Source organism: Synechococcus elongatus PCC 11801, assembly GCF_003846445.2.
GTDB classification, from domain to species: Bacteria; Cyanobacteriota; Cyanobacteriia; order Synechococcales; family Synechococcaceae; genus Synechococcus; species Synechococcus elongatus_A.
This window is the reverse complement of the sequence record NZ_CP030139.2, coordinates 2,577,705-2,635,036: the sequence shown is the minus strand read 5'-3', so window position 1 is coordinate 2,635,036 and position 57,332 is coordinate 2,577,705. Positions and strand designations below refer to the sequence as shown.

The window sequence follows — 57,332 nt, the reverse complement described above, 5'->3', positions numbered from 1 at the left end:
TCAACGCTCAGCCGCGCCAACTCTGCGATCGCGCTTATCTACCGGCAGCAGATTTGGCTGAGAAGCTGCGCCAAACCCAAACGCCATTGTTTGCCGTCGAATCGAAGCGATCGCTGCTGGAGTTCGACATTTTGGGTTTCAGCCTCAGCTACGAACTGGGCGCAACCAACATTCTGGAAATGCTGTCGCTGATTGGGGCACCGCTGACTTGGGCAGAGCGGGGCGATCGCACCTTGGGCGATCCGGAAGGCTGGCCGTTGATTTTTGCCGGCGGTCAAACCGCAACCTCCAATCCTGAGCCCTATGCAGAGTTCTTTGACTTCATCGTCTTGGGCGATGGCGAGGAATTACTACCTGAGGTGGGGCTGATCGTCGAAGAGGGCAAGCGATCGCAGCTCAGCCGCACAGAGTTACTGCTAGATCTTGCCCAAGTCCCGGGTGTCTATGTGCCGCGCTTCTACGACATGGCGGCCGATGGCTCAGTGCATCCGAATCGACCCGATGTGCCCGCAAAAGTGTTGCGACGAGTAGCAACGCCGATTCCGGCCTATTCGATTGGCTTGGTTCCCCACGTTGAAACCGTGCACGATCGCCTGACGATTGAAATTCGGCGCGGCTGTACTCGCGGTTGCCGCTTCTGCCAGCCGGGCATGCTCACCCGTCCCGCACGGGATGTGGAACCAGAGCAAGTGGTCGAGGCGATCGAAACCGGTATTCGTGCCACCGGCTACAACGAGTTCTCGTTGCTCTCACTCAGTTGCAGCGATTACTTGGCACTACCCGCCGTCGGAATTGAAATCAAAAACCGCCTGCAGGACGAAAACATTACCCTGTCGCTGCCCAGTCAGCGGGTCGATCGCTTTGACGACAATATTGCCAACATCATTGGTGGCACGCGCAAGGGCGGCCTGACTTTTGCGCCAGAAGCGGGCACCCAACGGCTACGCGACATCATCAATAAAGGGCTGACCAATGAGGAGCTGCTGCGCGGTGTTAAAACCGCCTATGAGCAAGGCTGGGATCGCGTCAAGCTCTACTTCATGATCGGTTTGCCCGGTGAGACTGATGCCGATGTGCTGGGCATCGCCGAAACCGTGCGCTGGCTGCAGCAAGAATGCCGAGGCCGCAAGAAAAAGCTGGGCTTTAACCTGACGATTTCCAACTTCACGCCGAAGCCGCACACACCTTTCCAATGGCACTCCGTGTCCACCACGGAATTCAAGCGCAAGCAGGAATTGCTAGCGGCAGAGTTCAAGCAAATCCCCAACCTCAAGGTCAACTTCACCGATGTACGCATCTCGGCGATGGAGGACTTTGTCGGGCGAGGCGATCGCCGTCTATCTGCTGTGGTTCGCCGTGCTTGGGAACTGGGTGCCGGCATGGATGCTTGGTGGGAAAGTCTCGACAAAGCCTATGGCGCTTGGACGCAGGCGATCGCAGAAGCGGGATTGGACTGGAAATATCGCCAAGTTGAAACCGGCGAATGGAATCTGTTTGAAGGTGAGGAAAGCCGCGATCGCGCTTTGGATGCGCCGCTGCCCTGGGATCACCTCGATACCGGCATCGATAAACGCTGGCTACAGGAGGATCTGCAAAAAGCCCTCGAAGCAGCGGTCGTGCCTGACTGCTCGTTTGATGGCTGCAGTCACTGCGGCGTCTGCGGCGTCGATTTTGGCCACAACGTCGTGGTAGCACCGCCAGCCATTCCCAACTTCCAAGGGCACTTCCAACCGCCGACCGAAAAAGTTCAGCGTCTGCGGATTCGCTTTGGCAAACTCGGCCAAATGACCCTGCTCAGCCATTTAGATTTGCTGCGGGTCTTCGATCGCGCCGTACGGCGAGCCAAGTTGCCGGTGGCATTCAGCGGTGGCTTCCACCCCAGTCCGCGCATCGTGCCCGCCAATGCCCTGCCCTTGGGTATGAGTAGCGAAGCGGAGCTGATGGATTTTGAACTGTTCCAGGCGATCGAGCCAGCGGAATTTCAGCAACGGCTCGCGACCCACCTCGATCCAGAATTGCCAATCTACGAAACCGCAGAGGTTGTCCTCAAGAGCCAGGCTGTGACAGCGCTTCTTAGTCGCGCAGAGTATGACCTTTGGATCGAGCCAGAAGAGTCTGTCGATGTTGAGGCATTGGTTGCCTCAGTCCTAGAAGCTGACACGGTGTTGGTGGAGCAGACCACGAAGTCCGGCAAAAAAGTGGAAGTCAATCTGCGGGAACGGCTCCACACTTTGACTCGTACGGAAGCTGGGGTCTTGCCGCAGCGTTTGCAAGCAACCGGTGGCGACTCTGGCTTTTGGCTACGCTACGTTGGTTCCTGCCGCAATGACGGCACACTGCTGCGTCCTGAGCAGGTGATTACACTGCTCCAGCAAGTCAGCGGGCGATCGTTCCAGTTACGTCATGCCCACCGGCGATCGCTGCATCTGGACTGAGGCCGCCGCGAGGGTACGGGTCGTGCGAGTGTGATAATGTGGCACTTAAGCTGAGTGAAAAGATTTCACCTAGCCCGACTGCCGAAGACAGGGACTGTAATTGAGAAGTCCCTCAGTTCCAAGCCTGAGTGGCTACTGCCGGATTAGTGCAGTTTTGCTCGGAAACCTTTCTGAGCTTCTCCTAGGCTTTTCTAACTGCCGGATTTTCTCAACGTCTTCTAGCCCAACGCCCATCGACGCGATCAGGCCTTTACAGATGGCGATCGTGCTTCAATAGCGTCGCTTTCACTAGACTTCAGTTCCCCGGCCTCACGGTAGGGATGTCCTGCGAGGGCAACATCCGGTTTTGATGCAGCGTCTGTCGGTGTCGAGCGCTAACAGACAGTCGAACGATCCTGAGCTTTAGCCAGATCCTCGAGGCTGCGCCAGCAGACGGGTGTTGCGTTGCGTATCGCAGCTCCTGTCGGTCTTTCGTCTCTGCTCGCACTGCCAGACAACTAGAGCCTCAGGCATGCCCAAACAAATCGTTATTGCTGAACAGCACCGCATCGCAGCCGTTTTTGCCGAAGACCAGATCGAAGAATTCATTGTTGCCAAAGGCACTCATCAGATTGGCGACATTTACCTCGGCGTCGTTGAGAATGTGCTTCCTGGAATTGATGCGGCGTTTGTCAACATCGGCGACAGCGAGAAAAATGGCTTTATTCACGTTACAGATTTAGGCCCCCTGCGCTTACGGCGTAGTGCTGGCGCGATTACTGAGCTACTCGCACCCCAGCAAAAAGTGCTGGTCCAGGTGATGAAGGAGCCCACCAGTTCCAAGGGGCCCCGCCTGACTGGCAACATCAGTCTTCCCGGTCGTTACTTGGTGCTGATGCCCTACAGCAGTGGGGTCAGCCTGTCGCGCCGGATCATGTCCGAGAGTGAGCGCAATCGACTGCGGGCACTTAGTGTGCTGATCAAACCAGCGGGCATGGGTCTGCTGGTGCGTACCGAAGCCGATGGCGTGGCTGAAGAGCTGATCATTGAGGATCTGGAGGCGCTGCAACGGCAGTGGGAGCAGACTCTCCAGTTGGCCGATTCCACCCCAGCACCGGCCCTACTCACCCGCGATGATGACTTCATCCAGCGCGTGCTGCGGGATATGTATGACGAGACTGTCAACCGGATTGTAGTGGACTCCCACACGGGATTAAAGCGGGTCAAGCAGCACCTCAGTACTTGGGGAGCAGGAGAGATTACCCCAGGCCTGTTAATCGAGCAGTACCGCGATCGCAGTTCGATTCTCGATTACTTCCGAGTCAATGCCGCCATTCGGGAGGCACTCAAACCTCGGGTGGATCTGCCCTCAGGTGGCTACATCATCATCGAGAAGACCGAAGCTCTGACGGTGATTGACGTCAACTCCGGCTCATTCACGCGATCGGCCACGGCACGAGAAACCGTTTTGTGGACTAACTGTGAGGCAGCAGCCGAAATCGCTCGCCAGCTACGGCTGCGCAATATCGCTGGCGTAATCATTGTCGATTTCATTGACATGGATTCTCGCCGCGACCAGTTGCAGGTGCTGGAGCATTTCACGCGAGCCCTGCGCCAAGACAAGTCTCGGCCGCAGATTTCACAGCTCTCAGAACTCGGCTTGGTGGAGCTGACCCGCAAGCGCCAGGGTCAAAACATCTATGAACTCTTCAGCACACCCTGTACCGCCTGTGGGGGATTGGGTCATGTTGCCCATCTGCCGGGTGAAGTTGGGGCGCAGCCGCTCGTACGCACCTCCGAGCGCCCACCGGTAACGACACCTGTGGCGACAACCACCCCAGCGAGTGCCAGTTCCAATTTGGTGGCTCCCAGCAACGATAGTTATCTTTCGCCAGCGCGCAGTGCCCTAGCCCGAGCCACGGGCGTTCCACCCCTTCTGAACGAAGCCACCACTACCAGCGAGCTGGAGAACAACGGCGATAGTTACAGCAGCCTAGGTTTACTGGAGCGATCGCCCCAACGACGAGGGCGGCGGCGCGGGGGCGGCCGGAATGCTAGCCCTAGCCTGCCCAATACCGGTATCAACCCTGAGATCAGTGCTTCGCCCGGACTCGCTGAAGCGCTTGCCGCTACCACTCGGGATTCAGCCCCCGATCGCGAACAGGAATCGACGGGGATCAGTCGCCGGCCTCGGCGACAACCGCCCGAGCCACCAGTCATTGTGGCAGTTGAATTAACCCCTGAAGAGCAAGAACTCTACGCCTGGATGGGAGCTTCACCCTTGATCCGGGCTGAAACTCAGCCGGAGCCAGGACAGCCTGTGCTGGTCGGGGTCTATGCCCAAGAATCGGAAAAGGAAGCGGCGATCGCTGCAGCAAAAGCCCTCTATGATCAGCGATCGCGCCATCGTCGGGGTGGCGGTGACAGTGGACGCCCGACTCTCGCCCGCGACAACCGTGAGACGACGAGTTCTGCGAGTTCTGTATCCAGCACGGATTCGAGCAGTGCAGCAGAACCGCCTACTGAGCAGCCCAGCAGCGTAATAACCGAAGTAGCAATGACTGCTGTTACAGAAGAAGTTGTCGTCGCACCCGAACCTGCTCCAGTTGAGGCACTCCCCACTCCGGTTGAGGTTGCAGTCGCGAGCGAAGCAACAGAAGCCCCTGCTCTTACCAGCGAACCCGCAACTCCAGCTCCCGGACGGCGGCGGCGGCGGTCTTCGGCGCAACGTGAGTCCCAAGACTAGGTTAGATACAGACTTTTTCGGCCCTGGCGATCGCTGGCAGACGGTCGCTGGGATCGATGAAGTCGGACGCGGCTGTCTGTTTGGTCCGGTGGTGGCAGCGGCGGTTGTGCTGCCCGAAGCTGCGATCGCACCCTTGCAGCAGGCTGGTGTCACGGACAGTAAACAACTCAGTCAGCAACGGCGGGAGCAGCTCTATCCGCTCATCTGCGAGACTGCTGAGGCAGTTGCTTGGGGACTGTCGAGTGTGGCAGAAATTGAACGCTGGAATATTCTGCAAGCCACGTTTCTAGCGATGCGGCGCGCCCTCGCCAAGATCGATCGCCCCCTCAGTCGTTGTTTGATTGACGGGAACCAACGCTTGCCAAAACTGGAGCTCGCTCAGACCAGTGTGGTGCAGGGCGATCGTCACTGTGTCACGATCGCGGCTGCCAGCATTCTGGCTAAAGTTTGGCGCGATCGCCTATTGGAGCGTTTGGATGATCGCTATCCCGACTATGGACTGCGCCAGCACAAAGGCTATGGCACCGCTCAACATCGCCAGGCCCTTCTGCAGTTCGGCCCTACTCCACTCCATCGCCCCCGCTTTCTGCGATCGCTCCTGCAACAACCAAAGCAGATCAGCTTGTTCTGATCTCTCTGATTCTGGAATATCTGTCAGGCAAGTCTGCGATCGTTCGGTTAGCCTAACGGCGGTGGCAGCACAGAAGAGCAGCAGGATTCTTGGCTCCAGAGCAGATAGTCCTCAATCAGTCGCCGTTGAATTTGCTGGCGAATCGTGAGCAGGACACCTTTTAGCAGGGCATTACCAGCCGCTTCCAGCATGGGGCGGGGTGTGAAACGCAAGAGAGGTGGCATCTGCACTTCAACATTGAGGCGAGCTTCACCGGTGAGCGCATGACTGGACTCCGCCATCAGCTCACCTTCTAAATCCAACCGAAATCGTGCCGCCAGCAAATCCAATCCCCGCAGCTGACAATCGCGCGACTGGATTTGCAAAACGCCAGCCTCATTCGTCCATACAGCTAAATCAACAATCGGTCGCAGTTGCAAGGAAAAAAATTGCAGCGGCCGCATTTCAAAACGGTAGAGATGGTTGCCCAGAACCTGCAACTGCTCGTGGTTGAAGAGGGTATAAACGATTCGCTCGGACTGTCTGAGATAATCCTGAAGGCTACGAGCTATCGGTTGGTGAATCGTTAATTCAACCGCTTGGCTTGCAGCAAATCGACTGAGCATGCGAGGAGATGGGCACCATTTCCGACGATTTTACGGCGTCTCAGCCCAAGGCTAGCGAATGGAGCGACAAGGAGAAGCTATGTCCGAGCGGGCGATCGCCCATTTAGGTCCAATTGGCACCTATGCCGAGATGGCAGCACTACGCTTTCAGGCCTGGTTAACCGATCAAGATCAGCAACCCAGCCACCTCTTGGCCTGTCGGAGTATTCCCGCAACCCTCCAAACCCTGGCGGATGGGACGGTTGATTACGCGGTTGTACCTGTCGAGAATTCGGTGGAAGGCAGTGTTGCGGCAACCCTCGATAGTCTGTGGCAGTTGCCTCAACTCTCGATTCAACGCGCTCTGATTTTACCGATCGCCCATGCTTTGATCAGTTTTGAGGACGATCGCACCGCCATCCGTCAGGTGCTCTCCCATCCACAGGCGTTAGCGCAATGTCAACAGTGGCTGCAGCGCCAGTTGCCCCAAGCCGAATTGATTCCCACCAACTCCACCACTGAAGCCCTGCAAGATTTAGAGCGTCATCCACAGCGAGCGGTGATTGCCTCAACGCGGGCAGCAGAGCTGTATCAGATGCCGATTCAGTCCTTCCCGATCAACGACTCGCCAGATAACCGCACCCGTTTTTGGGTAGTCAGTCGCAACCTGACCCCTGGTGGAGCCTGCACTTCCCTTAGCTTCAGCTTGGATGCCAACGTCCCAGGCGCCTTGGTGCAACCTTTGCAAATTTTGGCTGAGCGCCAGATCAACCTCAGCCGTATCGAGTCGCGACCAACCAAGCGATCGCTCGGGGAGTATCTGTTTTTCCTCGATCTTGAAGCAGATTTGCGGGAGCCTGCGATCGCTCAAGCTGTCCAAGCCGTTGCGGACTGTACTGAGCAACTCCGGGTTCTCGGTAGCTACGACAGTCTCGATTTCACTCAAGTTGTCCAGCCCAGCTAACCCATCTTGAGGTCAGGACTCACTCGGGTTTTGAAAGCTATTCAACGTGTCTTTGAGCACGGTTCGAGCAGCTAAGTGACTGCGGGTTGAGCCTAGAATTTCTAACTCGCGTTCTAAGCGATCGCGGGTACTGAGCATCTCGAGTAAGCTTTGCTGCTCTTCATAAACGCCGTAGAGATGGCCTGCGACCCAGTAGGACAACTCACGGGGCAAGTCTGGGAGATCATCCGGTAGCTCAATCTCTTGATCCGACAACTTACCCGACAACTGCACGACATCCCGTAGGACGGTATCCACCTCTGTTGCCAGTGGTTTTAAGTCATCATCCGTAGCTTCATCTTCAATCCATTCCACGAGACCGACGCGGAAAGGTTTTTCCCGAACATAGTCCAGCACCCGAAAGCGTTGCTGGCCTAGGGTCCAAACATTCATCCGGTCATCGGGGAGACGCTGATGACGAATCAGTTCCGCACAGCAGCCAACCGTTGCCGCTTCATCTTTTGCCGGATCCCAGAGCAGCACCCCAAAGCGGCGATCGCTCTCCAGGATCGTCTGCATCAGGATGCGATAGCGATACTCAAAAATGTGTAACGGCAGCAGACGCCCCGGAAACAACACAACTTCCGGCAAAGGGAAGAGGGGGAGCTCGCGCACAGACAGGGAGTCAGGTGCCATAAGGCTAATCGCGCCGTCTAAGGGAATGGTGTGAGACTATCGCGATCGACAAGAACAACTTTCGGGTTGACTCCTGCCGACGTCTCAGAAACTTGTTACTTAACTTTACCTGATCGCTGTAAGGGACGATACTAAGCCACTAAAGGTCTGTTGTCGGATGGGTTGAAAAACAAAAAGCGGGAGTTGATTCCCGCTTCCTGATTTCAGTGATGATTAGAGCTTAACTTCGATGTCTACCCCAGCTGGCAGATCGAGCTTCATCAAGGCATCGATCGTTTTAGAAGACGGCTGGTAGATGTCGATGATCCGACGGTGCGTCCGCGTTTCAAAGTGCTCACGCGAATCTTTGTCCACGTGGGGCGAACGCAGCACGCAATAGATACGACGGCGAGTCGGCAACGGAATTGGGCCGATCGCAGTGGCATTCGTGCGGTTAGCGGTTTCGACGATGCGATCGCAGGAAGTATCCAGCAGTCGACGATCAAAAGCCTTGAGACGAATCCGAATTTTCTGCTGCTGCAGGGTAGCCATGGGAGTTAATTATCAAGGTTCAAAAAGACAGAGTCGGTGATGACTCACCACCGACTCCTTAGGGGTTTAAATCCTACTGGAGGATTTTGGAAACGACACCAGCACCGATGGTGCGGCCGCCTTCACGGATTGCAAAGCGCATGCCTTGCTCAATCGCGATCGGGTTGATCAGCTCAACCGTCATCTTGATGCGATCGCCCGGGATCACCATTTCAGCTGCCGAACCGTCGTCAGCGGTGAAGTCCGAGATCGCGCCGGTCACGTCGGTTGTCCGCACGTAGAACTGAGGACGATAGCCCGGGAAGAACGGGGTGTGACGACCACCTTCTTCTTTCTTGAGCACGTAAACCTCAGACTCAAACTTGGTGTGAGGCGTGATCGAACCAGGTTTGGCCAAGACCATACCGCGCTCGATGTCGGTTTTTTGGATACCGCGCAGCAGCAGACCCACGTTGTCGCCAGCCAGACCTTCGTCGAGGGTCTTTTGGAACATTTCCACACCGGTGACGGTGGTGCTACGGGTGTCGCGCAGACCGACGATTTCGATCGTTTCGCCGACTTTGACGCTACCACGCTCGATCCGGCCGGTAGCCACAGTGCCACGACCGGTAATCGTGAAGACGTCTTCAACCGCCATCAGGAAGGGGCGATCGACTTCCCGCTCAGGGGTGGGGATGTAGGCGTCGACTTCTTCCATCAGCTTCAGGATCTTGTCAACCCAGGGGTTGTCACCTTTCTGGCCGGAAGCGCCACCTTGGATAGCTTCCAAAGCTTGCAGTGCCGAACCCGCAACGATGGGGATGTCATCACCGGGGAAGTCATAGGAGCTCAGCAGCTCACGCACTTCCAGTTCCACCAGTTCCAGCAGTTCAGCGTCATCCACCATGTCTTCTTTGTTCAAGAAAACAACGATGTTAGGAACGCCGACCTGTTTCGCCAGCAGGATGTGCTCACGGGTTTGGGGCATGGGGCCGTCAGCCGCCGAAACCACGAGGATGGCGCCATCCATCTGCGCAGCACCCGTGATCATGTTTTTCACGTAGTCAGCGTGACCCGGACAGTCAACGTGAGCATAGTGGCGGTTGCCGGTTTCGTATTCAACGTGAGCGGTGTTGATCGTGATACCACGAGCTTTTTCTTCAGGAGCTGCGTCGATATCTGCATAAGCGCGAGCTTTGGCCATGCCAGCTTTCGCCAACACAGTGGTGATCGCTGCCGTCAGCGTGGTTTTGCCGTGGTCAACGTGACCGATGGTCCCGATGTTGGCGTGGGGTTTGGTGCGTTCAAACTTAGCGCGTGCCATTGGCGTTCAGTCTTCCTTTAGGTTACTTAAGCGTTCCCTTTGTTTTTGGCGATGATTGTTTCAGCCACATTCCGAGGAACTTCCTCGTACTGACTGAACTCCATCGTGAAGATGCCCCGACCTTGGGTCATCGACCGCAGGTCAGTTGCATAGCCGAACATCTCGGCCAGGGGCACTTTGGCCGAAACAGTGGCCGTGCCATTGGTGGTTGCTTGGCCTTCGATTTGGCCTCGGCGGGAGATCAGGTTACCCATCACTGAACCGAGGAAGTCTTCCGGCACTTCCACTTCCACCTTCATCACCGGCTCCAGCAGAACTGGGTCGGCTTTCCGAACGGCTTCTTTGATCGCCATGGAACCAGCGATCTTAAAGGCCATCTCAGACGAGTCGACGTCGTGATACGAGCCATCGACCAAGGTTGCCTTGATGTCGATGAGCGGGTATCCCGCCAAGACGCCCGATTCGCAGGTTTCTCTCATCCCCTGCTCGGCAGGACCGACGTACTCTTTCGGCACCGTACCGCCGACGATCTTGGAGACAAACTCGAAACCAGTGCCAGGCTGAGCCGGCTCCAGTTCGATCACAACGTGACCGTACTGACCCTTACCACCGCTCTGGCGGACGAACTTACCTTCCGCTTTGACAGCCTTACGAACTGTCTCACGGTAGGCGACCTGAGGAGCACCAATGTTGGCTTCAACCTTGTACTCCCGCAGCATCCGATCCACCAGAATTTCTAGGTGGAGCTCGCCCATGCCGGCGATAACCGTTTGGTTGGTTTCAGAGTCAACCGAGACGCGGAAGGTCGGATCTTCTTCCGAAAGCGCCTGCAACGCCTTCGAAAGTTTTTCCATATCGTTCTTGGTTTTGGGTTCAACCGCAACCGAAATCACCGGTTCTGGAATGAACAGAGACTCAAGAATGATTGGGTTTTGGTCGTCGCAGAGGGTGTCGCCCGTGAAGGTATCTTTAAGACCCAGGACAGCACCCAAGTCGCCCGCACGAAGCTCATCAACCTCAATCCGGTCATCAGCCTTGAGGACGATCAGACGCGAAACCCGCTCTTTCTTACCCTTAGTGGCGTTGTAGACGTAGCTACCTTTTTGCAGAACGCCAGAGTAGACACGAACGAAGGTCAGGCGACCGTAGGGATCGGCCATGATCTTGAAGGCCAGCGCAGAGAAAGGAGCTTCGTCGCTGGAAGGACGCAGCGCCGTTTCGCCATCCGGCAAGGTGCCTTGAATCGGCGGAATGTCTTGGGGAGAAGGCAGCAGCTCAACCACTGCATCCAGCAACAGCTGAACGCCTTTGTTTTTGAAGGCCGAACCGCAAAGCATCGGGACCAAGCGATCGTTGCCTTGAATCAACACGCCTTTGCGCAGGCCAGCTTTGATGTCCTCAACACTGAGGTCGCCTTCTTCGAAGTATTTATCGAGAAGTGCTTCGTCAGTTTCGGCAACCGCTTCAACCATTTTGGAGCGCCATTCAGCCGCCGTTTCCTGCAGTTCTGCAGGGATGTCGGTGACTTGAATGTCGGTACCCAAATCGTTGGTGTAGATGTGAGCTTTCATTTCGACAAGGTCAACAATGCCTTGGAAATCGCTCTCAGCCCCGATCGGAATTTGAATCGGAACGGCGTTCGCTCTGACGCGATCGCGGATCTGGCCGTAGACCTTGAAGAAATCTGCGCCGGTACGGTCCATCTTGTTGACGAACACGATCCGAGGCACGCTGTAGCGATCGGCTTGACGCCAAACGGTTTCAGATTGGGGCTGCACACCACCAACCGAACAGAAGACAGCAACAACACCGTCGAGCACCCGCATGGAGCGTTCAACTTCAATCGTGAAGTCAACGTGACCCGGGGTGTCGATGATATTGACGCGGTAGTCTTTCCAGCTGGTACTAATCGCAGCAGCGGTGATCGTGATGCCCCGCTCCCGCTCTTGCTCCATCCAGTCGGTAACAGCATTACCATCGTGGACTTCACCAATCTTGTGGACGACGCCTGAGTAAAACAGGATGCGCTCCGTCGTCGTGGTTTTGCCCGCATCAATGTGGGCAGCAATACCGATATTTCTAACCTTTTCGAGCGGAACGGAACGTGCCACTGGAACCTCCTTGAGAGCGTCGATCGCTAAATCGAACGTATTAAATATTGTAACGGGATTTGTATTCGCTAGGACTAGTAGCGGTAGTGAGCAAAAGCTTTGTTTGCTTCTGCCATTTTGTGGGTTTCTTCGCGCTTACGAACCGAGCTACCAGTTTCGTTAGCCGCATCCATCAGCTCATTGGCGAGCTTGATAGCCATGGACTTACCAGGACGCTGACGCGAGTATTGAACCAACCAACGCAGGGCCATTGCCGTACCCCGTTCTGACCGGACTTCCATCGGCACTTGGTAGGTCGCACCACCCACCCGACGCGCCCGCACTTCCACCAGAGGAGTGGCATTACGAACAGCTTGCTCGAACAACTCAAGGGGATCGTTGCCCGTCCGCTCTTGGATCAGGTCAAAAGCAGAGTAGAGGATGCGGAAGGCCAGTGACTTTTTGCCCGAGTTCATCAGGCGAGCCACCATCATGGAGGCCAAGCGGCTGTTGAACTTCGGGTCGGGATTGACCGAACGCTTTTGGGCAGAGGTACGACGGGACATCAGTGAATCTCAGAAGTCTTGCTAAGGGCTACAACGCAAAAAAGAAAGCTTGGAAGGGGCGATCGCAGGGGTGAGGATGAATCACATCTGGAACGAGCAAGGTCAACTGCCCAGCAGCTTGCAGAGTTGACGTTGCCACGATCAACGCAGACAAGGCTCACCCAGCAACCTAGGCCTTCGGACGCTTAGCGCCGTATTTGGAACGGCTTTGACGACGGTCTTTGACACCAGCGGTGTCGAGGGTGCCGCGGATGATGTGATAGCGCACCCCGGGCAAGTCCTTCACCCGACCGCCACGAATCATCACAACTGAGTGCTCTTGCAAGTTGTGGCCAATTCCCGGAATGTAGGCCGTGACTTCAAAGCCAGAGGTCAAGCGAACCCGTGCCACTTTCCGCAGAGCGGAGTTGGGTTTTTTCGGGGTCGTGGTGTAGACGCGAGTACAAACGCCACGACGTTGCGGGCAGTTTTTCAGCGCGGGAGATTTGGTCTTTTTGGTGATTTTTTCGCGTTCGTCGCGAATCAGCTGCTGGATTGTAGGCATTTCAGAAAGCCGGTTCGGCTGCTCTTGGAAAAGACAACAATCTCTTACTTTACCGAGGGTTGATGCACTTGGTCAAGCACAAGGCCTTGAGAGGGCGATCGCCCAATGTCGTCACTTAGCAATTGGGGAGCATGACAACGGACGGGTTACCGTGGCGACACTCGCTAGGAAGGCGAGAGGCAGCGCCCGTAGTTATCGGTTCGACGTTCAATATCATCTTCTCCGAGATAGGGACCGATTTGCACCTCGATCAAAATCAGAGGCCCTGCCTCACGATTGCCGAGACGATGCCACTGTCCAATCGCAATGTCTAGGGATTGACCCACGGTCAGAGACAGCGTCAGATCGCCCAGCTGAACTTGGGCAACCCCCTGTACCACCAGCCAATGCTCCCGCCGCTGCTGGTGACGTTGCAGACTCAATTCCTGCCTCGGTAGCACCTCTAGGCGTTTGACTTGGTAGCCGTTGCCCTGATCAAGAATTTCAAACTGCCCCCAAGGGCGCTGTTCGCGATCGCCAACCTTCATCGCAGACTCGCTGGAGCAGGAGGGCCCAAAAAGACTCCCAGACCATTATGAACGCGGGCAGCTGTTCCCCGAGCTCGGTTCACTAGTTGACCATTGACGATCAAAGAGGTCGAACTTCCACCATCGAAATTGAGCGCATCGACGACCCCCAACTGCTGCATGATCGCGGCCATTTGGGGGAGGGTTGGGCCACGGCCTTGGCTCTGCTCATGGGCCGCCACTAGGATTAAGCTTCCGTCAGGAAGCAACCCGATCGCACTGCGGGGCGCAGCTTCTATCGCAAAGGCGCGACTGAAACCTTCCCCTTGGGGATCGACCACCACCTGGCCCGACTTCACCAAGAGGGGGCCGCCACCGAGGGCATGGGGAAACCGCTCAAATTGGCCCGGTAGGGCTTGCTGTTGGACTTGAAGAGTTGTTCCCGTTGTCAAAGCACTGCGCAAACTATTTGCCGATCGCAGCACGACTAAATAACCATTCCTCGGAATAGGAAAGCGGTTGCTCCCTGCTTTGCCGGCCTGAGACTGGGACACAACGCGATCGCCCTGCACAGTTACCACGACTTCGTTGTCAAGGATGGTTTGGTAGCTGCTACCCCAGGCATCGGTGTAGCGGGCAGCGCCAGCTCGGACATAGCCACTGTTGAGGGCAACGAGGGGAATGCGTATACCTGAGCTGAGCTGCAGGGTCTCTTGCAGGCCAAGCCGGTCAATCAAGACTTCGCCCTGATCGTTCCAAGCCATCGCGCCGCGGTTGAGGATTGGGCCGGAGTACCAGATGTTATCGCGGCGAATGGCCCCCAGTGGTAGGCGATTATTGCGATTAAAAAAGCCTGCATTGATAGCGATCGCCGCTCCGCGATCGCGGGCTACCGCCTGTAGAACCTGCGTGCCCTCCAACGACCCATTCCCCGCCCAAATCGGCGCTAAACGGACATTAGGCTGGCGCAAGTCCAGCTGAATGACATAGACCGGAAAAGTTGCCCCCCCAACTGTGACTTGGCGTTGCTGGAGTGGTGTACTGGGCTGTGACGGCGCCGGCGTCAGCAGAGATGGGCTCGAGTTCAATGAATTGGGAAAGGGGCTGAGATTGGGACTCAGGAGAGCTGTCGCTGGCCAATCGATGAAGATGCGATCGGGCGATCCCAAGCTAGAGACTCTCACGCCTACGCCCGTGGGTAATCGCAAACTCGTGCGATCGCCTTGTTGTTCAGCCTGAATCCCGTAGCGCTGCAAATTGGGAGCCAATTGGGTGGGGACTGAGCCATCAAAGCGCAGCTGTTGGCTAATCGCGTCCCATTCCCAAGGAGTTGGGCGATCGAAATCCAAGACAAGCCGACGGTTAGCGCCCTGCTGACCATCGCGCAGGTTCTGCAACGTTGCCGCTGGTAACTGAATGAGCAACTGATTCCCTTGGATTGCCAAGGCCCAGCCACTGCGCCGTGCCAACGTTGAAACTTCTAAGTAGCGGCGACTGTTTTGACGACGAGCGGGAACCTGTTCTACCCCTTCCGCAACCCGACCATCCGAGAACCAACGAATTGCTTGGCGCGTCGTACTCAAGCCCGGCAAGAGTTCTAAGCCCAAACCATTACGCAGAGCGGCCTCTTCAATCCAGATAAAGTTGCCCTGAGAAGCAGGTTCCACTGCCCAAGCCCCCGCGATCGCACGGCCATTGATCTGGATCTGCACCCCGGTTTGATTGACCACCGCACTGGCTTGAGCAACTGCAGTCGGTAACCAAGCCGCTGGCAATGCCAGCCCACCCCAACTACTGACCGTGCAGCCGAGCCAGATCAGTCCACGTCCGAGCACAGGTTTCATCCGTCTATCCCAACGCAGGGGCGATCGCAACATCCAGCAGCCGTGTCTAGCGACCCTCTCCTGACCTCAGGAGTTCCAGAGAAATCGTGAGAGGGCCGTAAACGATTCCTTATAATGTGCAGTACATTCCCAGCAATTCCAGATCTGTTCGAAACGATTGCGCTCACGCTGACCTCATCTTTGTTTCGTCTTAGACCCTAAGGCAAACAATGGGGTCAGTTTGTCGCCTCGATTCCGGCGATCGCTGCTCAGGGTCCATGCCTTTTCCCTGCTTTCTCCATTGGCCGGTTATCGCAGCATGAATCAGTATTCTGTTCACTCGTCTTCTCACCCGACTTATCAAGGCCCACGCTGGCTTGTTGAAGAGCGTGATGCCTGCGGCGTTGGCTTTGTTGCCGACCAGCAGGGGCGTGCCAGCCATGACTTAGTTGAGAAGTCTTTGCAGGCCTTGAGCTGCATGGAACATCGCGGCGGCTGCAGTGCAGATGCTGACTCCGGGGATGGTGCTGGTCTGATGACGGCGATCCCGACTGAGCTACTGAAAACGTGGCTCGGTGCTGCGGCTCCGGCGGACCTGTCGAGCGTTGGCCTGGGGATGGTTTTTCTGCCCCAGCACGGTGCTGAAGCCACGATCGCCCGGCAACTGATTGAGCAGATTGTTGCTGAGGAAAACCTGCAGTTTTTGGGCTGGCGCTTGGTGCCCACCCGTCCCGAAGTTTTGGGTCAACAGGCGCGAGCAAACCTGCCTCGGATTGAGCAGTGCTTTGTCGCCAGCGCACAGCTGCGGGGCGATGAACTGGAACGGCAGCTCTATCTCGTCCGCAAGCGGGTTGAAACTGCAGTCCAAGCCGCCCTCGGTGCAGCAAGCGAAGACTTCTACATCTGCTCGCTCTCCAGCCGCACCGTTGTCTACAAAGGCATGGTCCGATCGGAGGTGCTCGGTCAGTTCTATACCGACCTAACCAATCCGGCCTACGCCAGTAACTTTGGGGTCTACCACCGCCGCTTTAGCACCAACACCATGCCCAAGTGGCCCTTGGCGCAGCCGATGCGCTTTTTGGGCCACAACGGCGAAATCAACACGCTGCTGGGCAACATCAACTGGATGATGGCGCGGCAGGCTGATCTGCAGCATCCTGCTTGGGGCGATCGCATCGGTGACCTGCTGCCCGTCGTTGACCTGAACCGCAGTGACTCGGCCAACCTCGATAACGCGCTCGAGCTGTTGGTCAACTCGGGACGGACCCCGCAAGAAGCGCTGATGGTGATGGTGCCGGAAGCGTACAAGAATCAGCCAGAGCTGGCGAATCATCCGGAAATCGTTGATTTCTACGAGTTCTACAGCGGTTTGCAAGAGCCATGGGATGGCCCTGCACTGCTGGTCTTCAGTGACGGCAAGAAAGTTGGGGCCTGCCTCGATCGCAACGGGCTACGTCCCGCCCGCTACAGCATTACCGCTGACGGCTACATCGTCTTCGCTTCAGAAGCGGGGGTTGTCGATCTGCCGGTTGAAACAATCATCGAGAAAGGGCGTCTCGGTCCCGGTCAGATGATCGAAGTCGATCTCGAAACCAAAGAGGTCGTCAAAAACTGGGAGATCAAAAAACGGATCGCCAGTCAGCAGCCCTACGGTCAGTGGCTGCAAGAGCGTCAAGTGCTTGCCAGCCAAGATTTCGCAGAAGATCGCAGCCTGGGTGAGTTTGACTTACTACGACTGCAGACCGGCTTTGGCTATACCGCTGAAGACGTAGACATGGTCATCGAGGCCATGGCCAGCGATGGCAAAGAGCCCACCTTTTGCATGGGCGATGACATTCCCCTCGCAGTGCTCTCGAGCAAAGCGCGACTGCTCTACGACTACTTCAAGCAGCGCTTTGCCCAGGTGACCAACCCCGCGATCGACCCCCTGCGGGAAAGCCTCGTCATGTCGCTGAGCATGACGCTGGGGGCTCGCGACAATCTCCTGCAGGTTGGGCCCGAGTCGGCACGGCTGCTGAAGCTGGATTCACCGGTTCTCAACGAGGCTGAACTAGCACAGGTCAAGCAGTCTTCTCTCAAGGCAGCTGAGCTATCGACCCTGTATGCGATTGAACAGGGACCCGATGGTTTGCAAGCGGCGATCGCAGCACTCTGTGAGCAAGCAGAGCAAGCGGTCCAAGCTGGTCACCAAATCCTGATCCTGAGCGATCGCGCTGGCGAGGGGCTGGCTCCGCAGATCAGCTACATTCCGCCACTGCTCGCGGTTGGCTCAGTTCACCACCATCTGATCCGCAAAGGGCTGCGCATGAAAGCCTCGCTGGTGGTTGAGACTGCCCAATGTTGGAGCACCCACCACTTTGCCTGCCTCATTGGCTACGGCGCCAGCGCCGTCTGCCCATGGCTGGCTCTGGAAACCGTGCGCCACTGGTGGCATGCGCCCAAGACTCAAAGCTTGATGGAGCGCGGCAAAATTGCCCAAGTCAGCCTAGCGGGAGCCCAAGAAAACTTCCGTAAAGCAGTTGAGGCTGGACTGCTCAAAATCCTTTCGAAAATGGGGATCTCGCTCCTACCTAGCTACCACGGGGCACAAATCTTCGAAGCGATCGGCCTCAGCATGGAAGTGGTCGATCTCGCTTTCCGAGGCACGACTTCACGGTTGGGCGGTCTGACCTTGGCAGACGTTGCTCATGAGGTCATGAGCTTCCACTCCCGCGCCTTCCCCGAACTCAACCAGAAGAAACTCGAGAACTTTGGCTTCGTGCAGTACCGTCCCGGTGGCGAGTACCACATGAACAGTCCCGAGATGTCGAAAGCGCTGCACAAAGCGGTCGCTGCGGGCAAAAATTACGACCACTTTGAGGTCTACCGCAAGTATCTCGAAGAGCGTCCAGTCACAGCGTTGCGGGACTTGCTGCAGTTTGTCAGCGATCGCCCCTCAATTCCTCTGGAGGAAGTGGAATCGGTCGAGTTGATCGTGGAGCGCTTCTGCACGGGTGGTATGTCCCTCGGTGCGCTGTCGCGAGAAGCCCACGAGACTCTCGCGATCGCGATGAATCGACTGGGTGGCAAGTCCAACTCCGGCGAAGGTGGCGAAGATCCAGTTCGCTACAAAGTTCTCGGCGATGTTGACGCAGATGGCAACTCACCAACCTTGCCGCACCTACATGGTCTGCGTAATGGCGACACCGCCAGTTCAGCCATCAAGCAGATTGCCTCAGGTCGCTTTGGGGTCACCCCTGAATACCTGATGAGCGCCGATCAGCTGGAGATCAAAGTCTCGCAGGGTGCAAAACCGGGCGAAGGTGGACAGCTCCCAGGCAAAAAAGTCAGCCCCTACATCGCTTTCCTGCGCAACTCCAAACCCGGTGTTTCGCTCATTTCACCGCCGCCGCACCACGATATCTACTCGATCGAGGATTTGGCGCAGCTCATTTTTGACCTGCACCAGATCAATCCCAAGGCACAAGTCTCGGTCAAGCTAGTGGCCGAAATCGGGATCGGGACTGTGGCAGCGGGGGTCGCCAAGGCTAACGCAGACATCATCCAAGTCTCTGGCCATGACGGCGGTACGGGTGCTTCACCGCTCAGCTCGATCAAACATGCAGGCGGTCCTTGGGAATTGGGCTTAACTGAAGTCCATCGCGTTCTGATGGAAAACCAGCTGCGTCAGCGAGTGCTGCTGCGGGTGGATGGCGGTCTCAAGACCGGTTGGGACGTTGTGATGGCAGCCCTCATGGGTGCCGAAGAGTTTGGGTTTGGTTCGATCGCGATGATTGCGGAAGGCTGCATCATGGCGCGGGTCTGCCACACCAACAACTGCCCTGTCGGGGTCGCCACGCAGCAAGAGCAACTCCGCAAGCGTTTCACCGGCATTCCCGAGCATGTCGTCAACTTCTTCATCCTGATTGCTGAAGAAGTCCGCAGCATCTTGTCCAAACTGGGTTATCGCAGCCTGACGGAACTGACGGGTCGTACCGATCTGTTGGCTCCACGTCCTGACCTGAAGCTGACCAAGACTACAGCTCTTAACCTGGACTGTCTGATCAAGCTGCCGGATAGCCGCTCCGATCGCAGCTGGTTGGTGCATGACGATGTCCATAGCAATGGACCGGTACTGGATGATCAGCTCCTCACCAATCCGGCGTTGACTGCTGCGATCGCTAACCAAGGCTCCGTCAGCATCGACCAAGCGATCGTTAACACCGATCGTTCCGTAGGGGCACGCTTGGCAGGTTCCATTGCCCAGCGCTATGGCAACTACGGCTTTGAGGGGCAAATCACACTGAACTTCAGTGGCAGTGCTGGCCAAAGCTTTGGGGCCTTCAACATCAGTGGTGTCAGCCTCAACCTCGTGGGTGAAGCCAATGACTACGTTGGCAAAGGCATGAACGGCGGTGAGATCATCGTTCGGCCTGAAGCAGGCGTTCGCTTTGATCCCTCTCAGAGCAGCATCATCGGCAATACCTGTCTCTACGGTGCAACCGGTGGCAGTCTGTTTGCCAATGGCCGGGCTGGTGAGCGGTTTGGGGTTCGCAACTCCAAGGCGCAAGCCGTTGTGGAAGGTACTGGTGATCACTGCTGCGAATACATGACTGGCGGCACAATCGTGGTGCTCGGTCCCTGTGGCCGCAATGTCGGTGCTGGTATGACTGGTGGCTTGGCCTACTTCCTCGATGAGGATGAACAGTTCCCGAGCAAGGTCAATCCAGAGATTGTCAAACTGCAGCGGGTCTCGACCACAGCGGGCGAGCAACAGCTTAAGCAGCTGATCACTGCCCATGCTGACAAAACGGGTAGCCCGAAAGCTCAGCAAATCTTGCAGAACTGGGATCAGTTCCTGCCACAGTTCTGGCAAGTCGTGCCGCCGTCAGAGGCAGACACACCGGAAGTCAACCCCGCAGTCGCGAGTAAAGAGCTGACAGCCGTCTAGATCCACATCGAAATTGCTAACTGAGGGTCTGCGATCGCAGACCCTTTTTTATGGCTGTCTGTCTGCAATCCCTGCGATCGTTCTCTAGATTCCGAAGAGATTGTTAAGGGCCTCAGGTTTCGTAACTGGATACACAGCTTGCCCCTGGGGCGGGTGTTAGCGTGATCCCAAAATTACGGTTCAACTCCTCCGAGCCCTTGCTATGTCTCAAATCCTAGATTCGATCACCGTCACTAACGACAGCGTTGTTCTGTGCTGTTACGTCAATGCCACCAGCAAGATTCAGGTCGCTCGGATTACGAACATCACCGGTTGGTATTTCGAACGAGTCGTTTTTCCTGGCCAACGACTCATTTTTGAGGCCTATCAAGAAGCCATGCTGGAAATTCACTCTGGCATGATGGCCAGTGCTATTTTGACCGATCGCATTACCTGTGCTGATCTCGTGATCGGCCAAGAGCTAGATGAAGTCGAGGTCTTGGAGTCGAAGGGGGCTGCTTGATTTCACCAATTTATGCAACGCACTACCACCTAGCCTTGATCTAAAAAGTCAAGGCCTTTTTATGGCGATCGCTCAACGGTGCGCCTCTCTGCGATCACATTTGGGCAATTTTGTCGATCCAGCCACGGTGCTACCGTTTCCTGCAGATGGTCAGGGAGGCAAGCAATCCAAGCCGGGTAGACCGGCAAGCGAGGCTGCAACTGCCAGCCCTGTCGAGCCAAGACCAGATGGAGCTCAGCAAGGTCAAGGTGTTCATAGTCAGGGTTCACCTCATCGCGAGGCACAATTCCACCCAGATCCCTTGCCCCTGCCGCTAAGCAAGCCGTCAGATAGTCAGGTTTATTGAGCAAGTTGGGTGGCACTTGGATCGTGATCGAGGCTGGCAAAATTTGACGGGCGATCGCCACCATCGCGATCAGGTCTTCTACCGGAAAAGAGGGGAGTGTCACTGCCTGCTGCGATCCCGGCACGTGGGGTTGCAGAATGACTTCTTGAATATGTCCCCAGCGATTGTGACAAGCCGCGATCGCCTCCAGTGTGGCAATGCGATCGTCTGCAGTTTCTCCAATCCCTAGCAGCAGTCCTGTTGTAAAAGGAATACCTAGTTCGCCTGCTTGCTCTAGCTGCTGGAGCCGGAGTTGAGGAACTTTGCTCGGGGCCAAGCGATGCACCGTCTGCTGCAGCCGAGGGGTTAGTTGTTCCAGCATCAACCCCAAAGAAACATTCACTTTTTGTAAGGCAGTCATTTCCTCTCGGCTGAGTGGCCCCGCGTTGGTATGCGGCAGAAATCCCATCTCCAGGGCTAACTCTGCTAGATCGATAAGGCGCTGGAGCCAAGCTGCTCGGCGAGGGCTGTGCGGATGGACTTCACCACTGAGGAGTAAGACTTCACAAATCCCGCGATCGCGTTGCTCCAGTAGACGTTGTTTCGCATCTTCCAAGCTCAGCCACTTATCCTGACCCGGCTCTTTGCGGAAGTTGCAGTAGGTACAGCGATTGAAGCATTCATAGGTCGGCACGAGCGTATAGGCCGGACTGTAGGTAATCACAGCCGACTGTTGAGGCGATCGCAAAATTCGATCTGAGAAGTGCTTCACAATTCGCAAAGTTTTGTTTAGTATGAGTTCATAAGGCATTAAGCCTTAGACATACATATCAATCAACTGGACTCAAAACATCATGACGACTGCATTGCAGCGGCGCGAGAGCGCCAGCCTGTGGCAGCAGTTCTGCGAGTGGGTGACCAGCACCGACAACCGCCTCTATGTGGGCTGGTTCGGCGTGTTGATGATCCCCACCCTGCTGACCGCCACCATCTGCTTCATCGTTGCGTTCATCGCAGCACCTCCCGTCGACATCGACGGCATCCGCGAGCCTGTTGCTGGTTCGTTGATGTATGGCAACAACATCATCTCTGGTGCTGTTGTTCCTTCCAGCAACGCAATTGGTTTGCACTTCTACCCGATCTGGGAAGCCGCTAGCCTCGACGAGTGGCTCTACAACGGTGGCCCCTACCAATTGGTAGTGTTCCACTTCCTGATCGGCGTCTTCTGCTACATGGGCCGTGAGTGGGAACTGTCGTACCGCCTCGGTATGCGTCCCTGGATCTGTGTTGCATACAGCGCACCGGTTGCAGCAGCGACTGCAGTGTTCCTGATCTACCCGATCGGCCAAGGTTCGTTCTCGGACGGCATGCCTTTGGGTATCAGCGGCACCTTCAACTTCATGTTCGTGTTCCAAGCTGAGCACAACATTTTGATGCACCCCTTCCACATGCTCGGCGTTGCTGGCGTGTTCGGTGGTTCGCTGTTCTCGGCAATGCACGGTTCGCTCGTGACCAGCTCGCTGGTGCGTGAGACGACCGAAGCTGAGAGCCAAAACTACGGCTACAAATTTGGTCAAGAAGAAGAGACCTACAACATCGTGGCAGCCCACGGTTACTTCGGTCGCTTGATCTTCCAATACGCTTCGTTCAACAACAGCCGTTCGCTGCACTTCTTCCTGGCTGCATGGCCGGTAGTGGGCATCTGGTTCACGTCCTTGGGCATCAGCACCATGGCGTTCAACCTGAACGGTTTCAACTTCAACCAGTCGATCTTGGATAGCCAAGGTCGTGTGGTGAACACCTGGGCAGACGTGCTGAACCGCGCCAACCTGGGTATGGAAGTGATGCACGAGCGCAATGCTCACAACTTCCCCCTCGACTTGGCTGCTGGCGAAGCAACCCCCGTTGCTCTGACCGCTCCTGCTATCAACGGCTAATTCCCGCTGATGCAAAGTCATTGCTCAATTGAATAGTTGAGTAGTTGTGAGAGGGCTCTGGAATCCAGAGCCCTCTCGCTTTTGGCAAGAGTGGCTTGTCGGAGACAGCCTGTCGAAGCCCATAGAGTCCAGTTTCTAAACCGAACCTAAAATTCCCTACGGCGAATAAATTACCAAGAAGCAATCTTCATCGTTGCTTTGCCAAACCACGAAGTTCCCTGACGAAGATAGGGGGTAGAGCTGCTGAATGGTTAGCAATCATGACTCCCGCTCCTCAGCACTTGTTCCTCGTCTTCTACTCCTCGCTGTTAAGGACCTCGTGATCATGAAAACACTTCTTTGTGGTGCTTTCGCAACTGCTACTGCAGCAGCGCTGCTCATGCCGGGAATCGCGCAAGCGGCAGATAATGTCACTCTCATTAATGGCGCTTGGGCACGCTCGGTCACCATCGACGACTTGCAAGCGATGGCACAACAAGACCAAGCTCAGGGCTTTACTAGGGATGCTGTCAACATTACGCATACCCAATTCGAAACGGTACGGAGCTTTCTGAATCGTCCAATCAACTACAAGATGATTGAGGCAGACTACCTGCTGAACAGTGCTGCCGGCGAAAAACTGTTGGACCAAATCGGCCAGGTAATGGCTCCACGGACGGCTGACACCGATGGTCGCCAAGCCCTTCGGAGTGCCATCGTCCTTTCCCTGTTAGATGACAATAAGACCACACCACTAGAAATCATCCAAAACTATCCGACGGATGCTCGGATCAACTTAGGTGCCCTGTTCGCTGCTGATGCCAAATTCATCCCCGATGTTTTGGCCTTCCTGGATAACAATCAACAGGTTGCAATGCAAAGAACCAGCATTGACTGGATGATTGCTCAGAACGAAAACAGCTTGTTCAACCGTGACTTTGCGCAACAAGAGCCGCTGCCTGTTCAACAGCCAGCACCCGTTCGGGGCCTCTGGTAGACATTGAAGGTCATCTCTCCCTGATTGATGTTAGCCGCAAGCCGCACGATCAGGGAGCCATCCTAAGCATTACTAAAGCCAATTGAGGGTGAAGCAATTCACCCTTTTTTGATCTCTATTTTTAGGACTGCTTAGTCCGCGATCGCTGCACTGTAAATATGAAGTCTTGGATCGGTTCGTCAGGCAATGTTGAGGGATCGCCCCGATCGCCTCAAGACTCGGCATGCTAGTCGCATCTCCATTGCATGTTGGGCGATGGGACCTTAGTTGAAGCATGCTTGCGGTCGGCCTAGACCGCTTTTTCTTTGCTCAATATCCCAACAGTGATCGCAAGGCTATCCAACTGCACACTCACTGCTGTCGACATTGTGATCGAGTACGGTATGTACAAAGGGCAAGTGATTTAAGTCTGCAGACTAGTAGAACAATCTGGGTTAAATAAAGCTTAACATAAAACTCTAGAGTGCGAAGTAAGCGCGTCAGTGTAAAATACTATGAAGCCAGCTGACTAAAGTCATGAACATATCAAGATTAATAAATATGAAAACTGCTTCCTTGATGGGAGTTATTGGGGCTGGATCACAAGTTTATTCAGATACTTTATTTGTGGTATTCAGATACAGCAGCGAACAGATTCTTCCTTATGGTAGATACTTGCTTTGTGGTGTCTCTTCTCTATGCTTTCTAGTGTTTTTTATGATTCTTTTTCTCCAAGGAAAAAGAAATGGGATGTCAGACAACTTGAGGGCAGCTATCGTTGCAGGTGCTATAGGTTCAGTAGTTAAACTCTTCTTTTCGCCTGTAGCTGTCTTTAGACCTTTAATGTCTTCGGCCTTTATAATGCTATTTTTGGTTGCTCTTGGAATTGAAGGCAAGAGTCAAAAAAATAGTTTTTTGTTTCACAAGGATTTAGAGGTTAAATGAGTCTCAAAATAGCAATACGAATTGGCTTGACAGGAGCCATCCTCCAATTTCTTGGAGAAATACTCAGATGGTATGTCAGTTTTTTGCCGGGATCCCGGGCAGATGACCTATTTATTCAGACCGGACTCCTTATTGATCACAGAGGTTTGCCTGAAATCAGCTTCTTCTCTGCCCTCTGCATTTTTTACTTTTTCTTGGCTCTATACAAAAATTGGAATATCAAAAGTAATCGCAGTAACTTATGAGGCTTTTGAAGATGTAACATGGCGCTCGCAGTTCAGGTATGTGGAGAAACTGTGAGCGCTGATAGGGACTGACTCTACGGCCTAAAACTCAGCGTTTTGGGGCGTGCGCGGGAAGGGAATCACATCGCGGATGTTGCCCATGCCCGTGATGAATTGCACCAGTCGTTCAAAGCCTAGGCCAAACCCAGCATGGGGGACACTGCCGTAGCGCCGTAGATCTAAGTACCACCAGTAGTTCTCCTCGGGCAGATTCGCTTCGGCAAGGCGCTGTTTCAGAACATCGAGCCGTTCTTCCCGTTGGGAGCCACCGATAATTTCACCGATGCCCGGTGCCAGCACGTCCATTGCGGCAACGGTTTTTTGATCATCGTTGAGCCTCATATAAAAGGCTTTAATTTCGCGCGGATAGTCGTAGACAATCAACGGCTTACGGAAATGCTCCTCAGCAAGGTAGCGCTCGTGCTCTGACTGGAGGTCGATACCCCAGGCCACCGGATAGTCAAAACTGCGATCGGCTTTTTCGAGCAGGGCGATCGCATCGGTGTAGCTGACCCGCTCGAAGTCGTTGCTTAGGATTGTTTCAACGCGATTGAGGACTTCGGAATCAATGCGCTGATTGAAAAATTCCAGATCTTCGCTGCAGCGATCGCTGACTCGCTGGAAGACGAATTTCAAGAAGGCTTCGGCCAAGTCCATGTCACCGCCGAGATCGCAAAAAGCCATCTCCGGCTCGACCATCCAAAATTCCGCCAAGTGACGGGAGGTGTTGGAGTTTTCAGCGCGGAAGGTGGGGCCAAAGGTGTAGACGTTGCTGAACGCCAGCGCCATGATTTCCGCTTCGAGCTGGCCGCTGACCGTTAGATAGGCACGTTTGCCAAAAAAGTCCTGCTCAAAATCCGGTGCTTTTTGGGATTGCGCCAGCTTTTCTAAATTGAGGTTAGTGACCGTGAACAGTTCACCGGCGCCCTCGCAATCACTCGCCGTAATGATCGGCGTGTGCACCCAGAGGAAGCCCCGCTCTTGAAAGAAGTCGTGAATGGCAGTTGCTGCCGCATTGCGCACCCGCATCACCGCCCCGATCGAATTGGTACGAGGCCGAAGATGGGCGATCGTGCGCAGAAATTCAAAGGAGTGGCGTTTTTTCTGGAGCGGATACTGTTCGGGGTCAGCACCACCAACGATTTCAACCGTGGCTGCTTGTAGTTCGACCCGCTGCCCTTTGGCTGGCGACTCGACTAAGCTGCCCGCGATCGCGATCGCCGCGCCGGTGTCCAGCTGCTTAGCGATCGCCTCGTAGTCCGCCAAATCCTGTCCTAGGACGACTTGGATGCCCTTAAGACAGGAGCCATCGTTGACCTCAACGAAGGTAAATTCCTTCAGTTGACGAGCCGTGCGAATCCAACCCCGTACCTCAACAGTCTGGCCGGGTTGGCCGTGGCGAAGCAGGTCAACAATGCGCTCCGAAGTCATACAGATGCCGATCGCAAGACACTTTCCATTGAAACCGCAAACCGCAGCCTCTGAAGGTCTCAGGGCGATTAAATCCAGTCGAAATCTCGGTTCCTAGCGGAGGACGCGCACCGTTACCGGACCGCTCCAGTTGCTGTGGCCACCCAAATCGCGCATGGCACCGTAGGCCAAATCGAGATCACAACGGCAGCGATCGTTGACGCGCACCGTCACACTGCGACCACCGCGACTGACCTGTAGCTGTGTGCCCAAGGGATAGCGCGCACTGGCTGCGGTGTAGCCGTAGTAGTCAAAGCGCTCACCACTCGCCGTACGACCGTTGTGGTAGGACGAATGGTAAACCGTTGCCCAGACTTCGGCAGCCATGGCAGGCATTTGGGCCAACAGCGCGATCGCTGCGGAACCCGCAAAGATGAATTGTTTCAAGAATCAGGAATTGAACTCTTCACACCACCAGGGCTTGCGAACAAGCAACCTGAGGGACAGTCGAGAGGTAGAAAGGACAATCACTAGAGTCCTCTCGTCGTTTCGGCGGGGAAGAGGTTGAAGGGCCGAAAACGCGATCGCCTAGGAGCGGCGATACACCGTCGTGAGTAAATATACCACCTGTCCCCCAGTTTGGGTGGTGCTCAGTCGCTGGCCCCAGGTGTCGCTACGATCGAAAGGCGCTGTTTTCTAGGGAATTCCAGCATGGGTCAAGGTCAAAATGTCCTCGGTCAGGACCTCGAAGTCTGTTGCTGTGCCCCCATGACCGGATGGTATCGCAATGGCTTTTGCCAAACGGATGCCCAGGACCGCGGCAGCCACACCGTCTGCGCTGAAATGACGGAAGAATTTTTGCTGTTCTCGCGCGATCGCGGCAACGACCTGATTACGCCCCGCCCCGAGTTCAACTTCCCCGGACTAAAAGCTGGCGATCGCTGGTGCCTTTGTGCCAGTCGCTGGCAAGAAGCCTTCGAGGCAGGCATGGCACCGCCTGTGGTTTTGCAATCAACCGAAAAAAGCGCTCTCCGCTACGTCAGCTTGGCGGATTTGCAAGCCCATGCCCTGCCGGTTTAGGGAGCGATCGCCACGATCGGCTAGGGTGCAAGCATGTCTTTCTGCGAGAGCGATCGATGCATAAGCTGCCCGTGACGGTGATCACCGGTTTCTTGGGAGCCGGCAAAACGACCCTGATCCGCAATCTGCTGCTCAACAATCAAGGTCGCCGGATCGCCGTTCTCGTCAATGAATTTGGCGAGGTCGGCATCGATGGCGAGTTGCTGCGCAGTTGTGGCGTCTGCGACGAGGAAGAAACAGCAGACAGCAATATCCTCGAACTGGCCAATGGTTGCCTGTGCTGCACGGTGCAAGAGGAATTTTTGCCGACCATGCAAACACTGTTGCAGCGGCGTGAACAAATCGATTGCATTTTGATTGAAACCAGCGGTCTAGCGTTGCCAAAACCGTTAGTTCAAGCCTTTCGTTGGCCCGAAATTCGCACCGGAGCAACCGTCGATGGTGTTGTCACCCTCGTGGATGCTGTGGCAGTTGCAGCGGGTCAATTCGCAACAGATTTGGATGCTCTGGAAGAGCAGCGCCAAGCAGATGACAGTCTCGATCACGAAACACCGATCGAAGAACTCTTTGAAGATCAACTCGCCTGTGCCGATCTTGTCCTGCTCAGCAAAATTGATTGTCTGCCACAAGAGGACAGCGATCGCGTTCGCCGCTGGCTGAGTACACAGGTGCGATCGGGCGTGCCAATTGTGCCGGTGACCAATGGACAACTGGAACCTAATGTTTTGCTGGGCTTCAATGCCGCGGTCGAAGATGACTTAGAACAGCGTCCTAGCCATCACGATCACGAGGAAGAGCACGATCATGATGATGCGATCGCAGCTGTCCATTTAAGTCTGGATTCAGAATGGCAGCCGGAAGCTTTGGTAGAGCGGCTGCAAGCCTTACAGCAATCCCAAACGCTCTATCGCGTTAAGGGTTTTCTGGCCGTTCCGGGCAAATCGATGCGCCTTGTTTTTCAGGGTGTCGGCCCCCGCTTCGACTGGTTCTATGACCGTCCTTGGCGATCGCCAGCGGAGCGCCGTAGCCAGCTGGTTTTCATTGGCGAAGATCTCAACGCAGAGGCCCTGCAAGCAGCTCTCAATCCTGTTGCTGCAGGTTAAGTCCAACAAGCTACTGCAAGACGCTGGCTCGACTATAGACTCTCTTTGAGAAGATCAGCCAAGTCAGCGTCTACCGCTATTGACCTATATCCAAATTCGATCGACGTTATACAAATCAAAAGATGAGTCATTACTGACAATCCTCAGCGATCGCCGCATGGACTGTGCAATTAACATGCGATCGAATGGATCTCGATGATCATTAAAGAATGGCAAGTTCAAGTATTCATGAATATCTTCAAACTCAACTGGAAGCACGGCAATCGAGAGGCGTCCCAGCAAGTCTTTCAAGTCTTTAAACTCGATCGTTAGACTTAGTTTTCCTAGGCCACTTTTGATAGCCATTTCCCAGATGCTGACGATACTGACATTCAAGTCATATCGTGTATCTTCCAGCAGCTCAGCTGTCTTAGCATCTAAATGGTGATCAGCCTGCAGATACCAAACCAAGATGTGCGTATCAATCAGGAGTTGTATCACTCCATATACTCCTTCATTTCTTCTAGGGGCTCATCAAAGTCATCTGACATCCAAATCTGACCTTTGAGAATCCCTAGCCCCCCACGTTTCTTGCGTGGTTCATCTGCAGCAATCGTTTCTTTAGAATATCGATCAGTCAAAAACTCAATGTAATGCAAGACCTCGACTTGGAGAGATTCTGGGAGTTGTTCGAGTTTTTCGAGAATGGTTGGCTGCACCATATTTGCACCTCCTGTAAGGACTGATATGCATCGTTGTCCTCCATCAGTTATAGGATCCGGCCGGAATTGAACGAGCGGATCACCTCAATAGTAGTCAGGTGGCTGAAACTTTGCCCGATCTGACTTTGGTCAGACTCCAACCCTAGGCTGGCTGGATCTGCTGGCGAACTTGCTGAGCAATAAAGGGCAGAACTGCTTCGTTATTGGCGTGCTCTTTGCCTTCGGTGAACACCACCAAAAGATGCGGCGGCAGACCTGGAATTTCTAGATAAGCAGCATCGTGGCGAACCCGGCTCATCCAACCCGCTTTGGACCAGAGTTGACTGCCTTGGGGCAAGTCCTGTCCGAGAAAACCTGCGACTTGGTTTTCAGGATCATCTGCCAGCGATCGCGGATCGAAAGGTCGATTTAGCAGATTCATTATGCGCTGTGAGGCGGAAGGCGAAACGGCAACCCCACCCGCGATCGCATGCAGTAACCGCGCCGTCGCATTGGTTGTCAGCTTATTGCGGTTCTCAAACTCGGGGCCATAGAAAGCTCGCTCCCGACCATAGGGGCCATCACCCCAGGTTTTTTGATTGACGTTAATGGGCTGCAATTCCGGCCACATCAACGACTGGTAATAGCGATTGACGATGTTGCGTTGGAATTGCCAAGTCTTGAATGGCCCTTCGCCCAATTCGGGGCCGCTGGTGGTGCCGCTCAGTAAATCGACAATGTAGCCTGTCGCATCGTTGCTGGAATCAACGATCATGTCGCGCAGGGCGCGATCGAGTTCCGCACTGGGCTGAATCATGCCCTGCTGGAGCCACTCCAGTGCTGCCACTAGATAAAAGAGCTTGACGATGCTAGCGGGATAAATTGCTTCATCGCCGCGATAGTGGAAGCCTCGAATCGGTAGCGACCAAAAACTTTGGGGGGCGATCGCACCACCCGTATTCACAGGAACCGGATCGTCGTAGACAATCCAAGTCAGCGCTAATTGGTTGCGTGCCAACTGTGGAAACTCTGCCCAGGTGGCGGCAAGCACGTCCTCGCCCCAGCGAGCCAGCGTGGCATCCGTTTCAAAGAACAGCATTGGTGAACCTTCCACCCAGAAGCCTCGAGTCTACCGAATTGCCGGTGCTAACTCACTGGCAGATTACCGCTGACCTGAATTTGTTTGATTCCCCGGTCTGCGATCGCCTAGCCACGCAAGCGGCAGCGGGTCGACAGTTGCGAATTTTGGAGCAGCAGGATCAGGCTTGGCTGGTGCGCCTAGCCGAAGATGACTATCCGGGTTGGATTCCAGTCAGTGATTGCCAACACTTTCAACCGTCCAACAGTATTTATCGACCCAGCCAACACGATCGCACCGCAATTGAGGCCGTCATTCCAGATGCAATCGCTTTTGCCCAAGCAGCTGCAGCTCAACTGAATATCTACCTTTGGGGTGGTTGCCTAGGGCCTGATTATGATTGTTCGGGATTGGTGCAAGCTGCTTTTGCTGCACAGGGAATTTGGCTACCGCGCGATGCTTGGCAACAGGAACAATTCTGCGAGTCATTACCCAGTTGGGAAGCCGCAGAACCAGGCGATCTCATCTTCTTTGGCCGACCCGATCGTTGTACCCATGTAGCGCTGTATTTGGGCGATCGCGCTTATCTCCATAGTTCAGGGCGCGAAATTGGGCGCAATGGCATCGGGATTGACTGGCTTGACCCAAGTGCTGATGCGGTCAGCGATCGCTATTGGCGCCAGTTACGCGGTGCAGGCCGGATCACCCGCAGTTACCAAGGGGGTTGCGATCATTTTTCTGAGTGGCTGCCAAGTTGATGACTGAGCTGCTTAGAGAAACCTTTAAGCAGTGCGTCGTTGAAGGTTTCCGCAGATTTATCAATCGTTAGGGCGGAAATAATCGAGCCAGCGATCACCGGAGTCAGCCCGAATCAAAGCAACTACGAGATTGGGAAGTGACGCCAAATTGGGATAGACCAAGTAGCGCGGTTGCCAGTCGGGATGGAACTTCTCTTTAAAGCTGTGAAGCCCTTGAAAACGATAGAAGCGATCGAGGTGGCGATAGAGGTAATCTAGGCCCTGCTCCACCTGAGTCGGTTGGTCGAGTTGATCGAGGCCAGACAGTGCTGACAAACCCAAACTAAAGCTATCGAAGCCACGATCCTTAGCTGACAAAATCGTATTGACCAGCAAAAATTCCATCGTGCCGCTTTCGGCTTGCGGTAAAAAGCGAATCAAATCAAGCGTGAGTTCATTACGCTGAAATTCCTCGACCCAGTTGGCAAAGGCCTGGATTTGACCATCCTGCGATCGCACCACAGCAATGCTGCCACTGGTGAGGTAATCGCGATCGAACCAGCCCACTGAAAAGCGTTTTTCAGGCCCTTTCATTCGCTTCAGCCAGGCATCGCTGACAAGGCGCAACTCGGGTAGCAAGGGCGATGTTTCTGCGGCTGGAATCACTTCAAAGCGATAGCCCACCCGTTCTAGGCGACTGAGAGTGCTGCGAAAGCCCCGTCCCCGCTTGCCCTGTAGGGTAAAGTCTCGCAGTGGAATGACCGCTTCCTGACCAATTTGCACCGCGGCTAAGCCTTGACGCTGGTAGAGCGGTAAGTCATCGGGGAGCACCTGATAAAAGGCCGGTAACCAGTCGTTCTGGCGACATTCGCGCAAAAACTGCTGAATCATGGCCTCGCGATCGCGGGCTGGCCCGATTGGATCCCCGAGGGCGATCGCCCCACGGCCCCGTTGCACAAAAGCCACAAGACTTTCGCCGCTGGGGCTAAAGCAGTAAGACTTGTCATCCAGCAGCGTCAGCTTGGCCAGAGATGTGTGCCCGTGTGCACGCACGATCGCGATCGCTCGTTTTCGCTCTGCAGCAGTAGCAGGCGGTTGCCAAACGGGTTGCAGCAACAGCAAAAAGGCATAGCCGAGCGTTAGCAGACTGACACTGTAGATTGATTCAGCAAACAGGCGTCCAAAACGTGTTTGGGGCAGGGTGCTGCTGACATCCCAGCTAAAGAACAGCTGCAACACCTGCTGCAGAGCAGTCAGCAAATCAAAATCGCGAGCATAGTGGTGATCGAGCCAAAAGAGACCCAAAGTACCGTAGGCCAAGCTAAACAGCAGCGCCCCCAGTAGAACCCGCACCGCTCGCACCCGCGAGGGCGCATCCGATCGCGCTGTGTAGTGCCGATGGTCAACGAGCAAAAACCCCAGCAAGACACCATCGAGAATCGCCACCAGTGGATGGTGCGATCGCATCCCTTTTAGGGCTAAGGACAGACCCAGCAGTAGCACCGTCAACAGCCACGCCACTCGCTTGTGGCGCAGCAGTTGTCCCGCTAAAGTCAGCAGGATAAAGCCGATCACTGCTGCAGCGATCCGCCCCTGAGTTTCCACGGTCAGAGCCGTCAGCCGTTCCAACAACCGCGATCGCGCCGAGATCTGCGGCGAGACGGCAATCAGCAGATTGAAGATGCCGGCAATCGCGGTCAGTAGCGCCACCCAGCGTACCCGTTGAGTAGGGGTAAACAACTGCGCGATCGTCGACTGAAGGGACTTAATTGGGGACCACACGATAGTCATCCAACAAAATTCGCAGACAGCCTGCCGTTGGCACTGCCAAGATCACACCCAGCAAACCACCCAACTGAGCACCAATCAAAATTGCCATCAACACCCAGACCGGATGAACCCCGATCGACTTGCCAAACAGGCGCGGGGCAATCAGGTTTTCAATCAGCTGATCCGTGCCCCAGCAGAACACCAAGATGCGGATGCCCAGCCAAGGATTGCTGAACATCTGCACGATCGCCAAGCCAACAATGCTGATGCTGCCCCCAAACGGAAAGATTGCCAGGAGGCCAATGCCACAACCCAGCAATAGCCAAAAGCGCAAGCCCAGCAAGAACAACACGATCGTCGCGGTGCTACCAATCAGAAACGCGATCGTCAGCTGGCTGAGCAGATAATTGCGGAAACTCAGTTCCAACGCCGATCGCGCCCGTGCTCGCCAGCGTAGCGGCAGCCAGTTATACAGGCCATTCCACACTTCCTCACCGCGCAGCAGCAGATAGAAACTGATGACCAAGGTCAGCATCGTCTGCAAAGCGCCACTGGCAACCCCTAACAGGAGTTCTAGCAAGCGACTCGTCAACGCCTGTAGTTGCTCAGATAGGCGACTGACGACGTTCCCCAACACTGCCCGCAAATCCAGAGGAATACGGCTGAAAAAGGGGTGCTGTTCCAAGAGCTGAAATTGCTGAAAACCATCGTTCAGCGATCGCGGCAGCGTGTTAGCTAGGGCTGAGACTTGGTTGATCAAAATCGGCAGCAATGTCACGGTCACCAGCAACATCACTGTCACGATCGCGGCCAAAATGAGCAACACCGCCAGTAGTCGAGGCACGCGCCAGCGTTCGAGTAGTCGCACCGGCAACCCCAAGATGAAGGACAGCAGCGCTGCTGAGAGAAAAATGGAAATAGGACCTCGGAAGTAATCCCAGACCAGCAGCACGCACCAAGCATTGAGCAGAATGGCCGGCAGCCAAATAAATGGCTGGAGGGTCGCAATGGAATACTTAAGGCGCCGCTGCCAGCTCATGGCGACAAGACAGAAAAGCTCTCAGCATCGTACCCTTCCCCTTGGCCGATGTAATCGCTCCATAACGGTTGGAGCGATCGCTTAGTAACGAATTCGCGGGTCAATCAGGGCATTGATGAAATCAACCACAATGCTGGCTAGCACCACCAAGCAGCCAAAGAAAACAATGATGCCCTGTACGGTTGGATAATCCCGTAGGGAAATGGCTTCATAAAGCCGGTTGGCTAGCCCCGGCCAAGAGAAAGCCACTTCCGTCAGCAAGGCACCGCCCAGGAGCGAGGCGAGCGTTAGCCCTAGCAACGTCACCACTGGAATCAGGGCATTGCGCAGGGCATGATTCAGCAGCAGTCGCCGTTCCGACAGCCCCCGCGATCGCCCGGCATCGATGTAGTCTGCTTGAAGCGACTGCCCCAGATTGACCCGCACGAGGCGCTCAAACACGCCACTCAGCAGGAGACCGAGGGTTAGCGCCGGCAAGGCTAAATAACGGAGTGCCAAACCTGCTGCCGTCCAGTCAGCCTGCAGCAATGCATCTAGGACATACAAGCCCGTCGGTCCTAGCGGCGGATCGAGGGTGACGGGATAGCGAGTACCAATCGGGAACCAGCCCAAATCAACCGCGAACAAGAGTTGCGCCAGCATCGCTGCCCAAAAGGTTGGCAGGGCGTAGGTCAAAATTCCAAACAGACGACTGGCCGTTTCGCGTCGACTGTTGGGTTTGGCTGCAGCCATTAATCCCAGTCCCAGCCCGATCGCGATCGCAATGGCCAAGCTCGCGATCGCCAATTCCGCCGTCGCTGGAAAATACTCACCGATAATTTGCCGAACAGACTGGCCTTGGCTACTCAGGGACTCTCCCAGATCGCCGCGAAGCAGCTGACCGAGATAGTCCAAGTACTGTTGCCAGAGGGGACGATCCAGACCCAGTTGCGATCGCAGCGCTAAGCGGGCTGCAGCTGGTGCCTTCGGGCCTAAAATCGCATCGATCGGATCCCCGGGAGTCACCCGCAGCAGCAAAAAGATGAGGGTAGCGATCGTCCAGAGCATCAAGGGCAGCAATAGCAACCTTGCCAACAGGTAACGACCCAAGTCCCTAGCGCGCGACATACTTACTTCACCTTGCGAAGTTGGCCAAAGGCGATCGCCCCCGAAGCTTGAATATTGCCGCCTTGGATGTAGGGCTGACTGAACAGATACTCACGGTTTTGCCAGAGGGGGATGAAGGGGACATCCTCAGCACTCAGCTGTTGAAGCGATCGCAACAAGCGATCGCGGCTTTGAGGCTCAGTGCTTTCCCCTGCTTGCTGCAGCAATTGATTCGCCCGCTCACTGTAATAAAAGGAGCCTTGGTAGTAACTGCTCCCTGCTCGGCAGCCCTGTTTCGGATCGCCCTCACTGCAAGCCAGAAAGGGTTGGAGGTAGTTATCGGCATCCAAAAAGTCTGGCAACCAATCGAGCAAGAACAGTGGATAAGCCCCTTTTTCCAAGTTTTCGTAAGCCGTCGTGGATTCCACTCCCTGCAGCTGCAGATCAATCAAGCCGCCAAATTGCTGCTGCACCGAAGCCCGCAACGTACTAGCGACCAGTACATTGCTGTTGAGATTGGAGCGATACCAGAGTTCAACCTGTAGGGGATTGCTCGGGGAATAGCCCGCAGCAGTGAGTAACTGCCGCACTTTCCCGGGATTATTGCGCGGGAAGACTGGCTCCGAGACAGGGAATTCTGACGGGACCAAACTATAGAGCGGCTGCACTTGACCATAGAAGACGCGATCGCGGATCACATCACGGTTGATGGCCAAAGCCAAGGCTTGGCGCACCTCGGGGCGATCGAGTGGCGGGCTGAGGACATTGACCGTCAGGTAGTAAATACCGAGGCCATCATTGCGGTTGATCTGAATCCGTCCCGCTTCTGCCTGCTGACGTAACCCTCGAATTTGTTCGGCATCCAAACCCTGATAGGCCACATCGACTAGGCCCGTACCTAGGGCACTGTAGAGATTAGACGGACTAGAGAAGATCTGAATATCGAGTCCTTCATTGCGGGGTTTCTCACCCCAGTAGTTGCGATTGGCGACCAGACGCAGGCGATCGCCCTGAAAAGATTCCAGTTGATAAGGACCGGTGCCCACAAATTGCTGGGGCAAAAATTGATCGGCAGCGGGTCGATAGGCCTGCGGCGAAACCGCACAGAGCCCCGGGAAGGTCAGCAGCGCGAGGAAAGGCGCAAAGGGAGCCTTGAGCTGAATCGTCAGCTCATAGTCACCGGTCACTTGAATTGAAGCCACGCGATCGCCCAGCAAGTAGGCCGGACGCCCGCCATTATCGATAAAACGCTGCAGCGAAAAAGCCATGGCCGCAGCATTGAACGGGCTGCCGTCATGGAACTGCACATCCTGCCGTAGCGGGATGCGATAGGTCAGGCCGTCCTCACTAATCTCCGGTAAGGCCGTCGCCAGTTGTGGCACAATCTCGACGCTATTCGGTTGGGTTGTGTAGAGGCGATCGCCCAACGCGTAGAGCAATGCCCCCGAGAGCAGTTCGTAGGCATCAGCTGGATCGAGAGTTCGCAACCGTGCCGCTGTACCTACCACAATGCGATCGCTCTCGATCGCCTTCGGCAGCGGTACGCAACTCACCAGCCCTCCGCACATCCAGAGGAGCAGAAGACAGCCCAGCAACAGTTGACGCAGACGCATGGGCGTTAATTAAAACCTGTTCACAAGAAACCCTCAAGCTTGGGCGGGTTAGAGGATTGTGGTCGCTCACCCAAGCACTGACAACTGTCTACTTACGCGCCAACCAATAGCGAGTGGTCGCAGCGCTGCCGTCTTCTTCAGTTCGTTTTTCTTCGCAGTCAATTTCCTGAGCTGCGACCGAACATTGAAACTCAGTGTTGTTGACAGGGTCACCCGCCGCTTCCCACGTGCCAATAAATTCGGTCGGAGTCCGCAGGCGTCCGCGAATCAACAGGCAATCTGCAGGATTGGCACGCGCTTTGCAGATGCGCAGCGACTCGACCGACAGCGTTACCTGCGCATCCTCGGGCGCAGTCATAATGCCATCGACCGAGTCTTGTTCTTTGAGGGCAACGGACACGGGCTTATCCAAGGGCCAGTCTTGGCTCTGCTCAGACGGAGCCCAAGGCAAGCGATCGCAGCCGACCAAAGCTACTGCCAGCACACCCCCTGCTAACATCCATTGCCAAGGCGATCGCCGCATTGCTGCTCCTCCTGCTGTGCTTCCAGCCTAGTCGCTACCGGTCTGGCCTGAGTTCCCGCCGGCGATGGCTAGGCAGCCACGGGCTCTAGGAGACCCGAAAACAGCCCCAGTCCGTCGACACTTCCCGCGATCGCTTCTGCGGCCCGCTCGGGGTGGGGCATCATACCCAGCACATTGCCCGCTGCATTGGTAATCCCTGCAATGTCGTTGCAGGATCCGTTGGGGTTTTCGAGATAGCGGAACAGTACTTGTCCATTTGCCTCTAGCTCCGCCAAAGTCTCGGGGTCTGCATGGTAGCGACCCTCACCGTGGGCAATCGGTAAGTTGAGGATCTGGCCCTGGCGGTAGGTGCGGCTCCAAGGGCGATCGCTCCGTTCGACACGCAGGGGCGTGGTTTCACAGCGAAAATGCAGATCACGATTGCGGACGAGTGCTCCCGGCAACAGTCCCACTTCCGTCAAGATCTGGAAGCCATTACAAATGCCTAAGACCAAACCGCCAGCTTCGGCAAAGGCAACGGTCGCTTGCATCGCGGGTGAAAAACGGGCGATCGCCCCGCAGCGTAGGTAATCACCGTAGCTGAAGCCACCAGGCACCACGACCAGATCCAAGCCGGAGAGATCGCGCTCTTCATGCCAGACCATGCGAGTCGGTTGACCCAACAGACCTGCGGTTACCCACTGCACATCGCGATCGCAGTTCGATCCAGGGAAAACAATAACGCCAACGTTCACGCTGCTACTCCTGCCGCCGCTTCTAGCTCAAAGCGGTAGTTCTCAATCACGGGGTTGGCGAGCAACTGATCGCACATCTGATCCAGTTGCTCGCGCGCGATCGCTTCCGTCTCTGCCTGGAGGGATAGTTCGATATACTTTCCAATCCGAATTTGTTCGACCGAATCATAGCCAAGGTGCTGCAAGCCACTTTGAACGGCTGCCCCCGCTGGGTCGAGCACTGAGGGTCGCAAAGTGACGTAGATCCGAGCGTAATAGCGGGTCAAAGGAGCATTCTCCAGGGCAGAACCGCTCTCAATTTTACGACTTGACGGTGAGAGCAGGCGATCGCTGACTGACTTGCATTTCGGACAAGGTTGCTGAGTGCACCGCAGCGGAATGGTGTCACAACATGCCAAGATGCATTTAAGTCCCTACTTGGCGATCGCCCAACAGGTTGGCAAGCACTCAAACTCCATTGAGCCTTCCAATCCTGAGATCAGGCCTGATACCTTAATGCCATGGCCAGCCGTCGCACTCAAAACCAACAGAAAATCCTCGAAGTACTCCAAGGGTTGAAAACAGAAATTTCCGCCCAAGACCTTTACATTGAGTTGCGCAAGCAGCAACAAAGTATAGGTCTTGCAACCGTCTATCGATCACTGGAAGCTTTGAAGCTATCAGGACATCTGCAAGTGCGAACGCTCGCTTCAGGGGAGTCCCTTTACAGCGCTCACCGTGAGGATCGTCATCACCTCACCTGTCTACGCTGTCACACGTCGATCGCAATTGACGAATGCCCAGTGCATGCGTTGGAGAAAGACTTACAGCAGACTTACGGCTTCGGCATTTTTTACCACACCCTAGAATTTTTTGGCCTCTGTGAGTCCTGCCAAGCTGTAAAGGCAGGCTAGAGCCGATGTTGACTGTTGTCTTTAGCACAGACGTCTGCATGAAAACGACAGCAGAGTGCTACTAACAAGCTTTTCTCGCGCACAATTGAGTGCTTTTTCTTAGGCCATGCCAACCGTTCTCTTTCGACTGATAACTGCACCCGATTTAGGGTGGCATCTTGAGCAATGGTTGGATCCCCAAAAGCTCTGGTGTCAATCGTTACAAGGTGCACCAGTCGAACAGCTTTGGCAGAATAGTCCAATCAGTCAGGCTTGGCAGAACAGTTTTGTTCAAGCCATTCAATCGTGGGATGTCTGGCAACATCGTGGACCACTCTGCACAGGTGTTTTTGAGCGAGAATGGCGGCTCTTAGCTTATCCCTACCCACTCGAAAATGGTCACTATAGCTATCTAGGATCACTACAAATCACACCCGTCAGAACAAACGATAAAGACTGCGACAATGATGTTCCGGATGGCGAAAGTCGGCTATCTACTCTGTTACTCGATCGACTGCGGCTGCAAGAATTAGCGATTGACCATAGCAGTGATTTAATGCTGCGCTGTAATAGCCAAGGCTTAATCACTTGGGCCAATCAAGCCCTGCTAGAGCGCCAAAATAAGTCGATTGACGCACTGATCGGCACTGACTTTACACAACTACGGACCCAGCCTACTGAACGCCACTTGCTGCTCCAAGAACTTCGACAAGGGCAACTCATCGAAGGGAAGATTGAATATCAAACTGAGGACAAGGAGTTCTATCTGGTTCAGGAAAAGTTGTTGCCAGTCCTAACGGATGATGGTGAGCTTGAGAGCATTGTCATTGTTCAACAAGACTTGACCTGGCAGGCCGCAGCCGAGATCCGAACCCAGCAACAACTCCAAACGGATGCTCTGACTGGATTGCCGAATCGCAAAGGGATGTATCGCACAATTCGGCATGCCCTAAGCCTCGTTGAAGAGCAAAATCAACCTTTTGCACTCCTTCGCATCAATCTCGATCGCTTTCAACGCGTCAACGATGCCGCTGGCTACCATTTTGGTGACTATTTGCTGCGCAGCCTAGCGCTCAACTTGCGGCGGGTGTTGGGAAGCAGCATCGAACTCGCCTGTCTAGGGGGCGATGAATTTGCCGCTTTGCTGGCTCCCTGTTTTCGCGAAACCGATGCAATCACCTTGGCAGATGAAGTCAGGCAGGCGATCGCCCTGTCTGGTTCACTGGCAGCAGCAGCTGGCATTAGCTTAACTGCCAGTATTGGTATTGCCTTTGTCGATAAGAACCTCAGCGAAGAAATGGTTCTTGATCGCGCCAATCAGGCAATGTATGCCGCCAAGCGTCAAGGCGGTAATTGTACTGTTGTCTATCACTTGCCCTCGCATGACAGCATTCGCCACGAAGCAGCGCTGCAGTTTGCACTACGGCAAGCGATCGCCGAGCAGGAATTAAAACTGGCTTATCAGCCAATCATCAGTCTCCGCACCGGCAAGGTCGTCAGTCTCGAAGCCCTATTGCGCTGGAATCATCCCCAGTTTGGCTACGTTTCACCGGCTCTCTTTATTCCCTTGGCCGAAGATTCTGGACAGATTGAATCACTCGGAGAATGGGCAGTTCATGAGGCCTGTCGGCAGCTCGCTGAATGGTCTCAGCAACCAGTGCTGGCTCACTTGCGAGTCTCGGTGAACTGCAGTTTTGTCGATCTCAAGACAGAGCGCTGGATCACCACTGTCAAGTCAGCCCTCCAGGGCAGTCAGCTACTGCCTTCGAAGTTGATTATTGAGTACACCGAAAGTGCGATCGCCGCCGATCCAGCTGCCGCAATCGCGCTGAGTTCCTATCTTCAAGAGATTGGCGTCGATGTTGCCTTGGACGACTTTGGTTCCGGCTACTCGAGCATGGCCTATCTCATCCAATTCCAGGCGCAGGGGCTGAAGATCGATCGCAGTTTGATTACCCCCATTGCTGAGGATGAGCGATCGCGAGCCGTGGTTCGCTCCATCATTGAGCTAGCAAAACGCCTGGGGCTCAAAACGACTGCAGAAGGAGTTGAAACACTCGATCAGTTGCAACTGCTGCGTGCCTGGAACTGTGATTTTGCTCAGGGCTTTTATTTCAGCAAGCCACTACTGGCCACTGATCTACCGGACTTTATTCACAGTCATGGCAACTTCCTGCAAGACCACTGGTGAGGCAGCCAGAGACTGCTATCAATGGTTTTGCAATCGCCCTAAATAGAGTTCGCCCAGCAGTGGATCATTGAGTAGTTCTTCGGCAGGGCCGGTTTGGCGATCGCGTCCACTTTCAAGAATGCAACCGCGATCGGCGAGTCTCAAGGCTCGCTGTGTATTTTGCTCAACCAAAATAATCGTGGTGCCACTGCGGTTGATCGCGCGAATTTGATCAAACACTGTTGTCACCATCAATGGCGAGAGGGCAGCTGAGGGTTCATCGAGAACCAAAAGTAGTGGTTCTGCTGCTAAAGCACGCCCCATCGCCAGCAACTGGCGTTCCCCACCTGAGAGGGTGCCAGCCCGTTGCGAGCGGCGATCCGCCAAGGTCGGAAACAGGTCATAGATGCGGGCGATCGCGGCTTGGCGCTGTTGGGGGCGCTGCTGAAACAACCCCATCTCCAGATTTTCAGCCACCGTCAGGCTGGCAAAGACATTACGGACTTGGGGAACATAGCCAATGCCTAACCGCACGATCGCTTCGGGGCTGAGTCGGCTGATCTCCTGTCCCCGAAAGCGGATGCTGCCACTGCGCACCGGCACCAAGCCCAGCAGGGTTTTCGCAAGGGTGGATTTGCCTGCCCCATTTGGGCCTAGGAGCGTCAACAGCTCACCCGCTGCCACCTGGAGGTTGACCCCTTGGACAATGTCCAGATCAGGCAGGTAGCCTGCAAACACTTGGTCGAGTTCGAGCAGTGGCAGCGCAGTCATCAGACTTTAGGGCGTTTGCTGTAACTCCGGACGTTCCTCAGGCAAGATTGCGCCTTCGACGGGACAGACTTGCAGACAGATGCCGCAGTCAATGCAGGTGCTGAAGTCAATCCAGTACCAGGTTGTTCCCTTTTGGTTGCGTCCCGGCCCTTCTTGAATACAGGCAACCGGGCAGGCATCCACGCAGTCTGCAACCCCTTCACAGGTATTGGTAACGATCGTATGCGCCACAACAGCACGTCAGCGAGAGAACGCCCCCTAGCCTAACAAGTTGTGGCCGCGGGCTCAGCTATGGCTACGGCTTCCGTGCGAGGGGCACCGTCGCTGCTCACCCAGACAATCCGGCCAATGCGCCGCCGCTGGGCAAAGGCTTGCACGACTTCGGGCCGGCGATCGCGATCGAGGTAGAGTTCCACTCGCAGCTGATCCTGGCGCTGCAGGCGTTGTACTTCGGCTAAGGCTGCACCGTAGGCATCTGCATCAACAGGGATGACGAGTTGATCGATCGCAGGGGGGCGTTGCGGCAGGCGATTGGCTGCCAACAATACCTGTTGCAAGTTTTCGATGTTGCAAGAGAAGCCAATACCCGGCTGGCCAGCTGCCTGCGGATCGTAGACATCCAAGAGGCGATCGTAGCGGCCGCCTTGAGCCAAGACCCACGGCCCTGTGGGCGTTTCGTAGACGACTTCAAAGACGACGCCAGTGTAGTAGTCGAAGCTGCGCAGCAGGCTGAGGTCGAGCAGGAGTGGCGAGTCTTGAGGACCAGCGCTGGCGTTGTAAAGCTCCACCAGTTGGACGAGGCGATCGCGCAGGGTTTGTTCCAGGGGTGTCAGAGTTAGCTGCTGAAGTTTGGCAAAAACTTGCTCTGGCTGACCGCGAAGATCATGCAGCAACAGAGCGCGATCGCGTAGTTGTGGCTCAAGGGGCAATGATTCCAGCGTCACCCAATCAAGCTGGGCGATCGCCTGCCGTACTTTCTCACGCAAATCCTTGGGAAAGGGTTGGAGCAGCGATCGCGTCAGACTGGCTTCACCAACCACCAAGTGCCAGCTTCCCAGTGGTGGCTGACCAAACCCTAATTCAGCGAGAGCATCTGCCAGAACATGCAGAATTTCGGCATCTGCCAGCGTGCCGCCTACCCCCAACAGTTCTACGCCAGCTTGAAAGAGTTCACGCTGCTGGAGGCGATCGCCTTGGAAGGCGGGACGAAAAACATTGGCAAGGTAGTACAACCGCAGCGGCAAGGATGATCCTGCCAAGCGAGTCACCGCAGCACGAGCGATCGAGGCCGTCAGTTCGGGGCGCAGACCCAAGCCAGACTCCTCGTCGGACTGCACCTGAATCACCGCCGAGCGGCGCACGGCTCCTCCCGCCACCAAAGTATCTAGCCGCTCTAAGGTCGGCGTAATGATCCGTTGATAGCCCCATTGCTGGAAAACCTGCTGCAGGCGGCTTTCAATCCAGCGTTTTTGGGTCACGTCTTGGGGCAGTAGGTCGCGAGTACCGGCTGGAGGCTGATGCACCATGAATTTGATGGGTCCTAATCTGTCCTACTTGTTCTTGCCAAACCAACCACCGAGCAGCCCTCGTTTGCCTTGTGGCGGTGCTGCTGGGGCTGCTGACTTGGGATCGCGCTGGTTGAGTTGCCGCTGCGCTTCCAAGGCTTGAGCGTTTTGTGGGTCCAGCGTCAGGGCTCGTCGAATCGAGACCCGCGCCATGGTCAACTGATTTTGCTGCAGATAGATGGACCCCATCAAGGCATGGCAGCGGCTGTCGTTGGCATCGAGACGCAGAGCATCCCGCAGTTCTGCGATCGCCTGGGCAAAAGCCTGCTTGCTGACGTAATCTTCGGCTCGTCGGAGATAGCCCGACACCCGATCGGCAGTAGTCGTCGCAGTTGCTGCCGCCGGTTCAGTCACCGTAACTGTTGTCGACAAGCTGGGAGTTGTGCTGACTGGCGAGACTCGTGGAGATTCAACTACGACGGGACTGCGCAGTAAAAAGACAAGATTCAGCTCACTGAGCCGATTCACTTGATCTTCAATTTCGGACAGAGAACCGTAAAGATCAGTGGCGAGCTGTTGAATCAGGGCTTGATAGTCCTGCTGCATCTGAGCACTGACCGCTAATTTTTGGGCCGCTTCGTGCATGGCCCGAATGGAAATTTGGAGATTACGAGCCTGTTGAGCTTTGGCTTGGAGGGCTAAGCAGTGGTCTTGATAGCGCTGCGGTTGTGACAGGACGTTATAGGCCGGATTGACAACCCTCGCTAGTACTAAAGTGCTAGTCTCGCGCAACTGTTGGCGATCGCCCTGCAAGCGATCGGGATGGAGGCGCCGCACGATCTGGAGGTACTGACGACGAATTTGCTCGGGGGTCGCATCGACTGGGACGCCCAAGATTGCGTGATAGTCGTTGAAGTCGCCGAGCTGAAACAGCCCCCGATCAAGGCGGAGAACCATGGGCCTAAGCTCCTGTACAACCGCTAGGGAGCGGCGTCTTTTAGTCTACCGGTCACATCCATGAGTCACCAGCACTGAGCCGAGACCATCTTGCCAAATCCTGTCCTCTTGCCGTCAGTCTTGTTGAATCTTGTTGAATTTAGTCTGCGATCGCCGGTGGCTGGGTTGGAAAGGCCAGCGTCTCTCGCAGGATCGGCGAGAGTTCTTGGCTGAGCTGGCCGGAGCGTACAAATTCAGCATAGGTATCGGCTTCGATTGCCAACAGCTCTGCCTGCAAACTTTCTAGGGCGTAGTGCTGCAACTCGGGCTGGCGATCGCAGAGTTCTGCCAGTTCTTGGGTGAGGCTTTGCAGCTTGGCTTCAATGAGCTGAACTTGTTCGCGACGAAAGGCTGGATCAATTTCTGCCTGAGGTTCGGTTTGCTGAAGTCTTTGCAGAACTCGCTTCAGCGCAGTTTGCCGAGCGATCGCCTCCGCGTACTGTTGCCGTAGCGCCTGATCACCGAGCAACCCCAACGCACCCAGCAGCGGTTTCATCGTCAGCCCTTGCACCAGCAGGGTGAAAAGCACTGAACCAAACACTGTGGCCGTGATTAAATCCCGCTGCAGCAACACCGTGGGAATACTCAGCGCCAAGGCGATCGAAACTGCACCGCGAATGCCACCCCACCAAACCACAATCAGCTCGCGCCACGACAGATCGGAGCGGGAGAGGCGATTGCTGAGCCAGCCCAGCCCAAAAGTGGCGATCGCCCGCGCCGCTAGCATCGCCACGACAGTGATTGCGATCGCACCGCGATTTTGCCAGAGACTTTCAAGCGGTACCTGATCGCCAATCAAAAGAAACACGATTGAATTGACGAAAAAGGCGAGAAACTCCCAGAACTCTGTGACAATTACCCGCGTGCGGGGACTCATGCCAATGCGCGAGCCAAAGTTGCCCAAAATTAGGCCAACTGGTACAACCGCGATTACCCCTGAACCACCGAGCTGCTCACTCAGTAAATAACTGCCATAAGCTGACACCAACGTCAGGGACTGTTCGAGCAACGGGAGGTCCAAGCGTTGCGTGAGGAAAGAAACTCCAAAACCAATGAGGCAACCAGAACCAATGCCGATGCCGAGATAGCGGATCAAGTCTGCGAGTAGCGACTGTGCCTCCAGTCCTTGAACTTCGAGCGGGAGTGACAGCAAGAGACTGAGGGTGACGACTGCCACCCCGTCGTTAAACAGGCTCTCACCTTCGACCAACGTTCTTGTTCGCTCTGCCACGCCCAACTCGCGGAACATAGCAATCACGGAGACTGGATCCGTTGTCGCTAAGCTCGCGCCAATTAAGAGAGCGATCACAATCGGGACGGATGTTGTTTGTGACAGCCCAAAGGCGATACCAAGAATTGAAATTCCAACCCCAATCACTGCATAAAGACTGATGGGAACCCAATCTTTTTTGAGGTTGCTCCACTTCAAATTCCAGGCTGCTTCAAACAGCAGAGGTGGTAAGAAAATGGAGAGGATCAGCTCCGGCGATAGGTTGATCAGGCGAACATTAAACAGCGCCAGCCCCAACCCTGCGATCACCAAGAGCAAGGTGTAGGGAATTTGGCGGAACCAGCTAAAGACTTGGGGCAGCGTCGCCACACTGAGGGCGACAACCAGAGCCAGAAAGAAACGCTCTAATCCGTATTCCAGTGCTGGCTCAGTGGCCAGGACTTCAAGGCTCATGGGTTTGTCTGTGGCGGGCTATCGTCCATTATTCGGCCAATGCCCCGTAATCCTGTAGCCTGAGGCTGTTTTCAGCCAACAAGCCCTAATTCCTCGCGCATTAGTTCCAACGATCTAGGAAGGTTTCATAGGCTTGTGGATCGAGATCCTCAGCTGTGAAACCCCAGCCCAGATCCTGATCAGCAGGGGCATAGTGCTGGGCGATCGCAGTTTGTCGATGCTGTCGTCGCCAAGTTTCTAGTGCTTCTTGAATCACCGTCTCAGGATCGAGTCCCTGCGCCTCGATGTAGGCCAAGAGGTGATCGGCAATTTCAACGGTGTGACGAGCCATAGTTAGCGATCGCCCGAAAACAAAAGCACTGCCACCACTCTAGGGAGTCGATGGCTCAGTCGTCTCGGAGTTGATCACTTCAGGTACTGCCTCCAGACTAGGCTCTGGTGCGATCGCGGCAGGTTCCTCTGGTTGCGTTAGTTCTGGCTCAACCTCAGTGACTGGGGCTTGCTCAGGAGCCGGTGTGGGTTCATTGACCGTCGCTTCAGTTTCAGGTGTTTCCAGCGCGCGCTCCTCGGTGGGTGGCTGGGGTGCCGGTTTCACTGCTTCCACTAGAAGCCAGCCCTGCATCGATGCACGATGTTGCCAATTGGCTGGCAAGTCTGAGACTTGTTCGGGAGCAACCCAAATGCGATCGCCAGGAGCGCGATCAGCGATCGTTGCTAAGCGCTGCCCCAACCGCGGACTATTGAGTGCGAGTTGAATCCACTGCTGGTGCGTCGGGCCATCAACGGGATCAATCGCCCAAAAATCGACAGCCTGCTCCTGCAACAAGGCTTGCACTGCTGGCTGTTGTAGTGCGTAGCGAGTAGCTGGGCTGCGATCGGTCAAGAGGTGCCAGTGATTGACGGTTGCTAAGCCCAACCAAGGCCCCAACAGCCAAGCACAGCACCAGATCACACTTGCCTGCGGCAGCCGCTGACGTTGCTGATAAATCCATGGCAGCGTTAGCCAGCCCAAGCCCAGTGCCAAAGCCACCCAGCCATAGGGTCGCAGACTGGGATCAGCTAAAGCCGCCACGCGACCTGAGAGCAAGGCGATCGCAGCAATCATCAGCAGTAGCCCCAAGCCACCAAATACCCAGCTCAGGCATTGAACCCAGCGATTTGTGGGCTGACGAGAACCAAAGCTAAAACCGGACGATCGCTTCAGGCCTGTTGCTAGCCAGCTCAAGGTCATAGCGGCCAGCAAAGCGACCCACGGCAACAGTTGCAATAAGTAGTAAGGAGTGCGAGTCCGAAAGCTGGAAAGAATGATGAGGAGCAGGAGCGGGTAAACGCCGAGCAGGATCTGGTGCTGTCGTCGTAATTCGCGATCGCGTTCGGGCTGCAGCCAAAGGCGAACCCAACCGATCAGCCCAAACAGCGGCCAAGGAAACGCGTTGAGCGGCAGGTTCCAGAGATAGAAGTACCAAGGCTGGCTGTAAAGGTCTTCATTTGCCAGAAAGAAAAATTTCTCAAACAGCTGCGCGATCGCTAGATTTCCCCATTGCTGCTGGCTGCCCCAGAGCCAAATTCCAACCGGAATCCAGCCAACAATGAGGCCGAGCCAGAGGCCACGATTCCGGAGCAGTTTCGGTGCTTGCCAAAAGAACCAAGGGGCGATCGCCAGCAACGGCACGCCGATCATGAAGCCCTTGATCAAAAAGCCGAGGCCAACCCCCAAACCAGCGACAAAGCCCCAGAGATTCGGTCGGCGATCGCTAGAAACAGCTTGTAGAAGTCCCCAAATTGCGAGCAATTCCACAGCTAGCAACGGCATATCTTGCGTGGCTAGCTGCGCGTACTGAAACCAAAGCGGCGTCACCAGCAAAATGCCTGCAGCCAACAGCGCTTGCGATCGCGGCAAGAGGCGATCGCCGATCGCAAAAGTTAGCCAGAGCGTTGCTAAGCCGCTGAGCATGGCAGGCAGTCGCGCCGTCGAGTTGCAGAAGCCAAACAACTTGTAGCTAACAGCGATCAGCCATTGCACCCCGATCGTGCGGTCATAGACCGGCTCTTGCCACCAACGCGGTGTCCACCAGTCGCCTGTTTCCAGAATCCAGCGAGCTTGCAGGGCATAGTAGCCTTCGTCATGCGCCATCAAGCTATTGGGCCAGCCCAATCCCAGCCCAATCAGAATCAGAAACGCCAGCGTTAATAGCCCCAAAGCGATCGCGATCGCCGGACGACGAGGGCCAGAAACAAGGGGTGAACGACTCGAAAACATCGACACCAGCAATGCAACGCCCCTACGCTATCACCCCGCCTTTTGGGAACGGCGACTAGGATGGGGGCGTTTTCGAGGAGGCTGACTAGCGCGTGGCAGCTCAAAATCTCTACATTCTGCACATTCAAGCCCATGGTCTGTTGCGAGGACAGAACCTTGAATTGGGGCGAGATGCAGACACCGGCGGGCAGACAAAATACGTGTTGGAGCTGGCTCAAGCCCAGGCCAAATCTCCACAAGTTCAACAAGTCGACATCATCACTCGCCAGATTACTGACCCCCGTGTCAGCGTCGATTACAGTCAGGCGATCGAAACCTTCGCCCCTAAAGGTCGCATTGTTCGCCTCCCCTTTGGCCCCAAACGCTATCTGCGCAAAGAGTTGCTGTGGCCGCATCTCTACACCTTTGCCGACGCCATCCTTCAATACCTCGCGCAGCAAAAGCGAACCCCGACTTGGATTCAGGCCCACTATGCCGATGCTGGCCAAGTTGGATCGCTGCTCAGCCGCTGGCTGAATGTGCCGTTGATTTTCACAGGACATTCCCTGGGGCGGATCAAGCTCAAAAAGCTGTTAGAGCAAGACTGGCCACTCGAAGAAATTGAGGCTCAGTTCAATATTCAGCAGCGGATTGACGCGGAGGAGATGACGCTCACCCACGCTGACTGGATTGTCGCCAGTACGCAGCAGGAGGTAGACGAGCAATACCGCGTCTACGATCGCTACAACCCAGAGCGGATGCTCGTGATTCCACCAGGAGTGGATACCGATCGCTTCTGCTTTCAGCCATTGGGCGATCGCGGCACGGTGCTGCAACAGGAACTCGCCCGGTTTTTGCGCGATCCCAACAAGCCGCAAATTCTCTGCCTCTGCCGTCCGGCTCCCCGCAAAAATGTGCCTGCGCTAGTCCGCGCTTTTGGGGAGCATCCCTGGCTGCGAGAGAAGGCCAACTTGGTCTTGGTACTCGGCAGCCGCCAAGATATCAACCAAATGGATCGCGGCAGTCGGCAAGTCTTCCAAGAGATTTTTCATCTGGTCGATCGCTACGACCTTTACGGCAGCGTCGCCTATCCCAAGCAGCATCAGGCCGATGACGTGCCGGAGTTTTATCGCTTGGCGTCTCATTCCGGCGGGGTGTTTGTCAATCCAGCCCTGACTGAACCCTTTGGCCTGACGATTTTAGAAGCGGGAAGTTGTGGTGTGCCGGTGGTGGCGACCCATGATGGGGGCCCGCAAGAAATTCTCAAAAACTGCGATTTTGGGACGCTGGTCGATGTCAGCCGACCCGCCAACATTGCTCCCGCCCTCGCCACGCTGCTCAGCGATCGCGATCTCTGGCAGCGCTATCACCACAATGGCATTGAAAAGGTACCCCAATATTACGCTTGGGACCAACACGTTAATACCTTGTTTGAGCGCATGGAAACGGTGGCTCTACCCCGTCGTCGCGCTGTCAGTTTCGTTCGGAGTCGTAAACGCTTGATTGATGCTAAACGCCTTGTCATCAGTGACATTGACAATACGCTGCTTGGCGATCGCCAGGGCCTTGAAGAACTGATGACCTATCTCGATCAATACCGCGATCATTTCGCCTTCGGGATTGCTACGGGTCGTCGTCTGGAGTCTGCCCAGGAAATTTTGAAAGAGTGGGGCGTTCCTTCACCCAATTTTTGGGTAACTTCGGTTGGCAGTGAGATTCACTATGGCACCGATGCTGAACCGGATATCAGCTGGGAAAATCACATCAACCGCAACTGGAATCCTCAGCGAATTCGTGCAGTCATGGCGCAGCTTCCGTTCCTAGAACTCCAGCCCGAGGAGGACCAGACACCGTTCAAAGTCAGCTTCTTTGTCCGCGATCGCCACGACACGGTTCTGCGAGAAGTCCGGCAGCATTTACGTCAGCATCGACTGCGATTGAAGTCAATTTATTCTCATCAAGAGTTTCTGGATATTTTGCCCTTGGCAGCTTCAAAAGGAGATGCAATTCGTCACTTATCACTGCGTTGGCGTATCCCCCTCGATAATATTTTGGTGGCAGGTGATTCCGGCAATGATGAGGAAATGCTCAAAGGCCATAACCTCGGTGTGGTGGTGGGCAACTACTCACCTGAATTGGAATCGCTGCGCAATTATGAACGGGTGTATTTTGCCCAAGGTCACTACGCCAACGGCATTCTGGAAGCACTGAAGCACTATCGCTTTTTCGAGGCGATTGCCTAGCACTTCCAGTCAGTTATCCAGCGATCGCGTTGCGGCCACAGCTTGTGCCAGACTCAGCGCCACGATCGGCGCGGTGACTGCCCGCAGGATCGATGAGCCCAGAGAAACAGGCGACCAGCCTGCTGCGATCGCCTGCTCAATCTCGGCGTCACTCCAGCCGCCTTCAGGACCAATTGCGATCGCGAGATCCGTCCAAGCCGGTTGGGCTTGCAGCCAAGGCAGCAAGTTTGGCAGCGATCGCCGCGCCAAGCAGAGACAGCGTAGTGAGTCCTTGGAGGTCTGCGCAATCGCGTCTGCCCCAGCACGAATCGGTTCGATTTGAGGCAGGTAAAGACGCTCGGACTGTTCGCTGGCTTCGATCGCAATCTTGCGCCAGCGATCGGTTTTCTGGGCTTCGGCTCGCACCTGACTGTGATCGCTGATCACGGGCTGGATCGTGGTCACGCCCAACTCGGTCGCCTGACGAATCACCTCATCAAAACCTTGCTTCGGTAAGCCCTGAATCAGGGTCAACCGAGGCTGGGGTGGGGGAACCACAGGTGCAGCTTCGACAACGAACAACTGATCGCGATCGCCCAACTCTGCCGTCCATAGACCACCCTGCCCGTTGATGACGGCACAGCGATCGCCCGGCTTCAGCCGCAAGACCCGCTGCAGGTAATGGCGCTGCTCAGGATTCAACACCCAGCGATCGCCCTGCAATTGTTCCGGCGGCATCCACAGCCGTCGCAGTTCCCGCGCCATTAGCCCACTGGTAGTGGTTGCAACTCACCCAAGCTGGGTTTGAAGATGGCGGTTTTCAAGCCTGCTGTACTGAATTGGGCTTCTAGTTCCGCCTGACTGCCGGAGCCGCGAATGATCTTGTTGAGGATGCCCTTAGACTCGATGTCGCCGCCGGTTGCTGTTGGTAGCAGGACTTGCAGTTGCAGCCGCTGCGCCAGTTCCAAAGCCGTTTTTGCACCCTGAATGATTGGGCCTGCCAGCGGCAAGTCCAGACTTTCGATCGGGGCGATCGCAGCGGTTACAGGGCCAGTCACACTCGGGTCATGGAAGCCGTGCGGCTCGTAGTAGAGGCTTTGCCCCGACTGGCGATCGCGCAGTAGGTAGCCGTTTTCGACTTGCGGCACCGGTGCGCCCTTGGTGGCTTGCAGGTCTAAATTGCCGATCGCGACGCTCTCACCCGGATTCAGCACCGTCACTTGGCTAAAGCCCAGCTTCCGTGCCACTTTGGCTGCGGCAGGCGAAGCAAACACGGGAATCTGGCGATCGAGCTGCTCCAAGGTTGGCACATGGGCATGATCCGGCAGACCTTGAGACAAAATCAGGGCGTCGATCGCCTCGGGAATCGTCCACTGATTCTTGTGGCGAGCTTCAAAAAACCAGGCTTGATTGCCAAAACTGAGCGCTCCGACCAGCCAGGGATCGATCAGCAGACGCTGACCTGCCCATTGCACCAGCCAGCTGTTGGCACCGTAATAACAGACTTCCATCACACCGTTTCCAGTTGGAGAGAACGCTGACGACGATTGTGCGCGAGGGCGATCGCCAGTTGCAGAGCGGCCAGAAAACTCTCAGGTCGCGCTGTGCCTTGACCCGCGATATCAAAGGCCGTGCCGTGATCCGGCGAAGTCCGCACAAACGGCAAGCCAATCGTCGTATTGACCGCGCGATCGAAGGCTAACAACTTTACGGGAATCAAGCCTTGATCGTGATAGAGCGCCAAGTAAGCATCCGGTGCTGGCACCCCTGCTTGCTGCCAAGCCTGCCCCGCCGACAGCCAGAGCGTATCCGGCGGTTGCGGGCCTTGGAGTTGCGCCTGCGGAAAGCGATCGCGCATGGCTTCCAGCCAAGGAATCAGCCAATCCTGTTCTTCGCGACCGAGTCGGCCTTGCTCACCGCTGTGAGGGTTGAGTCCCGCAATCACGATCGTTGGTCGATCAATCCCAAAATCCTGCCGCAGACAGTCGATTAACAGGCTAAGTTTCTGGGTCAGCAGCTCGGGACTGAGGACATGGGGCACGTCCCGCAGCGGAATATGAGTCGTTGCCAAGAGAGTGCGCAGCTGCCACCCGGTCTGGGGCGATCGCGCCACAAACAACATCCCTGATCGCGAGACTTGAGCTGCTTCCGCCAGCACTTCCGTCTGCCCCGGATAGCCATGCCCTGCCAGTTGCCAAGCGGCTTTAGCGATCGGGGCCGTAACGATCGCTTCAAATTCACCCGCGAGGGTTCCGGCGATCGCAGCTTCTAATGCCCGAAAGCTGACTTCGCCGCTCTCTGCGGTGACCTGACCGGTCTGAATTGGCGTTTGCGGATCAGCCATCGCACGCTGGGAAAAGTCAGCGGGATTTGCCACATCAGCCCGCGATCGCAAGCTCTCATAGCAGGCTTGCCAGCATAGCGGACTGCCGATCAAGGTGATCTCGGTATGCTGAAGAAGTCCTTGGGACTGGGCGATCGCCAGCGCTTTAAGCGCCACTTCGGGACCAATCCCGGCAGGATCCCCCAAGCTGATAGCCACCTGCAGCGGTGAAAGTGACGACGAAAGCATGGGGCGCTACCTAAAAGTTCTGGCGCTGTTCTGGAGTACCGCGATCGCGGCGGAACTGGAATACCGTCTCAATTTTCTCCTCGCCAGCCTCAGTAGCCTGGGCGGTTTGGCGGGCAGCTTGTTTGGCCTGTTCCTCTTCTATCGTACGGGCTACCGCTTTCAGGGCTGGTCTTGGCCTGAGGCGCAGTTGGTGCTGGGTATCTTCACGCTTCTGCAGGGTGCTTCCGCCACGTTATTTGTGCCTAACCTCAACAAAATCGTTGAGCAGGTGCAGCAGGGCACCTTGGATTTCGTGCTGCTCAAGCCGGTCAGCTCGCAGTTTTGGCTCTCAACCCGCAGCCTGTCGCCTTGGGGCATCCCCGACTTTCTGTTTGGGCTAGCGCTGATTGGCTATGCCGGTCAGCAGTTGGGGCTGTCGCCACTGGATTATTTGCAAGGCATCTTGCCACTGGCCTGTAGCTTGGTGATTCTCTACAGCCTCTGGTTCATGATGGGTTCGCTCAGTATTTGGTTCGTCAAAATCTATAACGTCACCGAGGTGCTGCGCGGGCTGGTTGAAGCGGGACGCTATCCGATCAGTGCCTATCCAGCCGGCTTCCGAATCTTTTTCACCTTCGTCGTTCCCGTTGCATTCCTCACGACCTTTCCCGCCGAAGCTGCCCTCGATCGCCGACCGCTATTTTGGCTTTCTGGCGCAGCCTTCCTCGCGATCACTTTGCTCTGGCTGTCCAATCGCTTCTGGCGCTTTGCCCTTCGCTTTTACACCAGCGCTTCTAGTTGATTCTTGATTGGCTATACGTGAAGTGATAGCTTCTGCTGTTCATCTTGATATTTTTTGTCGGCGTTTTTCATGGCAAAAGCAAAAACCTTCTCTAAAGTCTTAGTGCTAATTCCTTTTACCTTAGTCAGATGATTCAATTGAGTAAAAGATGAATCATTGAAAATCCCAGAAAGCTTATTAATCTGGCTAGGGGTGAGTCCAGTAGTCAGCTTTAGCTTGTTGATGGGTGTTGTTAAAAACAAGTCTCTAGTGTGTTCGCATAAGTCATCATAAGCATGCGGATCATGCTGATAAATCTCAACAGAGATAGAACATTTTGAAAGGTAAGAAGTCATTATTTCTAAAGACTTCTCAGGATGTATTCCTCCGTGTTGAGCCCCAAGCAATGGAAAAGCAATTGAGTGAATTTCCTTCTCCTCATAGGTTTCAAGAAATTTTTGCAAACCTGCATGTAGATAAGACTCTTTACTAGGATTTTTCCAATGTTTTTTAGTCGGAAAATTGAGAATCCACCGCGAAGTAGTTTTATATATCCACAACTTTCCAATGTCTAGCAATCCTTGTTGGCAAAGAGATATATATTTTTGATCCATATCTGGATATCGAAGCTTAAATTCTAGAGCAATCCCAGCTCCCATCACACCTACACAGTTGACAGTGTTGACAAGAGTTTGGCAATTGGTTGTAAAAATATTGCCTTTCAAAATTTTCAGGCTCTGCATCTTAGAAGTAAAGTCCTTTTTCAATGGTTGATTGGATATTAGTTATTGATGCAACATGTGCACGAGTAGCCTCATTGTTACATGCTATTTTTTCTATGTATTTTACTCCAACACTTGGATAAACCAAGACTTCAGCACATCTACGACGTTTGCCGTCATCATAGTCTGTCCAGTACTGGGCACATAGAACATCTTTTGAATTGTTGATGACACTTTCATCATCAGAAAATAGCGTGGCATTGGCAGCTGCATTGCCATCAGTAAAAACATGACAATTAGAACTGAGAACAGACGTTGAAACAGCAATGATTACAATTTCATTTTGCATCTCTTTTCGCCTGTAGAGCATTGGATTTTTAGGATTTAAGTAAAAAGGAACATACTCATGAATACTTCGATCGTAAATTGGCTCAATCTCATCTCTTCTCGCTTGTACTGACGAATCAGAAATATCAGCAATTGAGACTCTTCTTCTTTTGATTTCAGCATTGCTTAGAATTCCACTTGCCAGAATTGATGATAAATTTTGTATGTGAGTCATGTGGTAAAGACAGTCGAATTTGCCAGCTAATAATCTCTTTTTTAGATTTGGAGCGGGTAATAAATTGAGATGATATTGGCCTGCAACTCTGCAGTCTTTAGTACCGTCAGTCCATTGAATTAGTGCATCAAACCCAGAAACAAAGAATCTGGGTGTCAGTTTAATAATTTGCCCCTGTTTTAATCTACGGCTTTGCCCTCGTCCAGAAATATTGTGATAAGAGTCATGCTGAGTCGCACCAAAACGGGTCTCTTCAACATAGCTACCCACATTAAATAGAGGCGTCATATTACCTTTAGGTCTCTACAGATTATTTTTAGTGAATCTAGGATTAAATACAGATAAAACTTCTGTCTCTATAATTAATTTCAAGAATTTTTTAAGGGCTAGCTAATAGCTAAACCTCGACTTATTGGCGGCTTGATGTCTTACTTAATCGCAATTTTTTATGTGCTTAGGGTTATTGCGATCGCTTGAATACCGGTTTGGAGTGTTGCACAACAGGGCTGAAGTTGCGCTTGCACTTCCGGTGGAAATCGCTTCAGTGCAACGCCTAGTAGCGTTTCGATCGCCTGTTGCATCGCTGCGATCGGTACTTCTAATTCTTCGTAAACCACCGCCAAAGCTTCAAAGCCTGCAGGTGTGGCATAGTCGGCTCGTCCTGCTGCCACGCCGTAGCTAAGGCAGCGCAAAAACTGCCAGCAATCGCGCCAGCAAGACTGCGATCGCACCTCGGGGTAGAGCGCCCCACCCGGTTCCGTGATGCCCGGAAAACGCTCAAGCAAATCAGCGCGGGCGATCGCGATCAATTCCTCGGCGTCATCGCGCAGAAATCGGGCTGCCGTTGGGTTGGCATTGGGGAGGCAGGCTAAGGCGATCGCAACTAAATCGGCATCACTGAGAAAGCGCTGCTCATCCTCAGCCGCTTGGAAGCGCGTCAGCAGCTCCGCCGAAATCTCGGCTTGCCAAGACTGAAAGTTAGTCAGGCGAGCTTGGGGTAAGAGTTGGCGGGCGCGATCGCTGAGGGGCACGGCGGTTTCTGCGAAAAGCGACTTTCTCAGCCTAAAACGCGCAACGCCCGACCGAAGCCGAGCGTTAGCGATCGCTGTCAGAGCAGCGTTAGTTCAGGTGCAATCTAGGCGATCGCAGCTTCGTAGTTTGCTGAAGCGAAGTCCCAGTTAGCCAGCTTCTCAACGAAGGTGCTGATGTAGTCGGGACGACGATTTTGGTAGTCGAGGTAATAGGCGTGTTCCCAGACATCGATGGTCAACAGCGGGGTTTGACCATGGGCGATCGGGGTGTCAGCGTTGCCCGTTTTGGTGATTTTCAGGCTGCCGTTGTCCAGTACCAACCATGCCCAGCCGCTGCCGAATTGGGTGGCTGCTGCTTGTTTGAACTCGGCCACGAAGTTTTCGAAGCTGCCGAAGTCAGCTGCGATTTTGTCGGCCAAAGCACCGGTAGGAGCGCCGCCACCGTTGGGTTTGATCGAGTTCCAGTAGAAAGAGTGGTTCCAAGCTTGCGCCGCGTTGTTGAACAGACCGGCTTTGCTGGCGTCGCCTGCGATCGCTTTGATCACAGCTTCGATCGGCTGGCTGTCCAGCTCGGTGTCTTTGACAGCGTTGTTGTAGTTGTTGACGTAGGCCGCGTGGTGCTTGTCGTGGTGGAATTCCAGCGTTTCCTTAGTGATGTAAGGCGCCAGTGCGGTGTAGTCGAAGGGCAATGCTGGCAATTCGTAGGACATGAGTCGTGTTCCCTTGAGCGGGTTGTCTTTACCTAGAGTAATAAAAACCGGCCCGCTCCTTGGTAGGCGCGTCTTCTAGGGCACAAGGTGCCGACAGCTCGCTTGGGGCGCCACCGCCATCTGCGATAGTTGAACCTGCAGATTGTGAGCTGAGCCCAATGACCCATGCCACCGACGTGCTGACGCTAGCCCGCTGGCTGGCTGCCGACTTCAGCAATCAAGCCCAAGCCTTCGAAAATCCACCCTTTTTTGCCCATATCCGCGTCTGCATGAGGCCGCTGGCGCTAGAGGTTTTAGATGGTTTGAGTCTCTATGTGGAGCAAGCCTACGACCTCGACGTCAATCAGCCCTATCGTGCCCGGGTGCTCAAGCTCGTTCCAGCTGGCGATCACATCGAAATTGAGAACT

At 55.0% G+C, this 57,332-nt stretch carries 53 protein-coding genes (2 of these 53 cut by a window edge); 17 read left to right on the top strand and 36 right to left on the bottom strand.

Annotation, left to right across the window (positions count from 1 at the left end; translation table 11 throughout):
• The 3 genes from DOP62_RS13140 to DOP62_RS13130 form a co-directional block, all read left to right on the top strand.
• Positions 1-2,435, top strand: partial view of a TIGR03960 family B12-binding radical SAM protein gene (locus tag DOP62_RS13140; RefSeq protein WP_208673996.1) — the 3' portion only. The gene continues 184 nt to the left of window position 1, outside the view; only the last 2,435 of its 2,619 coding nucleotides appear in the window; its start codon lies beyond the left edge, outside the window; it ends in the stop codon at positions 2,433-2,435.
• A 511-nt stretch (positions 2,436-2,946) separates the two neighbouring features.
• Entirely contained in the window at positions 2,947-5,160 is a 2,214-nt protein-coding gene (locus DOP62_RS13135) for an Rne/Rng family ribonuclease (RefSeq protein WP_261789849.1), read from the top strand.
• Positions 5,144-5,791, top strand: a complete 648-nt coding sequence (locus DOP62_RS13130; RefSeq protein ID WP_208673994.1) for a ribonuclease HII — start codon at positions 5,144-5,146, stop codon at positions 5,789-5,791. Before DOP62_RS13135 ends, DOP62_RS13130 begins: the two co-directional genes overlap by 17 nt.
• A gap of 47 nt (positions 5,792-5,838) precedes the next feature.
• Here the strand turns inward: DOP62_RS13130 and DOP62_RS13125 are convergent, their stop codons facing one another.
• Entirely contained in the window at positions 5,839-6,396 is a 558-nt protein-coding gene (locus DOP62_RS13125; RefSeq protein ID WP_208673993.1) for a DUF1997 domain-containing protein, read from the bottom strand.
• A gap of 79 nt (positions 6,397-6,475) precedes the next feature.
• On the opposite strand from DOP62_RS13125, the gene pheA reads away from it, so the two are divergent.
• Positions 6,476-7,339, top strand: coding sequence for a prephenate dehydratase (gene pheA, locus DOP62_RS13120; protein WP_370538815.1), 864 nt, complete (start codon positions 6,476-6,478; stop codon positions 7,337-7,339).
• Between the two features lie 12 nt (positions 7,340-7,351).
• Here pheA and DOP62_RS13115 read toward each other — a convergent pair whose 3' ends face one another.
• From DOP62_RS13115 to DOP62_RS13080, 8 genes are all read right to left on the bottom strand, one after another.
• On the bottom strand, positions 7,352-8,014 hold the full coding sequence (locus DOP62_RS13115) for an LON peptidase substrate-binding domain-containing protein (protein WP_208673992.1): 663 nt from the start codon (positions 8,012-8,014) through the stop codon (positions 7,352-7,354).
• Positions 8,015-8,227: 213 nt separating this feature from the next.
• Positions 8,228-8,545 (bottom strand): 30S ribosomal protein S10, encoded by a 318-nt coding sequence (rpsJ, locus tag DOP62_RS13110; protein WP_011242969.1) that lies wholly within the window; start codon positions 8,543-8,545, stop codon positions 8,228-8,230.
• Between the two features lie 73 nt (positions 8,546-8,618).
• Positions 8,619-9,848 carry an elongation factor Tu gene (tuf, locus tag DOP62_RS13105; protein ID WP_011242968.1) on the bottom strand — a complete coding sequence of 410 codons (1,230 nt, stop codon included), beginning with the start codon at positions 9,846-9,848 and terminating at the stop codon, positions 8,619-8,621.
• 26 nt (positions 9,849-9,874) lie between these two features.
• Positions 9,875-11,959, bottom strand: a complete 2,085-nt coding sequence (fusA, locus tag DOP62_RS13100; protein ID WP_208673991.1) for an elongation factor G — start codon at positions 11,957-11,959, stop codon at positions 9,875-9,877.
• Positions 11,960-12,033: 74 nt separating this feature from the next.
• Complete coding sequence (gene rpsG / locus DOP62_RS13095; RefSeq protein WP_208673989.1) at positions 12,034-12,504, bottom strand: 30S ribosomal protein S7; 471 nt, start codon at positions 12,502-12,504, stop codon at positions 12,034-12,036.
• 169 nt (positions 12,505-12,673) lie between these two features.
• Entirely contained in the window at positions 12,674-13,048 is a 375-nt protein-coding gene (gene rpsL, locus DOP62_RS13090) for a 30S ribosomal protein S12 (RefSeq protein WP_011242965.1), read from the bottom strand.
• A gap of 164 nt (positions 13,049-13,212) precedes the next feature.
• Positions 13,213-13,575, bottom strand: coding sequence for a phosphomannose isomerase type II C-terminal cupin domain (locus DOP62_RS13085; protein WP_208673982.1), 363 nt, complete (start codon positions 13,573-13,575; stop codon positions 13,213-13,215).
• A complete protein-coding gene (locus tag DOP62_RS13080) occupies positions 13,572-15,398 on the bottom strand; it encodes a phosphodiester glycosidase family protein (protein ID WP_338441640.1) in 1,827 nt (608 codons plus the stop codon). Before DOP62_RS13080 ends, DOP62_RS13085 begins: the two co-directional genes overlap by 4 nt.
• 298 nt (positions 15,399-15,696) lie before the next feature.
• Between DOP62_RS13080 and gltB the strand changes: the two genes are divergently transcribed.
• The gene (gltB, locus tag DOP62_RS13075; RefSeq protein WP_208677080.1) at positions 15,697-20,307 is read left to right on the top strand and encodes a glutamate synthase large subunit; all 4,611 of its coding nucleotides are present in this window, start codon (positions 15,697-15,699) and stop codon (positions 20,305-20,307) included.
• A 202-nt stretch (positions 20,308-20,509) separates the two neighbouring features.
• Positions 20,510-20,809, top strand: a complete 300-nt coding sequence (locus DOP62_RS13070; RefSeq protein ID WP_208673980.1) for a DUF1830 domain-containing protein — start codon at positions 20,510-20,512, stop codon at positions 20,807-20,809.
• Between the two features lie 59 nt (positions 20,810-20,868).
• Here DOP62_RS13070 and cofG read toward each other — a convergent pair whose 3' ends face one another.
• The gene (cofG, locus tag DOP62_RS13065; RefSeq protein WP_208673978.1) at positions 20,869-21,906 is read right to left on the bottom strand and encodes a 7,8-didemethyl-8-hydroxy-5-deazariboflavin synthase subunit CofG; all 1,038 of its coding nucleotides are present in this window, start codon (positions 21,904-21,906) and stop codon (positions 20,869-20,871) included.
• Between the two features lie 82 nt (positions 21,907-21,988).
• Here cofG and psbA point away from each other — a divergent pair, with 82 nt between their 5' ends.
• The 3 genes from psbA (at position 21,989) to DOP62_RS13050 (ending at position 24,971) form a co-directional block, all read left to right on the top strand.
• Entirely contained in the window at positions 21,989-23,071 is a 1,083-nt protein-coding gene (gene psbA, locus DOP62_RS13060; RefSeq protein WP_338431276.1) for a photosystem II q(b) protein, read from the top strand.
• Positions 23,072-23,396: 325 nt separating this feature from the next.
• Positions 23,397-24,047 carry an alpha/beta hydrolase gene (locus DOP62_RS13055; RefSeq protein WP_208674207.1) on the top strand — a complete coding sequence of 217 codons (651 nt, stop codon included), beginning with the start codon at positions 23,397-23,399 and terminating at the stop codon, positions 24,045-24,047.
• A gap of 540 nt (positions 24,048-24,587) precedes the next feature.
• Complete coding sequence (locus DOP62_RS13050) at positions 24,588-24,971, top strand: hypothetical protein (protein ID WP_208674209.1); 384 nt, start codon at positions 24,588-24,590, stop codon at positions 24,969-24,971.
• Between the two features lie 326 nt (positions 24,972-25,297).
• On the opposite strand, the gene asnS is transcribed toward DOP62_RS13050, so the two are convergent.
• Positions 25,298-26,686 carry an asparagine--tRNA ligase gene (gene asnS, locus DOP62_RS13045; protein WP_208674211.1) on the bottom strand — a complete coding sequence of 463 codons (1,389 nt, stop codon included), beginning with the start codon at positions 26,684-26,686 and terminating at the stop codon, positions 25,298-25,300.
• Between the two features lie 93 nt (positions 26,687-26,779).
• Positions 26,780-27,112: a septal ring lytic transglycosylase RlpA family protein gene (locus DOP62_RS13040; RefSeq protein ID WP_208674212.1), complete on the bottom strand. Its 333-nt coding sequence runs from the start codon at positions 27,110-27,112 to the stop codon at positions 26,780-26,782.
• 264 nt (positions 27,113-27,376) lie between these two features.
• Between DOP62_RS13040 and DOP62_RS13035 the strand changes: the two genes are divergently transcribed.
• Both DOP62_RS13035 and cobW read left to right on the top strand, forming a co-directional pair.
• Entirely contained in the window at positions 27,377-27,745 is a 369-nt protein-coding gene (locus DOP62_RS13035; RefSeq protein ID WP_126146736.1) for a DUF2237 family protein, read from the top strand.
• Between the two features lie 56 nt (positions 27,746-27,801).
• Positions 27,802-28,848: a cobalamin biosynthesis protein CobW gene (gene cobW, locus DOP62_RS13030; protein ID WP_208674213.1), complete on the top strand. Its 1,047-nt coding sequence runs from the start codon at positions 27,802-27,804 to the stop codon at positions 28,846-28,848.
• An 84-nt stretch (positions 28,849-28,932) separates the two neighbouring features.
• Here the strand turns inward: cobW and DOP62_RS13025 are convergent, their stop codons facing one another.
• The 3 genes from DOP62_RS13025 to DOP62_RS13015 form a co-directional block, all read right to left on the bottom strand.
• On the bottom strand, positions 28,933-29,328 hold the full coding sequence (locus DOP62_RS13025; protein ID WP_261789864.1) for a type II toxin-antitoxin system VapC family toxin: 396 nt from the start codon (positions 29,326-29,328) through the stop codon (positions 28,933-28,935).
• A complete protein-coding gene (gene vapB / locus DOP62_RS13020; protein WP_208674215.1) occupies positions 29,325-29,549 on the bottom strand; it encodes a type II toxin-antitoxin system VapB family antitoxin in 225 nt (74 codons plus the stop codon). Before vapB ends, DOP62_RS13025 begins: the two co-directional genes overlap by 4 nt.
• Positions 29,550-29,691: 142 nt before the next feature.
• Positions 29,692-30,627 carry a serine hydrolase gene (locus DOP62_RS13015; RefSeq protein WP_208674216.1) on the bottom strand — a complete coding sequence of 312 codons (936 nt, stop codon included), beginning with the start codon at positions 30,625-30,627 and terminating at the stop codon, positions 29,692-29,694.
• 44 nt (positions 30,628-30,671) lie between these two features.
• On the opposite strand from DOP62_RS13015, the gene DOP62_RS13010 reads away from it, so the two are divergent.
• Positions 30,672-31,364 (top strand): C40 family peptidase, encoded by a 693-nt coding sequence (locus tag DOP62_RS13010; RefSeq protein WP_261789865.1) that lies wholly within the window; start codon positions 30,672-30,674, stop codon positions 31,362-31,364.
• A 60-nt stretch (positions 31,365-31,424) separates the two neighbouring features.
• Here the strand turns inward: DOP62_RS13010 and DOP62_RS13005 are convergent, their stop codons facing one another.
• The 7 genes from DOP62_RS13005 to purS form a co-directional block, all read right to left on the bottom strand.
• Positions 31,425-33,134, bottom strand: a complete 1,710-nt coding sequence (locus tag DOP62_RS13005; protein WP_208674218.1) for a bifunctional lysylphosphatidylglycerol flippase/synthetase MprF — start codon at positions 33,132-33,134, stop codon at positions 31,425-31,427.
• A complete protein-coding gene (locus tag DOP62_RS13000) occupies positions 33,109-34,152 on the bottom strand; it encodes an AI-2E family transporter (RefSeq protein ID WP_208674219.1) in 1,044 nt (347 codons plus the stop codon). Before DOP62_RS13000 ends, DOP62_RS13005 begins: the two co-directional genes overlap by 26 nt.
• An 81-nt stretch (positions 34,153-34,233) precedes the next feature.
• Positions 34,234-35,259 (bottom strand): ABC transporter permease, encoded by a 1,026-nt coding sequence (locus DOP62_RS12995; protein WP_370538814.1) that lies wholly within the window; start codon positions 35,257-35,259, stop codon positions 34,234-34,236.
• Positions 35,260-35,261: 2 nt separating this feature from the next.
• Complete coding sequence (locus DOP62_RS12990) at positions 35,262-36,851, bottom strand: ABC transporter substrate-binding protein (RefSeq protein WP_208674220.1); 1,590 nt, start codon at positions 36,849-36,851, stop codon at positions 35,262-35,264.
• 88 nt (positions 36,852-36,939) lie between these two features.
• Positions 36,940-37,374, bottom strand: a complete 435-nt coding sequence (locus DOP62_RS12985) for a hypothetical protein (protein WP_208674221.1) — start codon at positions 37,372-37,374, stop codon at positions 36,940-36,942.
• Between the two features lie 68 nt (positions 37,375-37,442).
• A complete protein-coding gene (gene purQ, locus DOP62_RS12980; protein ID WP_370538813.1) occupies positions 37,443-38,108 on the bottom strand; it encodes a phosphoribosylformylglycinamidine synthase subunit PurQ in 666 nt (221 codons plus the stop codon).
• Positions 38,105-38,374: a phosphoribosylformylglycinamidine synthase subunit PurS gene (gene purS / locus DOP62_RS12975; protein ID WP_208674229.1), complete on the bottom strand. Its 270-nt coding sequence runs from the start codon at positions 38,372-38,374 to the stop codon at positions 38,105-38,107. The genes purQ and purS overlap by 4 nt, the downstream gene beginning before the upstream one ends.
• Before the next feature lie 234 nt (positions 38,375-38,608).
• Between purS and DOP62_RS12970 the strand changes: the two genes are divergently transcribed.
• Both DOP62_RS12970 and DOP62_RS12965 read left to right on the top strand, forming a co-directional pair.
• On the top strand, positions 38,609-39,001 hold the full coding sequence (locus tag DOP62_RS12970) for a Fur family transcriptional regulator (protein WP_208674230.1): 393 nt from the start codon (positions 38,609-38,611) through the stop codon (positions 38,999-39,001).
• Between the two features lie 106 nt (positions 39,002-39,107).
• Positions 39,108-41,171 (top strand): putative bifunctional diguanylate cyclase/phosphodiesterase, encoded by a 2,064-nt coding sequence (locus DOP62_RS12965; protein WP_208674231.1) that lies wholly within the window; start codon positions 39,108-39,110, stop codon positions 41,169-41,171.
• Between the two features lie 18 nt (positions 41,172-41,189).
• On the opposite strand, the gene DOP62_RS12960 is transcribed toward DOP62_RS12965, so the two are convergent.
• From DOP62_RS12960 to DOP62_RS12930, 7 genes are all read right to left on the bottom strand, one after another.
• Positions 41,190-41,921, bottom strand: a complete 732-nt coding sequence (locus tag DOP62_RS12960; protein WP_208674233.1) for an ABC transporter ATP-binding protein — start codon at positions 41,919-41,921, stop codon at positions 41,190-41,192.
• Positions 41,922-41,927: 6 nt separating this feature from the next.
• A complete protein-coding gene (locus DOP62_RS12955) occupies positions 41,928-42,152 on the bottom strand; it encodes an indolepyruvate ferredoxin oxidoreductase subunit alpha (RefSeq protein ID WP_011243037.1) in 225 nt (74 codons plus the stop codon).
• Between the two features lie 32 nt (positions 42,153-42,184).
• Complete coding sequence (locus DOP62_RS12950) at positions 42,185-43,447, bottom strand: ATP phosphoribosyltransferase regulatory subunit (RefSeq protein ID WP_338441625.1); 1,263 nt, start codon at positions 43,445-43,447, stop codon at positions 42,185-42,187.
• Positions 43,448-43,471: 24 nt separating this feature from the next.
• Positions 43,472-44,383 carry a J domain-containing protein gene (locus DOP62_RS12945; RefSeq protein WP_208674235.1) on the bottom strand — a complete coding sequence of 304 codons (912 nt, stop codon included), beginning with the start codon at positions 44,381-44,383 and terminating at the stop codon, positions 43,472-43,474.
• Between the two features lie 139 nt (positions 44,384-44,522).
• Positions 44,523-46,106 carry a cation:proton antiporter gene (locus DOP62_RS12940; protein WP_208674237.1) on the bottom strand — a complete coding sequence of 528 codons (1,584 nt, stop codon included), beginning with the start codon at positions 46,104-46,106 and terminating at the stop codon, positions 44,523-44,525.
• 100 nt (positions 46,107-46,206) lie between these two features.
• On the bottom strand, positions 46,207-46,437 hold the full coding sequence (locus DOP62_RS12935; RefSeq protein WP_208674239.1) for a hypothetical protein: 231 nt from the start codon (positions 46,435-46,437) through the stop codon (positions 46,207-46,209).
• Between the two features lie 39 nt (positions 46,438-46,476).
• Positions 46,477-48,366, bottom strand: a complete 1,890-nt coding sequence (locus tag DOP62_RS12930) for an ArnT family glycosyltransferase (RefSeq protein ID WP_261789866.1) — start codon at positions 48,364-48,366, stop codon at positions 46,477-46,479.
• A 92-nt stretch (positions 48,367-48,458) separates the two neighbouring features.
• Here DOP62_RS12930 and DOP62_RS12925 point away from each other — a divergent pair, with 92 nt between their 5' ends.
• Positions 48,459-50,588: an HAD-IIB family hydrolase gene (locus DOP62_RS12925; RefSeq protein ID WP_208674241.1), complete on the top strand. Its 2,130-nt coding sequence runs from the start codon at positions 48,459-48,461 to the stop codon at positions 50,586-50,588.
• A gap of 9 nt (positions 50,589-50,597) precedes the next feature.
• On the opposite strand, the gene DOP62_RS12920 is transcribed toward DOP62_RS12925, so the two are convergent.
• Genes DOP62_RS12920 through pdxA form a run of 3 tightly spaced genes read right to left on the bottom strand, consistent with a single transcriptional unit; the run spans position 50,598 to position 53,139 of the window.
• The gene (locus tag DOP62_RS12920; RefSeq protein WP_208674243.1) at positions 50,598-51,332 is read right to left on the bottom strand and encodes a 16S rRNA (uracil(1498)-N(3))-methyltransferase; all 735 of its coding nucleotides are present in this window, start codon (positions 51,330-51,332) and stop codon (positions 50,598-50,600) included.
• Positions 51,332-52,078 carry an MBL fold metallo-hydrolase gene (locus tag DOP62_RS12915; protein ID WP_208674245.1) on the bottom strand — a complete coding sequence of 249 codons (747 nt, stop codon included), beginning with the start codon at positions 52,076-52,078 and terminating at the stop codon, positions 51,332-51,334. Before DOP62_RS12915 ends, DOP62_RS12920 begins: the two co-directional genes overlap by 1 nt.
• Positions 52,078-53,139 (bottom strand): 4-hydroxythreonine-4-phosphate dehydrogenase PdxA, encoded by a 1,062-nt coding sequence (gene pdxA / locus DOP62_RS12910; RefSeq protein ID WP_208674247.1) that lies wholly within the window; start codon positions 53,137-53,139, stop codon positions 52,078-52,080. Before pdxA ends, DOP62_RS12915 begins: the two co-directional genes overlap by 1 nt.
• Between pdxA and DOP62_RS12905 the strand changes: the two genes are divergently transcribed.
• Entirely contained in the window at positions 53,138-53,920 is a 783-nt protein-coding gene (locus tag DOP62_RS12905; RefSeq protein ID WP_208674257.1) for an ABC transporter permease, read from the top strand. The genes pdxA and DOP62_RS12905 overlap by 2 nt on opposite strands.
• Before the next feature lie 11 nt (positions 53,921-53,931).
• Here the strand turns inward: DOP62_RS12905 and DOP62_RS12900 are convergent, their stop codons facing one another.
• From DOP62_RS12900 to DOP62_RS12885, 4 genes are all read right to left on the bottom strand, one after another.
• On the bottom strand, positions 53,932-54,642 hold the full coding sequence (locus tag DOP62_RS12900; RefSeq protein WP_208674262.1) for a macro domain-containing protein: 711 nt from the start codon (positions 54,640-54,642) through the stop codon (positions 53,932-53,934).
• Between the two features lies 1 nt (position 54,643).
• Positions 54,644-55,471, bottom strand: a complete 828-nt coding sequence (locus tag DOP62_RS12895; protein ID WP_208674264.1) for a DUF4433 domain-containing protein — start codon at positions 55,469-55,471, stop codon at positions 54,644-54,646.
• Between the two features lie 158 nt (positions 55,472-55,629).
• Positions 55,630-56,214: a phycobilisome protein gene (locus DOP62_RS12890; RefSeq protein ID WP_208674266.1), complete on the bottom strand. Its 585-nt coding sequence runs from the start codon at positions 56,212-56,214 to the stop codon at positions 55,630-55,632.
• Between the two features lie 104 nt (positions 56,215-56,318).
• Complete coding sequence (locus tag DOP62_RS12885) at positions 56,319-56,924, bottom strand: superoxide dismutase (protein WP_208674268.1); 606 nt, start codon at positions 56,922-56,924, stop codon at positions 56,319-56,321.
• Positions 56,925-57,082: 158 nt separating this feature from the next.
• Here DOP62_RS12885 and DOP62_RS12880 point away from each other — a divergent pair, with 158 nt between their 5' ends.
• On the top strand, positions 57,083-57,332 hold the 5' portion of the coding sequence (locus DOP62_RS12880; RefSeq protein ID WP_208674270.1) for a chromophore lyase CpcT/CpeT. Its footprint extends 344 nt past the window's final position; only the first 250 of its 594 coding nucleotides appear in the window; it begins with the start codon at positions 57,083-57,085; its stop codon lies off the right edge, out of view.

Excerpts from the sequence above, each read along its gene's own strand:
- DOP62_RS13135 (WP_261789849.1), top strand. The coding sequence starts at position 2,947 with ATGCCCAAACAAATCGTTATTGCTGAACAGCACCGCATCGCAGCCGTT.
- DOP62_RS13125 (WP_208673993.1), bottom strand. The coding sequence starts at position 6,396 with ATGCTCAGTCGATTTGCTGCAAGCCAAGCGGTTGAATTAACGATTCAC.
- pheA (WP_370538815.1), top strand. The coding sequence starts at position 6,476 with ATGTCCGAGCGGGCGATCGCCCATTTAGGTCCAATTGGCACCTATGCC.
- DOP62_RS13115 (WP_208673992.1), bottom strand. The coding sequence starts at position 8,014 with ATGGCACCTGACTCCCTGTCTGTGCGCGAGCTCCCCCTCTTCCCTTTG.
- rpsJ (WP_011242969.1), bottom strand. The coding sequence starts at position 8,545 with ATGGCTACCCTGCAGCAGCAGAAAATTCGGATTCGTCTCAAGGCTTTT.
- tuf (WP_011242968.1), bottom strand. The coding sequence starts at position 9,848 with ATGGCACGCGCTAAGTTTGAACGCACCAAACCCCACGCCAACATCGGG.
- rpsG (WP_208673989.1), bottom strand. The coding sequence starts at position 12,504 with ATGTCCCGTCGTACCTCTGCCCAAAAGCGTTCGGTCAATCCCGACCCG.
- rpsL (WP_011242965.1), bottom strand. The coding sequence starts at position 13,048 with ATGCCTACAATCCAGCAGCTGATTCGCGACGAACGCGAAAAAATCACC.
- DOP62_RS13085 (WP_208673982.1), bottom strand. The coding sequence starts at position 13,575 with ATGAAGGTTGGCGATCGCGAACAGCGCCCTTGGGGGCAGTTTGAAATT.
- DOP62_RS13080 (WP_338441640.1), bottom strand. The coding sequence starts at position 15,398 with ATGAAACCTGTGCTCGGACGTGGACTGATCTGGCTCGGCTGCACGGTC.
- gltB (WP_208677080.1), top strand. The coding sequence starts at position 15,697 with ATGAATCAGTATTCTGTTCACTCGTCTTCTCACCCGACTTATCAAGGC.
- DOP62_RS13070 (WP_208673980.1), top strand. The coding sequence starts at position 20,510 with ATGTCTCAAATCCTAGATTCGATCACCGTCACTAACGACAGCGTTGTT.
- psbA (WP_338431276.1), top strand. The coding sequence starts at position 21,989 with ATGACGACTGCATTGCAGCGGCGCGAGAGCGCCAGCCTGTGGCAGCAG.
- DOP62_RS13055 (WP_208674207.1), top strand. The coding sequence starts at position 23,397 with ATGAAAACACTTCTTTGTGGTGCTTTCGCAACTGCTACTGCAGCAGCG.
- DOP62_RS13050 (WP_208674209.1), top strand. The coding sequence starts at position 24,588 with ATGAAAACTGCTTCCTTGATGGGAGTTATTGGGGCTGGATCACAAGTT.
- asnS (WP_208674211.1), bottom strand. The coding sequence starts at position 26,686 with ATGACTTCGGAGCGCATTGTTGACCTGCTTCGCCACGGCCAACCCGGC.
- DOP62_RS13035 (WP_126146736.1), top strand. The coding sequence starts at position 27,377 with ATGGGTCAAGGTCAAAATGTCCTCGGTCAGGACCTCGAAGTCTGTTGC.
- cobW (WP_208674213.1), top strand. The coding sequence starts at position 27,802 with ATGCATAAGCTGCCCGTGACGGTGATCACCGGTTTCTTGGGAGCCGGC.
- vapB (WP_208674215.1), bottom strand. The coding sequence starts at position 29,549 with ATGGTGCAGCCAACCATTCTCGAAAAACTCGAACAACTCCCAGAATCT.
- DOP62_RS13015 (WP_208674216.1), bottom strand. The coding sequence starts at position 30,627 with ATGCTGTTCTTTGAAACGGATGCCACGCTGGCTCGCTGGGGCGAGGAC.
- DOP62_RS13005 (WP_208674218.1), bottom strand. The coding sequence starts at position 33,134 with ATGACTATCGTGTGGTCCCCAATTAAGTCCCTTCAGTCGACGATCGCG.
- DOP62_RS13000 (WP_208674219.1), bottom strand. The coding sequence starts at position 34,152 with ATGAGCTGGCAGCGGCGCCTTAAGTATTCCATTGCGACCCTCCAGCCA.
- DOP62_RS12995 (WP_370538814.1), bottom strand. The coding sequence starts at position 35,259 with ATGTCGCGCGCTAGGGACTTGGGTCGTTACCTGTTGGCAAGGTTGCTA.
- DOP62_RS12990 (WP_208674220.1), bottom strand. The coding sequence starts at position 36,851 with ATGCGTCTGCGTCAACTGTTGCTGGGCTGTCTTCTGCTCCTCTGGATG.
- DOP62_RS12985 (WP_208674221.1), bottom strand. The coding sequence starts at position 37,374 with ATGCGGCGATCGCCTTGGCAATGGATGTTAGCAGGGGGTGTGCTGGCA.
- DOP62_RS12970 (WP_208674230.1), top strand. The coding sequence starts at position 38,609 with ATGGCCAGCCGTCGCACTCAAAACCAACAGAAAATCCTCGAAGTACTC.
- DOP62_RS12965 (WP_208674231.1), top strand. The coding sequence starts at position 39,108 with ATGCCAACCGTTCTCTTTCGACTGATAACTGCACCCGATTTAGGGTGG.
- DOP62_RS12960 (WP_208674233.1), bottom strand. The coding sequence starts at position 41,921 with ATGACTGCGCTGCCACTGCTCGAACTCGACCAAGTGTTTGCAGGCTAC.
- DOP62_RS12950 (WP_338441625.1), bottom strand. The coding sequence starts at position 43,447 with ATGGTGCATCAGCCTCCAGCCGGTACTCGCGACCTACTGCCCCAAGAC.
- DOP62_RS12945 (WP_208674235.1), bottom strand. The coding sequence starts at position 44,383 with ATGGTTCTCCGCCTTGATCGGGGGCTGTTTCAGCTCGGCGACTTCAAC.
- DOP62_RS12940 (WP_208674237.1), bottom strand. The coding sequence starts at position 46,106 with ATGAGCCTTGAAGTCCTGGCCACTGAGCCAGCACTGGAATACGGATTA.
- DOP62_RS12935 (WP_208674239.1), bottom strand. The coding sequence starts at position 46,437 with ATGGCTCGTCACACCGTTGAAATTGCCGATCACCTCTTGGCCTACATC.
- DOP62_RS12930 (WP_261789866.1), bottom strand. The coding sequence starts at position 48,366 with ATGTTTTCGAGTCGTTCACCCCTTGTTTCTGGCCCTCGTCGTCCGGCG.
- DOP62_RS12920 (WP_208674243.1), bottom strand. The coding sequence starts at position 51,332 with ATGGCGCGGGAACTGCGACGGCTGTGGATGCCGCCGGAACAATTGCAG.
- DOP62_RS12915 (WP_208674245.1), bottom strand. The coding sequence starts at position 52,078 with ATGGAAGTCTGTTATTACGGTGCCAACAGCTGGCTGGTGCAATGGGCA.
- DOP62_RS12905 (WP_208674257.1), top strand. The coding sequence starts at position 53,138 with ATGGGGCGCTACCTAAAAGTTCTGGCGCTGTTCTGGAGTACCGCGATC.
- pdxA (WP_208674247.1), bottom strand. The coding sequence starts at position 53,139 with ATGCTTTCGTCGTCACTTTCACCGCTGCAGGTGGCTATCAGCTTGGGG.
- DOP62_RS12900 (WP_208674262.1), bottom strand. The coding sequence starts at position 54,642 with ATGCAGAGCCTGAAAATTTTGAAAGGCAATATTTTTACAACCAATTGC.
- DOP62_RS12895 (WP_208674264.1), bottom strand. The coding sequence starts at position 55,471 with ATGACGCCTCTATTTAATGTGGGTAGCTATGTTGAAGAGACCCGTTTT.
- DOP62_RS12885 (WP_208674268.1), bottom strand. The coding sequence starts at position 56,924 with ATGTCCTACGAATTGCCAGCATTGCCCTTCGACTACACCGCACTGGCG.